Origin of the sequence: Variovorax sp. SPNA7 (assembly GCF_033807855.1) — a bacterium.
Taxonomy (GTDB): Bacteria; Pseudomonadota; Gammaproteobacteria; order Burkholderiales; family Burkholderiaceae_C; genus Variovorax; species Variovorax beijingensis.
In genome coordinates, this window is sequence record NZ_CP138514.1 from 506,303 (window position 1) to 563,431 (window position 57,129).

The window sequence follows — 57,129 nt, forward strand, 5'->3', positions numbered from 1 at the left end:
AACGAAATCACTCCCGCATCCAGCGACGCAAACGCCCCGGCAGCGCCCGCCGCCACCAAGAAAGCGGCATCGGGCAAGGCCCGCGTCCAGCCCGCTGGACCCAAGAAGAAGACGACGTCGGCGAAGAAGGCGATTGCAAAGAAGGCGTCCCCCTTGAAGGCCAAGACGGTGAAGACCGTGGCCGCGCCGCCTCAGGTCGCACGGCCCACGGTTCGCCGTACGGAGCCGGCAACGTCCGCCAAGGCCATCGCTTCCGAGGCTGCGCGCGAGACGGCCAAAGCCAAAACCAAACTCGTGCGGGACAGCTTCACGATGCCCCAGCAGGACTTCGGTCTGATTGCCGTCCTCAAGGACCGGGCGCTGGGTTTCAAACGTCCCGCCAGGAAGAGCGAGCTCCTGCGCGCCGGGCTGCACGCGCTTCAACAACTCACAGATACCCAGCTGCGTGGCGCGCTGGATTCGCTGGTGCCGCTGAAGGCGGGGCGTCCAAAGAAGAAAACCAGCTGAAGCCCGCGCTGCAGCCCCGGCCCATCGGCGCTGCTTGCGCCAGCGGCGCCCAGCCCAGAGGGGCGGGCGCTGGGTCGAGTGCAAGAGGCTGGCGTAGCCTTCCCAACTGTGCCTGCCGCTGCGGCGGAGCAGACGGTCGCGGCCATGGGCGAACAAGCTCTGATGCCCGGACTCCCGGGCTTCAACGGCATCGAGCTCGCGCTTGACCTGCTGCACCGAATCATCGCCTTCTCCACAGCGGTCCTTCAGGTCCGTCAGGAGATTTTTCAATTCGCGGAGATACCGGGACATGTTTCGTGCTCCTCGGAACGACAGGCCAGCGAAGCCAGAGGAAAAGGCTGGGAACATACGCAAGGCGCTCGACTGCTGGACACCTAGCTGTGAAGCGTCAAGAGGTTGTTTCTTGACGAGTTGAGTCTGGACATGGGCGCGATGCCGCCGATACCGCTGTGCGGGCGATGCCAGTTGTAGTGGTGTTGCCAGCTTGCCAGGGCATCGGTTCGATGGGCCGAGTTCTGGTAGGTCCAGCCGTAGGCCCACTCTCGCAACGCGGACTGGATGAACCTCTCTGCCTTGCCGTTGGTCTGCGGCCGGTAGGGCCGCGTGAAGCTGTGCTTGATGCCCAGTTCAATGCAGGTTGCCCGGAAGTCGCGCGAGCGGAAGGCTGAACCGTTGTCCGTCAGCAACCGCTTTACGATGATGCCCAGGCGGGCGTAGTAGGCCACCGCATTGCGCAGGAACAGGACCGCCTGCGCTTGCTTCTCGTCCGGGTGCATGGCGGTGAACGCCAGCCTGGCGTGGTCATCGATGGCCACGAACAGCGTCTCCCAGCCCGCGCCGTCGACCGAATCTCGCCGATTGCCGGTGACGCGGTGGCTGGGCCGCTCGATGCGCCCGAGCTTCTTGGTGTCGATATGCAGCAGATCGCCGGGTGCTTCGTGCTCGTAGCGCACGACGGGCTCCACAGGCTGCAGGTCGCTCAGCTTGGACATGCCGGCGCGTGCCAGGACGCGGCTGACCGTGGACTCCGAGACGCCCACGCTGCGCGCAATGCGAGCCTGCAGCATTCGACGTTTGCGCAGTTCGACGATCAGCAGGGCCTTGCCCGCATCGATGGCCCTGGGAGAGCGCATGGGCCTGGAGGACGCATCGGCCAAGGCGGCCTCACCGCCCGCAAGGTAACGGCCAAGCCACTTCCTGGCCGTTGGCGCAGTGACGCCGTGTGCAGCCGCGGCTCGCACGGCATCCAAGCCTTCACGAGTCATCTGTTTGACCATCTCAAGTCGGCGGGCAAAGGTAAGTCGGGCATGCTTATGGGTGTTCATCCGGTTGGGCGTCCTGAGTGGATTGGGTGTTTGGCGACTTCCAGTCTCTCAAACCCAATCCGGATGAACACCGGATACAACCTATTGGAGCTTCACACCTAGCTTCCCGGCGAGTTGGTCGTCGCCAAGCAGATCACTACTGCCCCCAGCCGCGCAATATGGTGCAGCGCTGGAGAAGCGCGTAGCATGCGACCGGCTTTGCGGGCTCGCGTTCTCCAACGCTTCTTCCATCGTTTTCATGGAGTGGGTCGTGGCACAAGAAAAAATCGATTTCGTAGTGAATAGTTCGGTACTACGTCGCAGGCTTCTTCGCGGCGCGGGCGCCGCGTTGGGCGCCTCCATCGTCCTGCCGCGATGGGCGCACGCGCAAGCCGGCTCCGGCGGGCCGGCGGCGCCGCCGAGCACCATCACCCAGCCGCCGCGCGACTTCAGCGCGCGCGGGGCTCCGACCACCTACTTCACCGATCCCGACGTGCTCACCGTCGATCCGGCTTTCGACGGCCTGCGCCAGCCCAACGCCCCGATCCAGCGGCTGTGGACCGGCGCACTGTGGTCCGAAGGACCGGCATGGAATTCGGTCGGCCGCTTTCTGGTCTGGAGCGACATCCCGAACAATCGCCAACTGCGATGGAGCGAGGACGACGGCCACGTCAGCGTGTTCCGCTCGCCCTCCAACAACAGCAACGGCAACTCCTTCGACTACCAGGGAAGGCAGCTGTCCTGCGAGCACCTGACGCGGCGCGTGGTGCGCTACGAGCTCGACGGCTCGGCGACCGTCCTCGCGTCGAGCTTCAACGGCAAGCGGCTCAACTCGCCCAACGACATCGTCCCGCATCCCGATGGCAGCTACTGGTTCACCGATCCGCCCTACGGCGCCCAGCTCTACGAAGGCACGGTCGACGCCGCGGGCGGGCCCGCGAACAAGGCCGGCCGGCTCAATCCGAAGCTCGGGCAGCCGCCTGAGATCGGCTCGTACAAGCGCGAGCTGCCGACCGCGGTCTACCGCCTCGACAAGAGCGGAACGCTCACCCAGGTCGCCGGCGAAGACCTGGTGCCGGACCCGAACGGCCTGTGCTTCTCGCCCGACTTCAAGAAGCTCTATGTCGTCAGCACCGGGCAGGGACCGGGCGACACCATCGCCGGCGGCAAGGGCGACATGTACGTGTTCGACGTCGGCTCCGACAACAAGCTCCACAACGGCAAGCTCTTCAGCAACTTCATGATCGATGGCGTGAAGTGCGGCCCCGATGGCGTGCGCGCCGACGTCGACGGCAACCTGTGGTGCTCCAGCAATGCGGGCCGCAGCGTGGGCTACAGCGGCGTCACGGTATGGACGCCGCAAGGCCGGCTGCTTGGCCGCATTCGGCTGCCGGAGGTCTGCGGCAACGTCTGCTTCGGCGGCCCCAAGCGCAACCGCCTGTTCATGGCGGCCAGCCAGTCGCTGTATGCCGTCTACACGGCGACCCAGGGCGCGGCGCCGGGCTAGGCACGGTCTGCCGGGTCGCTGCCTGAACTGCCGATGCCGCACCTTGCGCGTGCGGCAGAATCCCGAAATCAACGGGAGATGCCATGAATCCGAAGAAGATCTTCGACGCGGCGCGCAATGCCGACGTCGACACGGTGCGCGCATGCATCGAGGCCGGCGCCGACCTGGCCGCCCTGAACAAGCAGGGCTTCACCGCGCTGCAATGCGCCGCAATGGGCGCCGACGAGTCCGAGGTCGAAGCGAACCTCGCGGTGCTGCAACTGCTGCTCGACGCCGGCAGTCCGCTCGAATATGCGGGTGCCGACGGTCGCACCGCGCTGTACCTTGCCGCCGAATTCGCGCCGGGCACGGAGGCCGTGCAACTGCTCATCGACGCCGGCGCCAATGCCGACGTGAGCGACAGCCACGGCAACCACGTCACGGAGAACGCGATGATGGAAGAAGTAGCCGAGTTGCTGGCGCGCGTCAGCGGCCACGCCGTCCCCGCGCCGCCGCCGCCCGAACCCGAGCCGGTGAAGATGAGCGCCGCGCAGTGGCGCGCCGCCGAAGCGCGCATTGCCGAGGTGTTCGCCGCGCTGACGCAGGCCGGCCTGGTCGCGCTGCAGGATGCGGGAGAAACGCAGTCCGACGGCTTCTCCGATTGTTCGGACGCGTTCCGCGAGCGCGGCGGCAGCAAGGCCGGCGTGCATGGCTTCTGCTTCTACACGCGGCAGGACCTGAACCGCGCCAAGCGCACCAGCCAGCTCTCGCTCGCATTCTGGGGTGCGCCGGAGGGCGGCGATGCCGACATGCAGCGCGTCGGGGAACTCGTCGTCGGCCAGTTTCGCGGCGCAGGCTTCGAGGTGCGCTGGAACGGCGCCGCATCGATGCGGCCCGAAGTCGACCTGCGGTCGTAGCAGGCCCCGGGGCCCGGACGCCGTCCCTTTACTTTGCCGCGACGCTCTCGGGCATTGCCGACGAGTGATGGTGCGCAATCAGCCACTGGCCGTTGAGCCATTCGTACACATAGGTGTAACGCGCGTGCACCGCCTTGCCGTCCTTGAACTTGAAGGTGTAGGTGCCGATGTCCTGCGCGACATTGCACCCGACCCGGATCGTGCGCGTGTCGATCTTGCCTTGCGGGGCACCCTTGAGGAACTTGACGAAGTAATCGCGGATTTCGGCCGGACTGGTGCGCGGCTGGTTCGACACCGTGGCCAGCAGCACGCCGTCAGGCGCGTAGTTGGCCACCACCTTGTCGGGATCCAGCGTGGCGAGGGAGGCATTCCAGCGATCGAACAGCGCCGCGACCTGGCGTTCGTCGGCGGGAGCGCAACTTGCGCTCGGGGCGGTCTGCGCGGACACGGAGGTCGACATGCACAGCGCCAGCACGGCGGCGGCGGGAAGAAGCTTGGAAAAACGCGGGATCATCGAAGAGTCCATTCATGCAAGTGGTTAAACACAGGACTCATTGTTCGGGCGGCCAATGAACATCCATCGCGGCGGCGATGAACGTATGTCGAACACAAGATGAACGCCGAATGAACGGCCTGCTAGCCCGCCGTCTCGCTGATGCGGTATCCGAGACCGCGCACGGTCTGCAGCAACTGAACTGCGTGATCGCCATCGATCTTCATGCGGAGACGCCGCACATAGACATCCACGATATTGGTGAGCGGGTCCTCGTGCGTGCCCCACACATTGGCCAGGATGCGTTCGCGGCTGTATACCCGCCCGGGCGCGCTCATGAGCAGTTCGAGGAAGGCCAGTTCCTTGGCAGTCAGCGTGATCGGCTGCCCCGCGCGCTCCACGCGCATGCGTTCGCGGTCCAGCACCAGGTCGGCCACCTGCAAGGTCATGACCCGCGGCCTGAGGTCCCGGCCGCGGCGCAGCAGCGCCTCGATACGCGCGAGCAGTTCCTCGAAGTCGAATGGCTTGGTCAGGTAGTCATCGGCGCCGAGGCGCAGGCCGTTCACCTTGTCTTCGGTCGTGCTCATGGCGGTCAGCATCAGCACCGGCGTCTGCCCGCCCTCGGCGCGGAAGGTCTGGCACAACTCCAGGCCGTTGATGCCCGGCAGCATCAGGTCCAGGATCAGAAGCGCGAGGTCTCCGCGGCGCGCCAGCTCCAGCCCCTGCGGACCGGTGCGGGCATGCTGCACCGCGAAGCCTTCCGCCTTCAGCCCGCGGACCAGGAAATCGGCGACACGGGGATCGTCTTCGACAATCAGGATGCTTCTGTTCATGGCTGCAGCGCACTCGCCTCGAATTCGTGGATCGGCAGGCGTGCAAGAACGATGCGAACTTCAGTCCCTTCCTCTGGCCAGCTCTGGATCTCGATGCGCCCACGATGGGCCTTGACGATGGCCTGCGCGATGGAAAGGCCGATGCCGCTGCCATCCGCCCGGTGCGCGCGTGCCCGGTGGCCGCGGACGAAGCGCTCGAACACCCGGGGCAACTCGTCTTCGTCGATGCCGATGCCATGGTCGCGGACCACGATGGAGACCTCGTCGCCGGCAATGCTGCAGCCCAGATGCACCTTGCCGTTCGGGCGGGAATAGCGGATGGCGTTGTCCAGCACGATCATCACCGCCTGGCGCAGCCGGTCGCCGTCTGCGCGAACCATGACCAATTCCGCCATCGGCTCGCAGGTCAGCACGGCCCCATGCAGCGCCGCCAGGGCCTCACCCTGCTCCGCGACCTCGCTCAGCAGCATCGAGAGATCCAGAGGAGACGGCTGAATCACCAGCTGGTCGGCTTCCGCCCGCGCGATCAGAAGCAGGTCGCCAATCACCTTGGTCAGTTGCTGGACGGTGCCGACGATGCGCTTCAAGGCATGGCGGTACTCCTCGGCCGGCTTGTCGCCGCCGCGAAGCGTGATCTCCGCCTCCCCGCGAATCGCCGTGGCCGGTGTCCGCAGTTCATGGCTGAGGTCGACGAAGAGCTGCCGCCGCCGATGATCCAGAAGCTGGAGCGTGTCGTGTGCCGACTGCAGTTCCTGCGTCCGGTCGCGGACCGCGTCTTCCAGGCGCCGGCGGGCTTCGTCGGCCTGCTGGCGATGCTGCTGCAGTTCCGCCGCCATCTGGTTGAAATGGCGCGCCACCACTTCGAATTCGTCGCCCGATGCAAGGTCGATGCGGTGCTCCAGCGAACCGGACTGCAGGGCCCGCGTGCCTTGCAGCAGCAGCTCCAGGGGGCGCTTGAGGCGCCCGCGCAGATGCAGGGCCCACAGCACCGCTGCGACAAGGGCGATGATCGCCATGGCAATCGCCTGCTGCCGCAGCCGGTCCAGGCCCCGCTCGGTTGCGGCACGGGCAATGGGAACCGCCTTGCGCTGCCCTTCGATGGCGCCGTTGAGCAGCTCGCGAAGATCCCGGCCCTGGGTCATGTCGAAGACCTGCGCCACCTGCCGCCAGACATTCGGAAATTCCGCGCCGGGCGACAGCGGCTGCAGGTCCTGCAGCTGCGCCTGCACCTCGAGGATGTTGCCATCCAGCAGCTTGCTGATCTCGACCAGCTGGAAAACCTCTTGCGGCACGGCGATGTCCTCCCGCGAGGACACCTTCCGCCACGAGTCCAGGTGCAGGCGGGACATGGCGTCCAGCCGCCCGGCACCGGTTCGCATCCGCTCGAGCAGCTGATCCCGCACCGCCGAGGTCGCCTCTGCATTCATGAGGCGCTGCGAGGCCCACACGCGCAGCCTCTGCTTGTTGGCTGAAATCTCGAGGAGTTCGGAAAGAATGTCGCTCGTCAGCCGGCTGTGTGCGGCGTATTCGTTGACGCGATTGGAGCCCCAGTAGACAAAGGCGGCCTGGCAGCACACCAACGCAACAAGAACCGCAAAGGCAAACGACAACCGTAGACGAAACATTGCGGCGAAGTCTACAGGCCTCGAACTGAAGGTAGCGCTCGTACGCGGCCTCGCCGCAGTTGCTAGCGGGACGGATCGACCAGGTGCGGCGCAAGTTTCGCCCAGTCGAAGTCCACCCCGACTCCCGGCTCGTCCGGTGCCACTGCGCGATGGTTTTCAATAACCAGCGGCCGCATCGTGTACTCGTCGATCGGGAAACTGTGAATCTCCAGCCAGCCTGCGTTGGGCTGTGCCGCCAGCAAGCTCACATGCAACTCCTGCATGCCATGCGAGCACACCGGGATCCCGTGGCGGCGCGAGCGCTCGGCCACCTTCAGCCAGCCCGTGATGCCGCCGCAGTTCGAGGCGTCCGGCTGGATGAAGGAGAGCCCCGCCTGCTCGAACGCATGCTCGAACTCATGGATCGTGTGCAGGTTCTCACCCATTGCCAATGGGACCCCGGTGGCGGCGGCGATGCGCGCATAGCCCCGGTAGTCGTCCGGAATGGTCGGCTCCTCGAACCACAGGACATTGAAGGGATTGATGCGCTCGGCCGCGGCGATGGCCTGGTCCACGCTCATCGCGTAGTTGGCGTCGACCATCAAGGCCATGTCGTCACCGATCAGCTGCCGCACCGCCCGGATGCGCTCGATGTCTTCCTCGAGGTTCTGGCGGCCGATCTTGATCTTGACGCCGCCTGCACCCTTGGCGAGATAGCCACGCACGTTGTCCAGCAGCCTCTCGAGCGGGAACGCCAGGTCGATGCCCCCGCAGTAGGCATTGCAGGTGTTCGCAGCGCCGCCCGCCAGTTGCCAGAGCGGCTGGCCTGCGGCCTTGCCGCGGAGGTCCCAGAGCGCGATGTCGATCGCGGAAATCGCAAACGAGGCGATGCCGCCGCGGCCGACATAGTGCACATGCCATTCGCTGAAATCGTGGATGCCTTCGACATCCGCTGCATCCATGCCGATCATCGCGGGCGCCAGGTCGTGGTCGATCATGGCCTTGATCGCATGTCCTCCCTTGCCACCGGTGTAGGTGTAGCCCGTGCCCTGGCTGCCATCTGAAAGCACCACCGTTGCAGTCACCAGCTCGAAATGGGTGTGTGCGCCGTGCTTGGCATCCGTCAGCACTTCGGCGAGGGGAACCTTGAAGAGCTGGCTCGTGATTTTCGCGATGGAACGCATGGACCTTCTCCTTGAAGCTGCCGCTTGAGACTGCGAAGCGTCGACTGGCATGTTCACCGGACCCCGCACCGGACAAGTGCTTACCATTGAGGTGTGACGCCCTCTGATTTTGACGATTTCGAGACCGGCGTGATCCGCACAAGTGCCACGCGCATTTTCGCGCGCTGGGCTGGATCAGGACGCCCGGTGCTGCTGCTTCATGGATTCCCCGAAACGCACCTGATGTGGCGCGCTGTGGCGCCGATCCTTGCGCAGCACTACTTCGTGGTTTGTGCCGACCTGCGAGGCTGCGGTGCAAGCCAATGTCCGGTTTCCGACGTCCGGCATGAGGCGTATGCGAAACGAGCCATGGCACAGGACATGGTCGAGCTGATGGCCTCGCTGGGCCATGCCCGATTCGCGGTGGCGGGCCATGACAGGGGTGGACGCGTCGCGTATCGCCTGGCGCTGGACCATCCGCAAGCCTGCGCTTCGATCGCAGTACTGGATATCCTGCCCACCGGTGAAACCTGGGATCGCGCGGACGCGCGCTTTGCACTGGCGTACTGGCCCTGGACATTCCTTGCCCAGGACGAACCGCTGCCCGAACTCGCGCTGCAGCGGCTTGCATCGGTCGTCGTGGATGCTGCGCTTGGCGGATGGGGCTCGCCGCCAGAAGTGTTTCCTGCCGCAGTGCGCGAAGCCTACGTCCGCGCCCTGCAGGACCCGTCGCACGCGCATGCGATTTGCGAGGAGTACCGCGCGGCTGCATCGCGCGACCGCGAGCACGATGCGCTCGACCGCGAGGCAGGCCGCCGGATCGCCTGTCCCCTCACCGTGTTGTGGAGTGCTCGCGGCGCGCTCGGCCAGTGGTACGCCGACGCTGGAGGACCTGTGGGGATATGGAGCCAATGGGCAACGCAGGTCTCCGGCCGCGGTTTCGACGCAGGGCACTTCTTTCCCGAGGAATGCCCGCAGGAAACGGCACAGGAACTGATCCTCAGCCTCGCGCCGGCGCCTTGGTGAAAGCCGATGTCCGCCGCCAGGTTCGCGCCGCCCCTACCCCAGCGCGTCGTTCACCTGCTCGCGGAACTCCGTCAGGCTGACCGCCGTGCCAAGCTCCCGCGGCAACGCATCGCGTATCGAGAACACGCCAAGAACCTTCGCGCCCGACGTCAGCGGCAGGTGGCGGAAACCGCGTTCGAGCATCAGCACCACGGCGTCGGACACCGGCGTTTCGGGTGGCACGCAGATCGGGTTGGGCGTCATGACCTCGCGCACCGCCGTGCGGTCGGGGTCGAGCCCGCGGGCCAGCACGCGCGTCATCAGGTCGCGCTCGGTCAGGATGCCCAGCAGCATGTCGGGCAGTTCCATGACGAGCACGCTGCCGCAGTTGGCGCGCGTCATTGCACATGCGGCGTCGCGCGCGCTGGCCTGCGGGCCCAGGCTGATCACGTGCTTGCGCGAGATGGATTGGAAAACGGTGCGCTCGGCCATGGTGCGCCCTCCGGAAGGAACGTAATGGTGCCGCCGGACGCCGCTCAGCGCAAGGACGCGTTGAGCCGCGCCAGCGCCTCGGCGCCCGGGCACAGCTCGGCCGGCCCCAGCGCATTGAGCGGCCGGTCGCTGGTATTGAGCGCCGTGTGCAGGTCGCTCGCCAGCGGATCGACGAAGAGCAGCCCGGTCACCACCTCGCCCATCTCCTGGTGCCGCTGCATGTGGGCCATGGCGGCATGGCGGTCGCCGGGGTCGTAGCCGGGATGCAGGCTGCGCAGGCGCAGCAGCGTGCCGTCGTGCTGGCGCACGTCCATCACTTCGCCCGGCGCCATGTCGACGGTGATTTCGTCCCGCCCGCTGATGAAGTCGATGCGGCTCACCGCCTCGTTGTGCTCGCGCACGTAGTCGTAGCTCTTGGTGCTGCCCGGGTGGTTGTTGAAGGCGACGCAGGGGCTGATCACGTCGATGAAGGCGGCGCCGCCGTGGCTGATCGCCCCCTTGATCAGCGGCACCAGCTGCGCCTTGTTGCCCGAGAAGCCCCGCCCCACGTAGCTGGCGCCCAGCTGCAGCGCCATGGCCACCAGGTCCACCGGGCTGTCGCTGTTGACCACGCCCTTCTTGCTCTTGGAGCCCTGGTCGGCCGTGGCCGAGAACTGGCCCTTGGTCAGGCCGTAGACCCCGTTGTTCTCCACGATGTAGGCCATGCGCACGCCGCGCCGCATGGCGTGGGCGAACTGGCCCAGGCCGATGGAAGCCGAATCGCCGTCGCCCGAGACGCCCAGGTACAGCAGGTCGCGGTTGGCCAGGTTGGCGCCGGTCAGCACGCTGGGCATGCGGCCGTGCACCGTGTTGAAGCCGTGCGAGGCGCCCAGGAAGTAGTCCGGCGTCTTGGAGCTGCAGCCGATGCCCGAGAGCTTGGCCACGCGGTGCGGCTCGATGTCCAGCTCCCAGCAGGCCTCGATGATGGCGGCCGAGATCGAGTCGTGGCCGCAGCCGGCGCACAGCGTCGAGATCTTGCCTTCGTAGTCGCGCCGCGTGTAGCCGACCTTGTTGGTGGCCAGCGTCGGATGGTGCAGCCGGGGCTTGGCAAGGTAGGTCATGCGGTCTCCTTCGCGTCGGCGGCGCCCGCGGCCTGCGCCTTGTGCACATGCGCGGCGATGGCCTGGACGATGAAGCGCGCCGTGATGGGCGTGCCGTCGAAGTGCAGCACCCGCACCAGCCGGGCGGGATCGATGTCCAGCTCGTTGACCAGCAGGCTGCGCATCTGCGCATCGCGGTTCTGCTCGACCACGAACACCTGCCGGTGCTGCGCGAGGAACTGCACCACGCTCTGCGGAAACGGAAAGGCGCGCAGCCGCAGCGCATCGAGGTGGATGCCGCGTGCTTCCAGCGCCTGCAGCGCCTCGTGCATCGACGGGCTGGTCGAACCGAAATAGATCACGCCCAACTTGGTCTTTCGGGCGGCCGGGCGCAGCACGGGCTGTGGCACCAGCGCGGCCGCGGTCGCGAACTTCTTCAGCAGCCGCTCCATGTTGTAGATGTAGTCCGGCCCGCGCTCCGAATAGCGGGCGTAGGCGTCGCGCGTGGTGCCGCGGGTGAAGTAGCTGCCCTTGGTCGGGTGCGTGCCCGGCAGCGTACGCCAGGGGATGCCGTCGCCATCCACGTCCTTGTAGCGACCGAAGTCGCGGCCGGCCTCGAGCTCTTCGGCGCTCATGACCTTGCCGCGGTCGTAGGCCTTGCTGTCGTCCCAGGCGAAGGGCGCGCACAGGCGCTGGTTCATGCCGATGTCCAGGTCGGTCATCAGGAACACCGGCGTCTGCAGCCGGTCGGCCAGGTCCAGCGCCGCCGCCGCATGCTCGAAGCACTCGTGCGGGTCCTCGGGAAACAGCAGCACGTGCTTGGTGTCGCCGTGCGAGGCGTAGGCGCAGGCCAGGATGTCGGCCTGCTGCGTGCGCGTCGGCATGCCGGTGGAAGGGCCGCCGCGCTGCACGTTGATGAGCGTGACCGGGATCTCGGCAAAGTAGGCCAGGCCGATGAACTCGGCCATCAGCGAAATGCCGGGACCCGAGGTTGCCGTGAAGGCGCGCGCGCCGTTCCAGCCGGCGCCGACCACCATGCCGATGGAAGCCAGCTCGTCCTCCGCCTGCACGATGGCGAAGCGGTGCTGGCCGGTGGCCGGGTCCACGCGGAACCTGGTGCAGTACTTCTGGAAGGCCTCCGCCACCGAGGACGACGGCGTGATCGGATACCAGGCCGCCACCGTGGCGCCACCGTACACGCAGCCCAGCGCCGCGGCGCTGTTGCCGTCCACGAAGATGCGGTCGCCCACCCGGTCGGCACGCCGCACCCTGAGGCCCAGGGGCTCGAGGTTCTCGCGCGCGAAGTCGCAGCCCAGGTGCAGCGCCTGCACGTTGGACGCGAGCAGCTTTTCCTTGCCCTTGTACTGCTCGCCGAACAGCTTCTCGACCACCTCGGGCTCGATGCCCAGCAGGATGGCCAGCGCGCCCACGTAGACGATGTTCTTGAACAGCTGGCGCTGCCGCGGGTCCTGGTAGACGGCGTTGCAGATCTCGGTCAGCGGCATGCCGATCACGCGGATGTCGTCGCGGAACTTCGAAGGCGGCAGCGGCCGCGTGCTGTCGTGGAACAGGTAGCCGCCGGGCTCCAGCTCGGCCACGTCGGCGTCCCAGGTCTGCGGGTTCATCGCCACCATCATGTCGGTGCCGCCGCGCCGCCCCAGGTGGCCGTCTTCGGTCACGCGCACCTCGTACCAGGTCGGCAGGCCCTGGATGTTGCTCGGGAAGATGTTGCGCGGGCTCACCGGCACGCCCATGCGCAGGATGGCCTTGGCGAACAGCTCGTTGGCCGAGGCCGACCCCGAGCCGTTGACGTTGGCGAACTTGATGACGAAATCGTTGACCGCCTCGATCTGCTTCATGTGGTGGCCGCCTCCCCTGCCGGCGTCATCTTCAGCAGGAACTTCTGCATGTCCCACGCGCCGGTCGGGCAGCGCTCCGCGCACAGGCCGCAGTGCAGGCAGACGTCCTCGTCCTTGACCATCACGCGGCCCGTCTTGAGCCCGCCCGAAACGTACAAATCCTGCGCCAGGTTGAGCGCCGGCGCCTTGAGCCGCTGGCGCAGGTCCGGCTCGTCGCCGTTGGTGGTGAAGCTGATGCAGTCCATCGGGCAGATGTCCACGCAGGCATCGCATTCGATGCAGGCGGACTCGGTGAACACCGTCTGCACGTCGCAGTTCAGGCAGCGCTCGGCCTCCTTGAAGGCGGTGGCTGCGTCGAAGCCCAGCTCCACCTCCACCGCGATGCTGGCCAGCGCCTTCTCGGCCTTGGCCCAGGGCACCTTGTAGCGCAGGTCGTTCGAGGTGTCGTTGTCGTAGCTCCACTCGTGGATGCCCATCTTCTGCGACACCAGGTTGGTCATGGGCGCCGGGCGCACGTACACCGGCTCGGCGCGCAGCAACTTGTCGATCGACACCGCCGCCTCATGGCCGTGGGCCACCGCCGTGATGATGTTCTTGGGACCGAAGGCCGCATCGCCGCCGAAGAGCACATGGGGCACCGTCGACTGGAAGGTGTTCTTGTCGAGCGTGGGCAGGCCCGACCTGTCGAAGGCGATGCCGCAGTCGCGCTCGATCCACGGGAAGGCGTTCTCCTGGCCCACCGCCACCAGCACCTCGTCGCATTCGAACCAGGCATCGGGCTCGCCGGTGGGCACCAGCGTGCGGCGACCCTGCGCGTCGTACTCGGCGCGGACCCGCTCGAAGGTCATGCCCAGCAGCCGGCCCTCCGCGTGCACGAAGGCCTTGGGCACGTGGAAGTCGATGATCGGAATGCCTTCGTGCTGCGCGTCTTCCTTCTCCCAGGGCGAGGCCTTCATTTCGTCGAAGCCGCTGCGCACGATCACTTTCACGTCGCTGCCGCCCAGGCGCCGGGCCGAGCGGCAGCAGTCCATCGCCGTGTTGCCGCCGCCCAGCACGATCACGCGCCGGCCGATGCTGCTCACGTGGCCGAAGGACACCGAATTGAGCCAGTCGATGCCGATGTGGATGCCGGCCGCCGCTTCCCGCCGCCCCGGAATGTCCAGGTCGCGCCCGCGCGGCGCGCCGCAGCCGACGAAGATCGCGTCCCAGCCCTCAGCCATCAGCGCCTTCATCGAGCCGATGCGCTCGCCGCCGCGGAACTCGACGCCCAGGTCCAGGATGTAGCCGGTCTCCTCGTCGATCACCGACTCCGGCAGCCGGAAGCGCGGGATCTGCGTGCGGATGAAGCCGCCGGCCTTGGCCTCCTCGTCGAACACCGTTACTTCGTAGCCGAGCGGCGCCAGGTCGCGCGCGACGGTGAGCGAGGCCGGCCCTGCGCCCACGCAGGCGATGCGCTTGCCGTTCCTGGGCGCGGGCTTGGGCATGCGCGCGCGCACGTCGTCCTTCATGTCGGCCGCCACGCGCTTGAGCCGGCAGATCGCCACCGGCTCGGGGACCTTCTCATTGCTTTGTTCGACCCGCCCGCGCCGGCAGGCCGGCTCGCAGGGCCGGTCGCAGGTGCGCCCGAGAATGCCGGGAAAGACGTTGGAGACCCAGTTGATCATGTAGGCGTCGCCGTAGCGGCGCTGCGCGATCATGCGGATGTATTCGGGGACGGGGGTGTGCGCCGGGCAGGCGTACTGGCAATCGACGACCTTGTGGAAATAGGCCGGGTTGGCAATGTCGGTTCGCTGCAAGGCGTGCCTCCTGACAGTCGCCCGGGACCCCGGAGGGGCCGGCGAGCGGCGCTGCGGCAAGTATGCGCCGCGCCGGCCGCCGCAGCGCCTTGGTGAAATCCCGCAGGCGCTTCCCCTACCGGCGATACATGTAGACCTGCCCCTCGACGCCGTGTCCGAGGTGCGTCGCACCGGACGAGACCGGGTCGAGCCTGCAGCACGCCTCGACCGAATCGGCATGCGATTGCGGCACCACGATCATGACTTCGCGCAGGCCCGAATCCAACGCGTAGTCGACCAGGACATCGGCGACCTGTGTCAGCAGCTCCGCGGAGGCATGCGCCTCGTTCAGCGTCACGCAGACATGCCCGATGCCCGCCACGGCCTCGGCACGCGGCTCGAGGATCGCGTTGGCGATGCCGATGCGCTCGCCGTCGTCGGACAGGACGTCGAAGAAGACCACGGGCGCGCCGGTGGCGACGTAGGTCTTCTGCGTACGGGCGGTAATCTGGAACCCCTCGCCCACCATCCTGGCCGGAAGGTCGATCTCCTTCCCCGGTGCCGGAGTGCGGAGCAACGAACGGGCTGGACTGGTCATGATGAGACCTCCATCGGCGAGCCATTTCCTGCGCCGGGCCAGAAGCTTAATCCTGCGCGCCGCGCATGTCATCTGGCAAACTGTCACGCGCAAGGCAGACCTGCAACCAACCCCAACGCACTCGATCAAGAACCATGAAGGCGCAAGAACGGGAAGCGCTGCTCCAGGCACTGAAGACCCGCTTCGAGAAGAACATGCACCGGCACAAGGCCATCGCCTGGGCCGACGTGCAAACCAGGCTCGAGGCCCATCCCGCCGCGCTGAAGTCGCTGCGCGAGATGGAGGCCACGGGCGGGGAACCCGACCTCATCGGCCAGGACAAGAAGACCGGCCGCCTCAGCTTCTGCGATTGCTCCGCGGAGACCCCCGGCGGCCGCCGCAGCCTCTGCTACGACCGCGAAGCGCTCGACGCCCGCAAGGAACACAAGCCCGAGAGCAGCGCGGTCGAGATGGCCGCCGCAATGGGCATCGAGCTTCTCACCGAGGAACAGTACCGGGAACTGCAGACGCTCGGCGAATTCGACCTCAAGACCTCGAGCTGGATCGCGACACCCGCCGACCTCCGGGCGCTCGGCGGCGCCCTCTTCGGCGATCGGCGCTATGGCCGGGTGTTCGTCTATCACAACGGCGCGCAGTCGTACTACGCGGCCAGGGGCTTCCGCGGATTGCTTCGCGTGTAAGCCCGCCTACTTGCAGGCGAAGCTGGCAGCCGATTCGAGATCGCCGCCCAAATAGCTCGCCACCTTCGGATACGGGCACAGGGGCCGCGTGCGGGCGGCCGACCAGCCGGCGGGCAGCTCCGCGTTGACCACGTTGGCACCCGCCCCGCGCGCGGTGGCGACCACGGCATCCGGCGCCTTGCCTTTCTCCACCCAGGCCACCAGCGGCGTGAGCATGTCGAACTGGTCCGTGGCCGGGCCTCGTCCGCAATGGTTCATGCCGGGCACCGGGAAGAAGCGCGCAAAGCCGGAGGCATCGCCGCCATTGGCCGCGCGCAGTTCGTCGTACCAGCGCGTCGTGTCGTCCGACGAGAACACCGCGTCGCTGGTGCCGTGGTAGACCATGAGCTTGCTGCCGCGGTCGCGCAGCGCCGCGAGGTTGCCCGGGTTCGGCGGCGTCATGAAGGACATGGCCGATTCCGTGTAGAGCGCGGTGGTCGCGAAGATGCCCGGCGCATCGGCGTCCATGCTGAAGCCCAGCGCAAAGTCGATGCCCGGCGGGCGGCTCGTGCCCAGCGGCGGCGAACTGAACACGAACCCGACCGCGGCCGTGTCCAGGTTCTGCGAATTGGCGAACTCCCATTGCCGCCAATCGGCGCCGTTGATGCCCGCGTCGTACGGGAAACTGCTGTAGAGCGCGGCGCCCGCCGTGTTGCGCGCACCGCTGAAGACGTTGTCGAGCACGGTCTTCTGCGCGGCCGTGAGGCAGCTGCCGTCGCGCGCGCCACTGCAGGTGGGAACGTCGGTGGCCAGCTTGAAGGCCGCCTTGCACGCCTGCACATCCGCGACGATGCCATCGGTTGCGCCGTCGAGTGCATCGCACTTCGACCGCACGGCAGCGGCGACCGTGTCCATCTCCGCCTGCGTGAAGGCCGTCTGCAGGTCCGGCTTGCCGGCCGGCGTGTTGGCGGTCGTCACCTGGGCATATTGCTGAACGCCGTAGAGCTGCGCGACCGCGGCCTTCGGCAGGTTGAAACCGGGATTGCCCGCCAGGATGCCGTCGTACTCGTTGGCGGAGCGCGCGGCCGCAACCATCGCATGGCGGCCGCCATTGGAGCAGCCGCCGAAGTAGGAGCGGTCGGCCGCGCGGCCATAGGCCTTGGCGATCAGGTTCTTGGCCATGGGCGTGAGCTGCGCGACGGCGTTGTAGCCGTAGTCCAGGCGCGCCTGCGGATCGATGCCGAAGACCGGGTTCTGCGCGCCGGAGTGGCCCGCATCGGAACTGATCACGGCAAAGCCCATGTGCAGCGCCGTGGTCGTGGGCGACCCTCCCCCGACGCCGCCCGTGGCCGGCGCCACGCTCCCGTCCAGCCCGCCGTTGGCCTGGTAGAAGAAGCGCCCGTTCCAGTCGACCGGCAGGCGCATCTCGAAGCCGATCGCATAGGTGCGGCCGTCGACGCCGCTGGTGCGCTCGTTCATCTTTCCCTGCACCAGGCAGTGCGCCGGCGTGGGCGTGCTCGCGCCCGCCACCGTGAGGGTGCCGGCCGCCACGGACGTGATGCTGGTGTAGGCCGTGCCGTTGAAGGCGGCCTTGCTCGCGAGGTCGCTGCACGACTGCAGCGTGCCCGGTCGAGCCTCCGGGGACGCCGCGGGCGGCGGAGCGGGTGGCGCAGGCGCCGGTGCGTCCGGCGCGGCCGGAACGACCGGCAGGAACGCAAAGCCGCCGCCACCGCCACCGCCTCCGCCGCAGGCCGCGAGCAATGCGGCCGCACCCACCGCGGCCCATGCCGGCCGCCAGGACGATGACACGATGTGATCCATGCTTGTCTCCTCGGCCGGCGGCGCCGTCGGCCACAAAGGTTATTGAAGATAACCAATGTAGTTTTGATTCATAACCAAAAAACGAGGACAAACCCGGATACCGAGGGATTCGCATCGCGCTGCATGCTTTTGCCTTTTGCCTCGGGTGACGACCCAAGTTCTATGGACCTCAGGGAGAGTTAACTCTCTTGGTCGGTATTCGCAGGAGATTTGCAATGACATTAACTTACATGCAAAGACATGCAGTTACGCTGACCTTCCGCACGATATGAAGCTGAAGCGTTCGCTCCCAAACGGCACCGGCACTCTCAGCCGCGAGGCGCCGGCGACACAGCGCCTTCCTCACCAAGGTAGTTGCGCAGGCCTTCAAGGTCGATCACCTCGACGCCGCCGTGCTCCACCCGCAGCAGGCCTGCGCGCTCGAGCGCATGCAGTGCCCGGTTGGCGCGCTGGCGCGAGACCGCGGACAACAGGCCGATCTCGTCCTGGGTCAGGCGTATGAAGCTGCTCGCCTGCGGATAGAGGATCGGGTCGAACAGGCTGGCCAGGCAGCGTGCAATGCGCGCGTCGGGGCCCAGCAGGCGGTCGAACTCCATGAGTCCGATGAACAGGCTCAGGCGCGCATTGATGTGCGACAGCAGGAACCGGTCGAAGTCGAGGTTCGTCGACACCAGGCGTTCGAAGGTATGGCGCGGCACGCAGGCCACGCGCGTCGGACGCATGGCCACGCCGTCGTAGCGCCACGGGCCGGGCTTCAGCAGCGAGCCTTCGCCGGCCCAGCCGCCGGAGGTCACGCCGGTGAAAGTGGAGATGCGGCCATCGGCCAGCGAGAGCGACATCTTCACCAAGCCCTCGATGACGCCGAGCCAGAGGTCCGCGGGCTCGCCGCGGCGCATCACGAAACCGCCGGCCGGCACCTCGCGCTCGTACGACTCGCGCACCACGCGGTCGAGCTCCTCGGCCGCCAGGGTCTGCGCCCACAAGCTCTCGCGGAGCATGGTCTCCATGGCCTTCGACGGCATTCGTTTTTTCCTCGCTCGCTGGCCCGCTCTTCACTCGCGCCGGCCCTGCGTGGGGAGGCTTTTGGGCGCGTAAGGAATGTCTTCAAAAAGACATTTTTGGCGCGGCGATCATGCCATATTGGCCCCCGTTCGCCACAACCATAAGACAGGAGACAAGGATGGAACATCCGGAATCCGGCGCGGCCCCCACGCCTGCGCCCTCTCATGACGAACCGCCCGGCATGCGCCGGCGCGACCTGCTGGGATACGCGGCCTCTGCGCCGCTGATCTCGGCCGCCGCGGGACTCGGCGGCCTGGCGGCTCCTTCGTCGGCGCAGGCCGCGATACTGCCGATGACCCCGCCCGACACGACCGACCTGATCGACATCGGCGATGCGGTGACGGTGACGGCGCTGCCGACCATGCCGCTGGTCAAGGTGAGCAAACTTGCGAACGGCCGCGTCCGGATGGAGCTGCCGCGCTTCGAATCGGGCCAGGGCATCGCCACCGCCGCCGCGATGATGCTGGCCGACAAGCTGGGCCTGCCGCTGAACGCGATCGAGGTCGGCTCCGCCGACGCCAGTCCGGAGCTGATGTACAACCAGCTCACCGGAGGCTCCTCGAGCGTGCGTTCGCTGCATGCGGGCATGCCGCTGATCGGCGGACTGGCCACGGGCTCCGCCAACGCGGTGGTCGGCCAGCGCGTGACGCGGCTCGACGCGCTGGACATCGTGACCGGACGCAAGAAGTTCACGCTCGACCAGGCCGTGCCCGACGCGAAGCCGACCATGGTGTGCCGGCCGCCCACCATCAACGGCCAATTCGTGCGCATCAACAACACGACCGCGGTGATGGGCATGCCCGGCGTACTGGGCATCGCGCCGATTCCCGCCACCAACGGCATCGTGCCCACGCCGCCCGGCGTGGCGGTGATGGCCGAGACCTTCGGGCAGGCCTGGGCCGCGGTGAATGCGCTCGACGTCACCTGGACCGCGGGCGCGGTCGCCGGCGAGTCCAACGCCAGCATCCAGCAGAAGCTCAAATCCGCGCTGCTGCCCTTCCTGCTGCCGCCGCTGGGCGCGTTGACGGTCGAGGGGGAGTTCGAGTTCGCGGCGGTCTCGCACTGCCCGATGGAAACGGAATGCGCCATTGCCGACGTGCGCGCCGACCGCGCCGAGATCTGGTCCGGCCTGCAGAGCCCGATCGTCACGCAGCAAGCAGTGGCCGCCGACCTGGGCCTGCCGCTGGACAAGGTCAAGGTGCATGCCGTGCCCTCCGGCGGCTCGTTCGGGCGCCGGCTGTTCTGGGACGCGACGCTGCAAGCAGTGCAGATCTCCAAGGCGCTGGGCCGGCCCTGCCGCCTGATGTACCACCGCACCGACGACATGCGCCACGGCCGCGTGCGCCCGCCCATGTTCCATCGGGCGCGCGCCACGATGCTGCTGGGGCAGGTCATCTCGTTCGAGCAGCGCATTGCCGGCGTGCGGCTCGATACGCGCCACGGCTTCGGCGAGATGCTGGGCGCCGCGGCCATCGCGCTGCCCAACGGCTTTCCGCAGACGGTGGGCAACTTCGCCATCGAGCAGGTCATGTTCAAGACCATGGTCACTTCGCCGTACAACTTCGGCGTCACCACCAAGCTGCTGACGCCGGTTGCGATGGACATCAACACCTGCTCCTACCGCTCGGTGCATATCCAGCCCTCGCGCCTGGTGGAGGAGATCCTGGTCGACGAGATGGCAAGGGCGCTGCGCAAGGACCCGGTCGCCTTCCGCCTCGAATACCTGCGGCTGCCGCGCGCACGCGCGGTGCTGAAGGCCGTGGCCGAGGCGGCGCAATGGGGCAAGGCCATGCCGCCGGGGTTTGCGCAGGGCGTGGGCGTGCACCAGGAGTCGAAGTCCTTCACCGCCTGCATCGTCGAGATCGACGCACGCGTGCCGGCCGACATCAAGGTGACCCGCGCCACCATCGCGATCGACGTCGGCACCCCCATCAACCCCTCGGGCATCGAGGCGCAGATGCAGGGCGGCCTGTGCGAGTCGATCTCCATCGTGCTGACGGCCGGCCTGCACATCCAGAACGGCCTGCCGCTGGAAGGCAGCTACTCGCAGTACCACTTCGCGCGCATGAAGAACTACCCGAAGGACGTGAAGGTCATCATCATGCCCCCCACGAGCGGCGAAGCGATCGGCGGCCTGGGCGAGGTGGGCCTGTCGGCCAGCTCGGGCGCGATCGCCAACGCCTATGCGCGTGCCACCGGCAAGAAGCCGCGAAGTTTTCCGCTGAACTTCCCCGTCGATTTCACCCCCATCCCCCCGGGCAAGCTGCCCACGCCGGTCGTCGTGCCGGTACCCGCTTGAGGAGCCCGCCATGCCCGTGCAATCTTTCAAGGTGAACGGCGGCCACGTCGACGTCGAGGCGCCCGACGACATGGCCCTGCTCTGGGTGCTGCGCGACAAGCTCGGCATCACCGGCCCGAAGTACGGCTGCGGCATCAACGTGTGCAAGGCCTGCACCTGCCACGTGGACGGCAAGGCGGTCACCGCCTGCTCGACGCGGGTGATCGACGTGCGTGGCCGGCAGGTGACGACCATCGAGGGCCTGGCCAACGGCAACACGCTGCATCCGGTGCAGCAGGCCTGGATGAACCTCGACGTGCCGCAATGCGGCTTCTGCCAACCGGGCCAGATCATGGCGGCGGTCGACCTGCTGCGGCGCACCCGCAACCCCACCGACGCGGACATCGACGCCATCGAGAACGTGTGCCGCTGCGGCACCTACGGCCGCGTCCGCGAGGCGATCAAGGCCGCTGCGGCGATGATGGGTTAGCAGGCCGGCGGCCGCGGAGCCGGCTCAGGCTTCCGGATGCTTCCAGGCGGGCAGGGTCGCCCGGCGCGCCGCGTTGAGTTCCGCCATCGAGATGTGCAGTTCGGCCATCGTCTGCACCAGCAGTTCCAGCAGCGCCGCACGCTGGCGCAGGCGGACGGCCTCGGCGCGGCGCGCACGCAGCGCCTGGCGCAAGGTGGCCTGGATCGCCCGGGCCGCCGGCGAATCGTGCAGGTGGTCCGCCGCCGACGGGCGGGGTGCGGCGCTCGTGCGCATCACGCAGCGGCGGCCACACCCTGGACGGCCGCGCCGGCTTCGGCGTTGGCGGCATCGCCGCGGGTCTCGGCGGCCGGGCCATAGTTGCGCAGGTGCAGGAAGAACTCCCCCATCATCTGCATCCAGAGCCGCATGGCGAATGCGAGATACGCCGGAGCCACGCCGCCGGCAACCACCACGTCCATCTCCAGCACCACGAAGTCGCCGTGCTGCGCCACGCGCGCGAAGCGCTTGGTGCGGTGCCACGAAGCCAGCACGGCCTCGGGCAGCGTGCCGCCCTGCACATGCAGCGGGCAGCTCAGGGTGAAGTCGGTGTACTGCGTGGTGGTGACGGGGTTGCCCCACAGCACCTGGAAGCCGATGCCGTGGCTCGCGCTGTGAAGGCGCACCACGCCGTCCTGCTCGACGGTGGTGACGGCGGCGCCGGCGGCCTTGATGGCGTCCGACACCTGCTCGGGCGTCACTGCGTCCAGCAGGTCGAGGTTCTGCGCGGCCGCGGCATCGTTGCTGCGGAGTTCGGTGTTCGTCTGTGTGTTGTTCATGTGTGTGACCGTTGGCCTGGGTTGTTCAATTCGTTTTCTTGAGCGCGGCATCGAGCGCCGCGGCGTCGATGCTCAGTTGGGTGGCCGGAGCGAGTTGCGCCAGGTAGGCCTGCACCAGCTGCTGCTGCCGCTGTTGGCGCAAGGCGGCCCGCAGTTGCGGCTTCATCTCGTCCAGCGTGGCGGTGCGCGCGGGCTGGATGCCGAGCAGCTTCACCACATGGAAGCCGGCCTGCGCCTGCACCGGTTCGCTGACTTCGCCGACCTTGAGCCTGGCCACCGTGTCGCGCAGTTCGGGGAGGATGCGCGCCAGCGGCAGGGTGTCGACCTCGCCGCCGCGCTCGGCGCTGCGCTTGTCCTGCGAGCTCGCGCGCGCCACGGCGGCGAAGTCGCCCGCGCGGGCCTGGCGCGCGAGCTTGCCCGCCTCGTCGCGCACCTTGGCGGCGGCGGCCGCATCGCGCTCGGGCGCGGCCAGGTAGATCTGCGCCACGCGATAGGCGGCCGGCAGGTTGAAATTGGCCTTGCCCTGCTCGTACGCCGCCTGCATTTCCGTTTCGGAAGGAAAAGCTTCCGGCACCTGGCTCACCGATTCGAGATAACTGGTGGTCACGATGCGCGCAGCGATCTCCCGCATGGCGGCATCGACCTTCGCCTTCACCTCGGGCCGGTCGGCCCAGCCCTTGGCGCGGGCGTCGCGCAGCAGCGCCTCGCTCAGCAACCGCTGGCGCAGCCAGCCATCGAGACTTGCGCGATCGGCCTTGACGACGGCGCGCTCGGCTTCGGGCAGCGCCAGCAGCAGTTTCTCGACTTCGTCCTGGCCGACCGTGACTTCGCCCATGCGCGCGACCACGGCATTGCCCTGTGCCAGCGCCTGGGCGGCGGCCACGCCCACCGACGAGACCAGCAGCACGCCGGCCGCGGCGCGCAGCCGCTGCATCAGCGCGGTCGATGAAGAGGATGAGGATTTCCTGCGTTTCATTGCTTCTCCTGCGTTGCCGGCACCGCCGAGGCGCCAGCCGTCGGCGCGTTCACCGCGCGCACATCGAACTTGCCTTCGTACAGTTTGTCGCCGTACTGCTGCGCGATCTGCTCGAACTTGACGCGGCTCTGCGCGGCGAAGGGCTGGCGCGATGCGAGCACGCTGCCCAGGTCGACCGTCTCGTAGGCCCGCAGGATCTCCTGGCCCACGGCATAAAGCTGTGCGTTCTTGGCTTCGCACTGGGCGAGCGCGGTGCGCTGCGTGGCGGCTTCGGTCGTGAGCCGCTGGCGCTCGGCCTCGGCGGCGCGCGCCATCTTCAGCAACTCGTCGTAGGCGCCGCGGTACTGCGCGATCTGCGCGCTGGCCTTGTCGGTCGTGGCCTGCGCCTGCTGGCGCAGCTGCTCGGTGCCGGCGCTCGCCTGGCTGCGCGCATGGCGCTCGGCTGCCAGCTGGGCCTGGCTCTGGGCCAGCTCCTTCCTGAGCGCATCGAGCTCGGGCTTCGCCGGTGCGGCGCCCGCCGCCGCCGGCTGCCCGGCCTTCAGCGCGGCCAGCTCGTTCTGCGCCTGCTGCAGTTGCGAGGTCGTCACGCGCAGCTGCGCGCGAAGCCGCTCCTCCATGCTCTGGCCCTGCGGCTGCTGGGCCTGCGCCATGCCGGCGAGCATGGCCAGCACCAGCGCCGGGAGAATTTTTCTGGACACGGCGGCCTCCTTAGAAACGCGCATTGAATTCGAGCTGCAGGGTGTCGATCGACAGCGGCGGTCCATAGACTTCCTTGGTCGAGATCCAGCGGCCGGTGAACCACATGTTCTTGTCGATCGCATACGAGCCGCCGAGGAAGTAGCCGCGCGCGTTGGTGCCGCCGCCGTGGAAGGTCGAGTCGTTGTAGCCGTCGGGCATCGCATCGGGCTCGATGCGCTTGTAGCCCGCGAGCACGTTCCAGTCGCCGCGCGCAGCCGGTGCCGGCTTGCCGTAGGTGGCCTGCAGCATGTAGGCGTTGCCGCCGCTCCTGAAGTCGCTCTTCGCCGTGCCGCCGGTGGCGCCGAAGTTGTTGACGATGGCGCCGCGGATGCCCGCGCGGTTCCAGATGTCGTTCGCGTCGTAGGCGGTGTTGCGCACGAAGTTGGCGTCCAGGCGCAGGTTGTTGCCCGCCACCGCGGTGTCCCAGCGCAGGTTCAGGTCGATCAGGCGGAACTTCGACGCCAGGCCCACGTACTGCGGCTGCGGCGTGCCCGCCGGATTGAGCGGATCGAGCGAGATGTCGCGCAGCAGCATGAGCGTGTTGCCCTTCTGCATGAAGGCCGGGCGCGACCAGTCGGTGCTGCAGCCGTCGGCACCGGCGTAGAGCGCGCAGGGCTGCGACACCTGGCCGCTGATGTTGCGGAAGTTGTAGTACGCCAGCGCGCCGCGCACGCGGTTGTCCTCGTCGATCTTCCAGTCGGCGCCGAACTGCGCGCCGAACAGCCACTTGTTCTCGCTCTTCGCCTTGTCCTGGCTGCGGCTCGGCGAATTGTCGGACGAGTATTCGAGCGGGATCAGCCCGAGCGTGCCGAAGAGCGAGAGGTCCTTGTTGGACGCGAGCTTCTTCTCGAACTGCGCGGCAATGCCGTCGAAGTTCAGGTCGCTGGAGTACACCAGGTCGGTCGACATGAACGGGTTGCCGAAGCGGCCGGCCGTCACGGTCAGCCAATCCACCGGCTTGTGCGAGATCCACATCTGGTCGAGCCACACGCTCTTCTTGCCGAGGCCGCCGCCCAGCGTCTGGGTGGTCGAGACCGGGCTCTCGTCGCTGCCCGAGGCCAGGCGCACGCCGGCCTTGGTGTTCTCCGAAAGGTCGGCGTACACGCCGAGCCGCGCGCGGGCGCGAAAGAGGTTGCGGCGGTCCTGCCGGGTGTTGAGGATCGAGGGCAGCGCGAGGTTGGTGTTCGGATTGACGTCGTAGCCGCTGCCCCTGTTGAGCTCGGGCCAGTTGATCTCGATGTTGCTGTTGTTGCCGGCGTAGCTGCGCGATTCGTTGCGCACGCGCACATCGCCCTCCACGCGGATGCGCTTGCTCCACTCCGGGGTTTCGTTGGGGGCGGCCCAGCCCTCGTCCTTGGCCTGGGCCATCACCTGCGCCTTGACCTCGTCGCGGATCTGGTCGCGCACGGTCTGCGAGATGTAGGGCACGCGCACGTCGCCCGCTTCGAGCCGCACGCCGCCGGCGGTGCTTGCCGATGCGGCCGTGGCGGAGGCCGCCATGCGCTGCGCCTGCTGCGCGGCCATGGCTTCGGTCTGGGCCTGGGCCAGCAGCGCCTCGCCCACGTCCTTGGCGAGCGTGCCGCTCTGGATCAGGCCGCGGATCAGCTTGACCATGGCGGTTTCGGCGGGCGCGGCGGCCTGCGCCTGGGCGCTCGCGGCCGCGAAGACGAACACGGAGGCCACGGCCGCCGCGAGCGCGCATTTGCGCAGGGTCGGCATCGCGCCCCGGCTCTGGATGTTGTTGAGATGGTTCATCGCTTCGTTCACAGGATTGAATGGGACTGGCGGGGCGTCGGCAGGGGCCGAAGTGGTGGCCGCTTCGGTCATGGCCGGCGCCCCTTCATGGACACGCGCATCGGAAAGCGCAGCGAAGCCGGCGGCTTCTCGTCGACGCGGTCGAGGTTGCGGATCAGCGCGAGCACGGTGTCGTCGATATCGCTGGTGCCGGTGCCGCGCACCAGCTGGACCCGCGTGGTCTTGCCGTCGGCCCCGAGCCACAGGTCGATCTGGATGTCGTCGAACACCAGCTGGCGCGTGCGCGGGTCGCGCGCCAGGGCCTGCTGCAGGAGGCTCGAGACGTAGCGCGCATACGAGCCGCTGCCCAGGCCGCCGTCGGCACCGGTGCCGCTCATGCCGCCGCCGCTGCCGGCCTGGATGCCGAAGGCGTCGTTGCCCGCCTGCGCGGCGCTGTCCATGGTCACCGGGTCGCCCAGGTCCTTCGAGGGGCTGGGCGGCGCATCGTCCTTGGGCGGCTCCAGCGGCTCGACCGGCTTGGGCTCGCGCTCGACCACTTCGGGCTTGATCTTTTCCGGCTCGGGCTCGGGCAGCTTCTCGGGCTCCGGTGGCGGTGGCGGCGGGGGCGGCAGCATCAGCATCGGCGCATCGGCCACCACGCGCTTGGTGCTCGCGGTGTCGGACAGCAGATGCCAGACCAGGGCCACCAGCGCAGCGAAGATCGCCAGGCCGATGACCACCCCGCCCCAGCGGCGCCAGAGTCCGGAAGTCGGATCGCGAGGTTTCACGCTCCGCCTCTCACTTCTGCTTGCCGGTCACGAGGCCGATCTGGTTCAGCTCGATGCGGCGCAGCAGGTCGAGCACGTCGATCACCTTGGCGTACTGCACGCTGGCATCGCCGCGCACGATCACCGGAAAGTCCGGCGACAGTGCCTTCTCGGTGCGCAGGCGCTCTTCGAGCTCCGGCAGCGTCACCGGATAGGCGTCGAGGAACACGTTGCCCGCGTTGTCGATGGTGATGGCCTTGGTCTTGGGCTTCTCCAGCGCCACGGAGGCGCTGGCCTTCGGCAGGTCGACCTTGATGCCCGGGATGCTCGCGTTGCTGGTGAGGATGAAGATCACCAGCACCACCAGCAGCACGTCGACGAAGGGCGTGATGTTGATGCCGCCCGTGCGCTTGCGCACGGCGAACTTGGCTGCACTGTTTGCCATGGCGTTGCGGCCTCAGGCGCGCTTGGCAACAGCCACCGGCAGCGAGCGGCCCTCGCCCTGCTCTTCGGCCAGGCGCGTGACGAACTCGTCGACGAACACGGCCATGTCGGCGCCGATGGCGTCCGAGCGCGAAGCGAGCCAGTTGTAGCCGAACAGCGCGGGAATCGCGACGCCCAGGCCGGCCGCGGTACACAGCAGCGCGGCCGCCATGCCGGGGGCCACCGAGTTGATGTCCACCGCGCCGGCCATCGCCGCCACCACGAACACCAGCATGATGCCGATCACGGTGCCGAAGAGGCCGACGTAGGGCGCGCCCTCGATGGTGGTCGAGAGCCAGTTCATGCGCTTGGACATGCGCTCGGTCTCGCGCACCATCACGCCGTCCATGGCGGCGCGGATGGCGCCGATGGTCGCGCTCGACACGGCGCTCAGGTCGTAGCCGCGGTCATGGCGGCGGCGCATCTCGTCGATGGCCACTTCGTACAGGCGCCACAGCGACGAATCGGCACGCACCTCCTGCGGCACCGTGTTGCTCACGGCCAGGCGGTCGAGCGGGGCACCGGCGGCTTCGCGGAAGTGCTCGATGAAGGCCGCGTTGGCGCGCGAGGTGGCGCCATAGCTGCGGCCCTTGCCGATCATGATGGCCCACGACAGCACCATCATCAGGCCCAGCAGGCCCACGACGACCCAGGCATCCAGCGGCATCGCCGCCAGGATGAAGCCGAAGTGGCTCTTGCCGGCCTGCTGCTCGTCGGCACCGAACACGGTGAGGCGAGACTCGGCGCCCTGCGACACGGCATCGGCCAGCAGCAGCGCGTCGGCGCGCGCCACCTTCGAGAACCGCACTTCGTCGATCGCACCGGTGAACGGCGCGAAGGCAGCGGCAGCCTGCGCACCTTGCGCAGCGGGCCCGCCAGCCGGCGCGTCGGCGCCAAGGGCACCCGCGGTGTTCAGCGCCGGCAGCCGGGCCGCCAGCGACACCGTGGGCCGGCCGCCCACGTACAGCGCCAGGCTGTCGCCCTCGGCCTTGACGGCCAGGTGCGACCACTGGCCGGCCTGGATCGGCTGGCCGGGCGTGCTGCGCTGGCCGTTCACCTGCACGAAGGGCACGCCCTGGTCGATGCCGACGACGAACTCGCCGGCGCCGTCGCGGCGCGCATAGATCGCCTGGCGCGCGCCGAGCTGGTCGGGACGGACCCAGGCCGAGAAGGTCAGCGAACCGCCGGCCTGCACGGCGAGCGATGACGTCGCGGGCAGCATCAGCGGGCCGCTGCCCAGCTGGGCGCCCTTGCCGATCACCGTGCCCTCGACCGGCACGGCCGCGGTCTGGCCGTTGTTGCCGTAGGCGGTGGTGTCGCGCGGCGGCACCGCGGCTTCGGCGAAGTGGTAGACCAGCGTGTAGTCGGGGTCGAAGCTGCGCTGGCCGTTGCCCGAGGCGGGGGCCTTCGGATTGCCGTAGTACATCCACAGCTTCTGCGGCGTTCCCGCGGACACGTTGGGCACGTCGACCCAGATGAGCGCCATGCCCAGCAGCGGATCGAACTGTTCGATCTGGTGGTTCAGCACGGTCTTGTCGTCGGCCGCGACAAAGCGCAGGTCGGCACCGGTCTCGCTCACGCCCTCGAACTTGAAGTTGCCCGTGTGCAGGCGAACCAGCACCGGCACACGGCCGGCATCGCTGCCGATGGCCCCGGCCTGCGGACCGCCGTCGATGGTGACGGGTTTGCGGTAGGACCACTCGGCTTGCCACCAGGCATGGGCCAGGCCCGGCAGGAGCGTGCTCAGCAGCGTGAGCACGATGAAAAGGATGCGTCGCATGACAGGGTTCTCCGGAAAGCTCGTAGAGAGACAAGAAATGAAGGAAATGGAAATTCGCGGCTGCGGAAATCAGTAGCTCGCGGTGAGGCTGAAATTCACGCGCGTGTCGTGCTTCTTCGTGCGCGGACCGTCGACCAGCGGATAGCCGATGTCGACGCGCCCCGCGAGGTACTGCCCCACCTTGAAAGTGGTGCCCAGGCCCACCGAATACAGCGAGAAGCGGTCGTCCTGCTCGGGCAGCGGGCTCTTCAGGCGCAGCCGCGCCGCATCGGCAAAGGCATAGACGCGCCAGTTCTCGACCGTGCTGCCGAGGAAGCTCAGCGGCTGGCTGCGCAGCTCGAGCGAGCCGACCACGCCGTAGTCGCCGGTGGCTTCGGCCGAGAGGTAGCCGCGCACCGAGTTCATGCCGCCGCCGGCGATCTGCTCGCTCGACACCAGCGGCGAATCGGTCATCTGGCCGTTGAAGCGGAAGGCCACCTGCTGGCCGCCGTCGAAGGTGTGCGTGCCGTTGAGATCGGTCTTCAGCACCATGAAGCTCGGCGAGGCCTTGTAGCGCTTGTAGTCGAACGCGGCCCAGTCGCTGCCGTACTTGAACGAGCTGCTGGTGCCCACCACCAGCGAAATGCCCACGCCGTACTGGCTCTTGTCCGATTGCCTAAAGCCCGTGTACGACAGCGTGATCGGCGCGTACTTGAGCGGCACGGTGTCGGCGCTGCCGTTCAGGCTCAGCGCCTCCTTGTTGTTCTTGAAGTCGACGCCGACGCTGAACGCGTGCCACCAGTTGCCCGCGTTCGGCACGGTGTAGGTGGCCTTCAGGCCGATCGAGTGGCCCTTGCCGAGCACGTCGGTGCCGCCCACCGTGGCCACGTTGCTGTCTGACACGAAGGCGCTGGCCTCCAGGCTCCAGTGGGTGCCCGGCAGCGGCGCGGCATACGAGGCCGAGATCACCTGGGTCTGGCTGAGGTCCTGCGGCGCGCCGAAGAAGCTGATGGAGGCGCTGTGGCCCAGCTGCCAGAGGTTGTCGTGGCCCAGCGAGGCGGTGGCGCGCAGCTTGCGCGTGTCGGCGCTGTAGTCGTTGTTGAGGCCGAGGCTCGCGCGCCACGGGCTCGAGTCCTGGACCTTGAGGTCGACGTCCATGGTGCCCGGCATCGCGCCCTGGCGCACCAGCGGCATCACCTGCCGCCTGGGGCTGCGGTTGAGCGCGGCGAGCTCGGTCTGCGCCTTGTTGAAGTCGGGCACGCCGCCCTCCTTCAGCGCGGGCACCTGGTCGCGCACGTCGAGCGGCGAGTTGTACTCGGCGCCCACCACGCGCACGCGGCCCACGCGGGTCTCGTTGACCTGCAGGAACACCACGCCCTGCGTCACCTGCTGCTCGGGCAGGTCGACATACACCGACTGGTAGCCCGCCGCCTGGTAGGCCGCGAGCAGCGCATCGCGCGCGGCCTCCACGTCCTTCAGCGTGCGCTCGGGCCCGAGGAACGGCGTGACCGCCTTCTCGATGGCGCGGGCGTCCAGCACCGTGTTGCCCCGGACGATGTACTCGGCGATGTCGACCTTGCGGGCCGGCTCGGCGGTGGGCGGGGACGCCTGGGCCAGGGCCGCCGCCGGGGCGCCCCATGCCATCACTGCCAGCCACACCGCTCTCCAGCACATCGGTGGGCCGTTCTTCTTCATGTCATGCATTTACAGCTCGGTTCTCAAGGATGAAGCTCGCTTGCAGCGGCTCATGATGGAGAGCCTTCATGTCGCTGCTGCGTACCGTTACCTAGACGCGTGGCGTACGCAACGACTGCCGTTTGTCACGAAAACTTCATCAAGAAAAAAGGCCTCCCCTGCGGGAGGCCTTGGGCCGCGGGCTCGCGTAGCCGGTTGCTCAGCGCTCGAGCCCGCCGCGCTCGCCCGGGGTCAGCGACTGCATCTGCGCAGCCGTGAGCGTGCCGGCGCCGAGCACCTGCACCACGCCCTGCGGGTCGTAGGCGGCGCGCGGGTCCCGCGGGGGCGGCGCGCTGCTGTTGCCGCCCTCGCCCGCGCCTTCGTTCCCGAAACCCAGCACGCGCACCGTGAACACCGAGGGCAGCGCCTGCCGCTGCGCCGCGCGCTCGCGCTGCACCGCATCCTGCGCGGCGGTGGCGGCCTGCGACGCCGCCGCGCTGGCATTGGAGAGCGCGCCCACGTTCACCGCCGCCACCACCGGAATGCCCACGGCCTCGCCCTTCACCTGGATGTTCTCCGCGTTCACCACGCGCAGTGCCGCCAGGTTCACGTTGCCCGAGACGCGGATGCCGGCCTCGCCCGCGTCGATGGTGCCCAGCGGCGCGATCAGGTCGATGTCGCCCGGCGGCACCTCGGGCACCGGGTTCAGCGTGGCAATGCCCGCGCCGGTGTTGGGCGTGGTCGGCGACAGCGTCACCAGGCCCACGTCGTCGTAGACGCGCCGCTGCGGCGTGTAGACCACGGACGACTTCGAGCCGCGGCCCGCGTTGATGTCGCCCTGCGCGGACCACGCGAGGATGTTGCCGCCGAAGGTGGTGAAGACCCGGCTCTGGCCCAGCAGGATGCTGCCGTTGGAGAAGATCTCGATGTCGCCCGCCCCCTGCGTGAGCACGCCCGACCCCTCACCCGGCACGAAGCCGCCGTCCACGCCCACCAGCGTGCGCCCGCCCGGCACCATCGCGCGGATGTCGCCGCCAAAGTTGGTGTGGATGCCCGCGTCCTGCACCTGGTAGTGCGGCGTGTCGTAGGCGGGCCGGCCGAGCGCGATCCATTCCGCCTCGGTGATGTACTTCACGCCGGGCTTCGGCCGCGTCGTGGGCACGGCATTCGTGCGGTCCTCGTAGTAGAGCGCGCTGCTGAACATCGTCAGGTCGCCCTGGTAGTCGATCGCCTTGCCCTCGGCGTCATGCGTCGGGAACAGCGTGGCGATGGCTTCGCGCCCGCGCAGGTAGCTGCCCTCGCGCGGTCCGCCCGCGGCGTTGTACTCGCGGCCGGCGGCCTTGAGTTCGGCGTAGTACACCGGGCGCAGGAAGGCGCGCTGCTGCTCGGCCGGCAGCGCCGCGAAGAAGGCGCGCGCGTCCATCGAGGCGGCGTCGAAGCGCAGGCCCAGGCCGTTGCGCTTGCCGTCGCCGAAGCGCTCCTCGAGCCAGTTGACCAGGTGCAGCTGGCTGCGCTGGCCGTACTCGCGCTGCAGGTCGCGGGCCGGCGCACCGCTGCCGTCGGCGGCCCCGGCGCGTGCGCGGTCGATCTCGGCCTGCTTGCCCGCCAGGTAGGCCGGCGCACCGGCCTCGTCGCCGCCATAGCCGAACTGCTCCCGCAGCCACTGCGCGAGCGTGAGGCGGCCGCTGTACACCGCCACGGCACGGCCGGGCTGGTCGGCCAGCGGCCGGCCCGCGTCGGCCAGGTTGGCGGGGTCCAGGTAGCGCGCCGCAAAGGCCGAGAAGTCGAGCCCCCGGGCGCCCACGCCCGCGGCCACCGCAATGCCCGCGCCGCCGCTGCGCTCGCCCGGCGCGGCGTTCCTCGCGACCGCGCCGATGCTCTTGAGCTCGCCCTTGTCGGCCAGGTACAGGTCGCGCCCGGCCGTCACTTCGAGCAGGCCGGGGCCGGCCACGTAGAAGCTGCCGTAGCGCACGTCGCGCCCCGCAGACACCACGGAGACGTCGTCCGGGTTGTTGTGCACGATCAGGTTGCCGCGCGCGGTGCCGAGTTCGACCGCGATCGGCTTCAGCGGCGCGCTGGCATCGGCGCGGTTGATCTGCGTGGTCCAGCCGAGCGCGCCGACCGGAGCCTCCTCGTACTCGCCCAGGCCGGTGCCCGCGTTGACGATGTCGCGCCCCGCGCGCAGCGCCACCGGGCCCCCGCCTTCGTACCAGGTGGGCAGCTCGCCGGGCACGCCGTTGCTGCTGCCCCGGCCGCGGTAGACGATGGCGCCCGTGCGCACGCCGACCAGGTCGCCCTCGAGCGCATAGAAGCGCGCTGGCTGCTGCCCGGGCACGCTGTGGCCCGACACGCTCGGCGATCCGAGGCTGAACAGCGGATAGACCTGGTTGCCCTCGCTGGGCCGGAAGGCGTTGAGAAAGACGGTGGGCGCGAGCGCGTCGGGACTCACGTTGCTGAGCTTGCGCATGCCGAACCAGGTTTGCTCCAGGCTGCCGCTGAAGCCCGGGTTGAACGGCGTCGGCAGCTCGGCCGGGTCGGCACCCGACTGCGTGAAGCTGTAGCCCCCGGCATAGACCGAATCGCCCGCCATGAGCTCGAGCTGGCCCGCGCCCGCATGGGCGAATTGCGGCCCCGCCGGCGGGGGCGCCAGCATGACGCCGGTGCCCGGCTGGATCGGCTTGTTGGTGCCATCCACGGCGCCGGTGATCGAGTTGCCGTAGTAGAGACTGCCGCTGGCCGCGACCGCGCGGAACATCGAAGGCACCACGAAGCGGCCGTCGGTCGGCTGGGCGTCGCCGCGGTCGCGGTAGCCGGCGATGGCGCTCGACGGCACCAGGTTGCCGCCCGCGCTGAACAGGTCGATGCCGCTGGCCGGGGTCCACAGCGAGAACCAGCTGTAGCCGTCGCCCGGGCGCTGCACGCCTTCGCCCACGAAAGGCGTGCCGTTGTTGAACTGCGCCACGCGGCCAGCATCGGCCACGCCGCCCAGCACCAGGTCGCCGCGCGCGTCGATCTGCACCGCGGCATCGCCAGGCACCAGCATGGGCCCGCCGCCCGCGATCGACGAGGTGGCGGTATAGACCTGGTAGGCGCGCGATTCCTCGGCATCGGCGCGGTCGAAGCGCAGCTCGATGCCGCCGACCGAGCCGGCCTGCATGCGCAGCGCGCCGCGCAGGTTGACGAAGGTGCTGTTGAGGTCGGGCCGCGCGCCCTGGTAGGTGGTCCGCGGCGTGATCTCGGCGCTGTTCGGGAACGCGCGCAGTTCGGCCACCGGATTGAGCCCGCCGCCGATGCGCACGTCCAGGTCGCCGCCGCCCGTGAGCGTGAGCTGCCCGCCGTCGGCCGAGACGCGGCCGGTGCCGCCCACCACCAGGTTGAGGCCGGTGCTGCGCGACACGAAGTTGCCGGCCAGGTCCATGCGCCGGGTCAGCATGCCGGCGTCGCCGCCGGCCTCGAGCACGAGGTTGCCGCCGCCGAGCGTGCCGATGCCGGTGAAGCCGGTCATGAACGGCACGGTGCCGAACAGGTCGTAGGCTGTGGAGGGGCCGGGCACGTAGCTGCCGAAGTTGATCCACCATGCGGTGGGCACGCCTTCGCTGCCGGGCACCGCGCTGCCGGTGCCCTGGCGCCACAGCCAGTTGCCCACGTCGGTGCTCGCGCCCATCGGACGGATGACGCCGATCGCGTCGGGGCGTGTCTGGTTGCTCGGGCGGCCGATCAGGTCGCCGCGCACGTCGCCCTGCGCGCGCACCAGCACGTTGCCGCCGTGCTCCGGGTACCAGGCGCGGTAGAGGCTCTGCGCGCCGCCGTCGACGAAGGGCTCGTAGGCCGCGCCGTCGGGGCCGAGCACGGTGTCGCCGGCCCGCGCGCGCGGCAGGTTGTAGGCCGCGCCAACGTTCCTGGACTGCGTGCCCGCGGTGTACACGCCGTAGGGCGAGCTCATCGTGAAGTCGCCGCCCGCGAGCAGGTCGAGGTCGCCGGTGCCGGTGCGCAGCACGCTGAAGAGCTGCTGCGTGGCCGGCAGCGGCACGGTCTTGGGCGCTGTGCCTTCGGGCGCCCAGGTCACGAGATTGCCGAGGCCCAGGTCGTTGAACCCGAGCACCGCCTCTTCGCCGCCCCATTCGTCGAGGTTGATGAGCGTGCCTGGCGCATAGCCGATCTGGTTGAGCGAATCGCCCATCCAGTAGAACTGCCCGGGCACGCCCGGCGTCGGCAGTTGCAGCGCGAGGCCGCTGCCCATGCCGTAGTGCGTGTCGGCCAGCAGCAGCTGGCCATTGGCATGGCGCGCACGCAGCGCGCGGGTGTCCGCGGCGCCGGTGTCGGCACCGGCCACGAGCCGCATCGACCACGACTGCGATCCTTCGGCCAGCATCGGCGCCAGCGCCAGGTTGCGGCCCTGGTCGCCGCCGGCGCCGGCCGGACGCAGGTTGACGAAGTCCACGTCGCCCGGCAGCTTCACCAGGGTTTCGGCCGGCACCACGGCGCCCTTGGGCAGCTTGAGCGAACCGGCCAGGATCACGCCGTTGGCCGGCTGGTCGGGCAGGCCGTCGCCGTCGTAGTCGGGGCTGGGCGTGTCGTTGATGGCACCGACCGGGAACGGCAGCGGCACGCCGGCCGGCCAGGTCATGGCCGCGACGCGCGCGCCGCCGGCCAAGCGGTTGCCGGCGTCCAGCTTCATGCCGCTTTGCAGCGTCACGGCCGTGGCCAGCACGGTACCCGCCGCATGCAGCACCTGGCCCGACGCGTCGCGCACCGCGCCGCCGAGCACGGTGCCCGCGGGCAGCACGTAGTCTTCGGCGAGCGTGGCGGTGGTGGCCAGCACGGTGCCGGCGCGCAGGCTCATGGCCTGCATCGGCAGCGCGTAGTTGAGGGTGCGGCCCGGCTGGAAGAAGGTGCCCTCGGCCAGTTCGACCATCTCGCCGCGCGGCACCACCACGTCGCCGCCCCAGGGCACGCGGCCCTTGATCAGCACCCAGCCGCGGTCGCTCGGCGTCGGCTGCAGCACCGAGGTGTCGAAGCCATCGGTGATGCTGCCGTACACATGGAGGTTGCCGCCCGCGCGCAGCACCAGCGCGCCCGATTCGCCCGAGCCGTGCACGCCGGTCTGCTGCGTGTGCGGGTTCACGCTCGCATAGCGATGGCCCGACAGGTCGATGTCGCCGTCGATGTGCAGGTCGCCGTCAGGCGTGGCGCTCACGATGGCCACGCCCGGGCGCAGGTGGAAGGCGTCGCCGTAGGCGCGCAACCCCGCGAGCCGGGTGTTCATCAGATCGCCGTTGCCGCGCACGTTGCCCATGAAGGCCACGCTGTCGGCATGCTTGGCGTCGAGGTAGGCCTGGTTCACCACCTGGTAGGGCCGGCCATCGGCCGCGGCGTCGGTGCCGGGTGCGGCGTCCTTGTAGGTCCAGAAGCCGTTGACCGTGACGGCGCGCGCACCGTCGATACGCACCGCGCCGCCCGCGTCGATGGCGATGTCGTTGCCGCGCGCACCGCCCAGGCGCTGCGCGCTGAGTTCCACCGTGCCCAGTGCCTGCGCCGTGCCGTCGGTGCCGGCGCGCACGTCCATGCGCGCGCCGCTCTCCAGCACAAGGCGGCCGCTGCCCGCGTCGATCTCGATGACGGCGCGGTTGGGCGCCTCGATGGCCTGGCCATAGCTGTCGGTGCGCAGCACGCGGCTGTGCGCGTCGAGCACGGCCGCGCCGCCGATGGTGACGCCGTCGCGCGCGGCCAGGCGGATGCTGCCGGCCTGCTCGCCGCTCGCATCCACCATGCCGTTGACGGTGAGCCGGCCGCCGTCCACCGACACGCTGATCTCGCGCGCCCGGAGTTCGTCGCCCACGGCCAGATCGCCTTGCTTGAGCTGGAAGCTGCGGCTGCCGATGACGCCGCCGTCGGTGAGGCGGTGGTTCAGCCCCGCGAAGTCGTCGATGTGCTGGCCGCGGATGTCGGCGCCGCCGGCCGCGTACGGCACGCGCGTGCCGCCCGCGTCGTAGCCGCCGCTGCTCGCGCCCGCGATGGTGCCGTGCAGCGCGACCGTGCCGGCGCCCTCGCCCAGTGCCAGCACCGTGAGCTTGCCTGCGCGGTTCTGCTCGGCCGACAGGTCGATGCGCGAGCCGGCCGACTGCCGCACGTCGCCCGCGCGGCTTTCGAGGATCGCGTCGCCGCCCCAGCTGTACTTGGGCACGTCGAAGAAGTCGATGCGGCGGCCTGCAAGGTCGAGCTGCGCACCGTCCTCCAGCCGCAGGTCGCGCCCGGCCGAGGCCGTGAGCTTGCCGCTCGGCAGCGCGATGCGGCTGGCCAGCGTGAGGCTGCCGCCGGCGTCCAGGCCGATCTCGGCGCCGAGCGCATCGGCCAGCGCCTGGCCCGAGAGCGCGGGCGCCACGGCGCCGTCCGGCGCCGCGAGCACGATGTCGCCGCCCGCCTTGATCCTGTTGACCGAGCCAGCCTGGCCGGTGAGCAGCGGTGTCTGCATGCGCAGGTTGCCGCCGGTGAAGGCGTGGCCCTTCAAGGCATCGTCCCAGGCGCCCTGCGACTGGTAGACCGAGAGCGAGCCCGTGTGGTTGGCCGTGATGCGCTCGCTGGCATTGAACACCACGTCGCCGAAGCCGAGGATCAGCCGGTCCACGCCGTGGATGGTGTCGGGCCGGCTGCCGGGACCGTAGCCGAACTCGATCTGGTTGGCATCGATCTGCAGCCGGCCGCTGCCCGTGCCCGCGCCGCCGGCCGCCACCAGGCCCGGCGAGGTGGTCGCACCGTTCCACACCAGGATGCCGGTGTGGATGCGCGCGAGTGCGTCGGCATCGCCTGCGCCATAGATCGCGGGCGCGCCGAGCACCAGCCGTTCGAGTGACGAGCGGCCGGTGGCCGGGTCGATGGTCGAAAGCTCGACCGAGTCATGGAAGTTGACGGCGTCGCGCGCGGTCAGCACCAGGTTCTCGAGGGCGGGCGCGCCGCTCGAGGTGTCGCCGCGCAGCAGCCGGTCGAGGATGCCCTGGTTCAGCGTGAGGCCCGGCGGCAGCGCGTTGCGCGCGGCCGCATCGGCCAGCGCAGTCTCGCTGCCGACGTTGATGCCGCCCACCGACAGCACGAGGTTGCGCGTGCCGTAGCGTGCCGCGTCGCGCATCTCGAAGCTCTGGTCGGTGGAGGCCGCGATGGTGCCTTCGGAATAGAGCTGCGCGATGCCCCGGCACAGCGAGCCGGTGGCGCAGGCGCCGATGTCGATGCGGCCCGCGCCGTCGTCGGAGGTGCTGAATTCCGGCGCCAGCAGGTCGAGCCAGCCGTTGGACACCGCCAGCACGCTCGACGTGCCCGGTGCATAGACGAAGCCGTCGCGCGAGTCCCAGGCCGCGCGGCCGCGGCCCAGCGTGTTGATGCCCGCGCCCTGCTCGACCACGATGGCGCCGGCGTTGGTGTTGGTGACGAGGTAGACCTCGCCGGCACGCAGCACCGCGCCTTCGCGCAGCACGATGCTGCCGGCGCCGGTGAGGAAGCGCGCGATATTGGCGCGCTGCGAACTGCCGGTGTAGTCCGTGTACGCCACGTTCGGCAGGCCCCCGATGCCCAGGCGCGGCGCGCCGATCGCATTGAGCGCACTGGCGTGCACCGAAACGCCGGTGAAGCCCGGCGTGGGCGCGGCGCCGTCGGCCAGCAGCTCGTAGTCCATGCGGTAGCCGCCCGCCAGCAGCGCGCTGCCGCCGAAGCCGCCGGCCGCCGGCGTGTAGTCCACCTGGCCCGCGAAATGCAGCGCCGGGGCCTCGCCGATGGCACCGAGCCGTTCGGGCGCGGCCAAGTCGAAGCGCAGCATCTTGGCATCGCGCTCCAGCAGCGGCCGCGGCACGCCGTTGCGCTCGGCCTGTGCGATCGCGAAGCTGGCGTAGCTGGTCTCGTTGTATTGCGAATAGCTGCGCAGCGTGTCGGCCGGGGTCAGGAACACTTGCGTGGGCAACGTGTCGCGGATGGCCGTGCCTGCCGTGCCGAACTGCGCGGCGGCCGCGTAGGAGCCGTTGCGCATGGGCACCGTCAGGCCCGCGGGCGGAAGGTTCGGCGCCAGGCCGTTGAGCTCGACGCGGAAGGCTCCGGGCAGCAAGGCGAAGGTCGAAGGCAGCAGCGTGTAGGTGCCGGCGGGCAGGCCCGGCACGCCCGCACCGATGGTGATCTGGCGGCCCAGCGCCGGATCGCCCGCGCCGTGCTCGTTGACCAGCGGCGCGTAGCCGGCCTGCGCGCCGGGCACGATGGCGTACACCGGGTTGGTGGCCAGGCCCGGCAAGGTGAAGCTGCCGCGCGCGCTGGTCTGCACCAGCGGATTCATGCGCGCGTCGGTCGAGCCGCCGCGGCCCACGAGGAATGCGGCACCCGTGAGCTCGCCGCCGCCGCTCAGGTCGATCACGGCGCCTTGCTGCACATTCACCGCATGCGCCGCCAGCGTGACCGAGGGGTCGTTGCCCACGCCCTTCCACACCACGTCCTTGCCGTCATGCACGTAGCTCAGCCCGTCGAGCGTGCCGCCGTAGGGCATCGTGAGGCCGTTGGCGCTGACCGAGGTGACGCTGCCGGGCAGCAGGTTGATCCGGCCCGAGAGCACCGGGGCCGCGACCGCGCCGAGCACGATCTCGCCGAGCGGCGCGCGCACCACGCCGCCCTGGTTCACGGTGGCCGCCGCAAAGCTCAGGCGGCCGAACACCGAGTACGGTTGCGCGGGCAGCGCGGCCGAGGGATCGATGCGCTCGATGTCGAGGCTGCGCGCCGGGTCGAACTCGCGCTGCAGCGTGCCGTATTCGTTGAACGCACCGCGCTCGCCCACCACGAAGCTGCCGCTGTCGTTCATGGCGGGGTAGATCTGCGAGGCCGCCAGCGTGAGGCTGCCGGGCGTGTAGAACGCCGCCGCCTGCGACAGGCGCAGGTCGCCGCCAGCGCGCATGACGATCCGGTCGAAGGCGGCGCGCTCGACCGCCAGCGGATCGCCCGCGTTCTGCACGATGCTGCCGCGTGCGCCCGTGTTGACCTGGCCGACGATGTCGATCAGCTGCGCGTCGAGCGCGAGGCCCGAGCCCTCGGCCACCAGCGGCAGGCCGAGTGCGCCGGCACCGGCGCCGCCGTTCCCCGAACCACGCACCGGGTTCGGCATGATGTGGTGCTCGGCCTGGCCGCGCGTGCTGCCGGCCAGCCGGATGGAGGGCGCGGCCAGGCGGACCTGCGTGCCCGCGCCGCTGTCTTCGCCGAGGCCGATCGCGCTGGCCGTGAGATGCAGGCTCTGGCCCAGGCGCAGGTCGACGTTGCCGTCGAAGCTCACGAGGCCATTGGCCATGAGCGAGAGCTTGTCGAAGCCGCCCGCTGCAATGCGGTCCACGCCGATGCGTGCGCGGCCATAGGCCAGCGCGGCCTCGCGCTCGCCGGGCGCAAGGCTGGCCGAGAGCCCGCTCTCGCCCTGCACCTGCGCAAGCACCAGCTCGCGCGCCACGCGCACCGCGTCGTCGACGTTGATGCCCTTCAGGTCTTGGCTGCCGACCGGGCCGTAGTTCGGCGTCTCGAGGTTCAGCGCCAGCGTGCCGCCGGCCGCGCCCGCGCCACCCGCCGCGGCGCGCATGCCGCCGTCCAGGAACAGCCCGCGGTAGGAGCTCAGCGAGATCACGCCGCCATCGGTGGCCACGTCGATCGCGCCGCGCCCCGGCAGGTCGAGCCGTGCGGAGGCACCCGAGGCATCGAGCCGCGCACCGGGCCGCAGGACCACGAAGGCGTCGGCCGCATCGACCTCGCGCGCACCGGCAACGTGGGCCGCGCCGATCTCGATGCGCCCGCCCTCCCCCACGTGGCCGTAGACGCGTCCGCGCGAATCGACGGCAGTGGTGGCCCGGCCCGCGGCGTCGAGCACGGCCTCGTCGCCGATCCAGATCGAGGTGGCATTGGCTGCGCCGGACGGCCGGTTGGCATCGTTGCCGGTGCCGAAGGCACCCGGGAGCACGCCGATGCGTCCGCCCCAGGCGTTGAGCGTGCCGTCGATGGTGATCTGCCCGTTGCCCGTGAGCGTGAGCGAGCGGCCCGGGTCGACCGAGATGGTGGCGCCATGGCCCACCACCAGCGGCGCCTGGCTGTACACCGAGCCCGCGGTGAGCGCCAGGTCGGCGCCGGCGCGCTGCGTCAGCACGCCCCTGCGCGGATCTTCCTGCCACAGCGGCGGCAGCCAAGGCTGCAGCACCGCCGACGGATCGGCGCCGGTGGCCGTGGCCAGAGCGGCGGCGGGGTCCGCGCGCAGCACCGGCATGGCCACGTCGATGCGCGCGCCACTGGCCACCTGCACGCCCTGCTGGGCGCTCACGGCATAGCGCGAGAAGCCGCTGCGGAACAGGCTGTCATCGAGCACCAGCAGCGGCTTGACCGCCACGTCGGCCGGCAGCCGGTTGCCGGCCATCAGCAGCGCGCCCTCGCCCAGCACCACCTCGCGGCTGAACGGCGTGCCCGCAGCCACCGTGGTGGTGTAGTCGGGCACGGGCATGCCGTGGGGGAACGCGTCGGCGGGCACCACGTAGCCGGGGGCCATCGTGCCGTTGATGTTGACCAGCTCGGTGCCCGCGGGCACGGTGCTGCCGCTCGGATAGAAGGTGCCATTCCTGGCGTAGACGTACACGTATTCCCAGGCCACTGTCGCAGCCGGCACCACCCAGTCGGCCGCGAGCGTGTAGCTGCGCGTGGCCGTGAACATCGGCATGATCTTCAGCGCCTCGCCCGGCGCCACGGTGTTGGCGATGTAGCTGAAATCCTGCGGCAGCACGGTGCCCGCGGGGATGGTGAAGGCCTCGGCCAGCGTGAGGTGCACCGGCACCGCCTCGCCCGCCGACAGCCGCCCCGCGTGGGCGAGCAGGCCACCGCCGATCGCAATGCCGATGCCGGTGTCGATCGCGAGCGTGCCGCCGCCCTTGAAGCCGTGGCCGCGCAGCTCGCCGTCGAGCAGCAGCGCGCCCGCGCCGCGGCCGGTGCTGTCGTTCTGGCTGGAGCGCAGCGTGATGTCGCCGCCGCGGCCGCCCTGCATCGAAGCGTCCGCCATCAGGGCGGCGCCCGAGGAAGTGTCGATCACCGAGCCGGCGTGCAGCCGCACGTCGCCGGTGCTGGCAATCGAAACGCTGCCGCCGTTCATGTACGGCAGGCCGCCGATGTCCGTCGGATCGGTGCGCAGGTTGGTCCACAGGCCGCGCGTGTCGAGCGTGACGCCTCGGGCCACCGTCACGCCCGGCGTATAGCCCTCGGGCGGCGTTGCGGCAACGGGCTGGTCGAGCCAGTTGGTGGTGCTGCCGGCCTGCAGGCGGCTGGTCATGTTGCCCAGCGCAATGCTGCCGCCGCGCGCGGAGAGGTTCGCGTTGACGTCGACCTGCGTCGCGTGCAGCGCGATGCTGCCGCCGTGGCCCACGGCCATGTCGGCGTCGACGCTGATGCCGCCCAGCGCATAGGCCCTGAAGCCGCCCAGGCGCAGGCCGTTAAGCCAGCCGGCGTCGATGCCGATCTTTCCGTCGAGTTCCGCGGGCAGCGCGTCTTCGAGCTGCAGGTCCTGCGCGATGCGCTGCACCACGCCGATGTCGATGCGCTCGGCCGCGGCCTGCGGGCTGTCGCGCAGCGCGCCGGTGTTGGCATCGAAGGCCGGTTGCAGCTGGCCGATGACGAGCTGGCCCGCGCGCGGCGCCGCGGCCTGGGACTGCCGGTAGCCGTCGAGCGCGGCGTCCGGCGCATTGCGCTGGCGCTCGCCCTGGAACACCGTGGCCTCGATGTGGCCTTCGAGCACCGCCGAATTGGTGCCGACGATCACGCGGCCCGCGTCGCGGCCCACCGTGTAGCCGTTCTCGAGCCGCTCGCGCGGGGCGATCAGGGGGTTGTAGAAGAACTCGGTGGTGTTCTTGCCCCAGCGCTCGTGCGGGTTCTCGAAGCCGCGGTACACGCCGGCGTAGAGCATGTCGCCCGGCGCGCTCGACAGGTTGTAGAGCCGGCCGTCCTTGCCCTTGAGCCAGCTCTGCCTGAGCATGCCGGTCTGCACGTCGAGCGAGCCGCCCGAGACGTTGATCGCCGAGCCGGCGCGCGTCACGAGTTCGCCGCCGCCGAAGGCCACGGTGCCGCCGGAGGCCGCCCATTCGCCGATGCCGTGGCCGCCGGTGTTCAGGTAGCCGCTGACTTCGAGCAGCCCGCCACCGGTGTACCAGCGGTCGGTGGCATAGCCGTTGGTGCCGGCAGGCACGCGCACCAGGTAGCGGCGGTCGATCCAGAGGTTGGCGTTGTTGAGGTTCCTGCTGTCGCGGTTGCCCGGCGCATCGCGCTGCTCGTTGCCCTGGACGTTCACCTCGACGTTGTTCGACGCCATGGCCACGCTCACGCCCACCGCACCCGCGACGTCGATGGCCGCGCGCTCGGCCAGCTGGATGCGGCGCGCCGCATTCACGTTGACCTGCCCGCCGGTGGCCAGCGTCATCGAGTCGGCGTCGAACGCGACGTTGCCGGTCGAGGCGATCTGCACCAGCGACTGGTCGCGCCGGTTGTAGGCGCCGTCCGAGAGGACGACCGACTCCTTCACCAGCGTGTCGCGCTGCACGTCGAGTGCCGTGGCATTGCTCTCGTCGAGCAGCACCGCGCTGACGCTGCCGGGCGCCAGCGTGACGCGCGCATCCGCATCGCCGGCCGCGCTCAGGTGCAGCGTGCCGCGCGTGTTGACGCTGGTGCTCGACACCAGCACGCCCGCTTGCTCGACCGTGTGGCCGGTCAGGGTGATGTCGCCGGTCAGCGCCTGGATGAGGCCCGTGTTCGAGACCCGGCCGGCACCGCTTCCCTCGTTGCGCGCCACCACCACTTCGTTGCCGCGCGTGCTCGACTGCAGGTTGCCGTCGGTGCCCAGCCCCTTGCGGATCACGAAGCTGTCGCCGGCCGCCAGCGTGGTCTGCCCGCCCGGCGTGACGATGGTGCCGCGGTTGTGCGCCTCGCGCCCGGCCAGCAGCACATAGCCGCCGCCCTCGGTCACGGATTGCGGCCTGCGCGTCTCGATGCGCGCGCCCGCCTCGACGATCACGTCGGCGGTGGCATTGCCGTTCGACGTGCTCGTGGGCGTCGCCACCAGGTCGTTGGCCAGCGTAGGCACGTGGCCCGTGCCCAGCGCCTGGCTGTAGATGCCGCGATGGAACTGCGCATCCGTCATGCCCACGGCCGAGGCCAGCAGGTTGCGCGTGTTCACCTGGCTGCTGCCGCTGAACACGATGCCGTTGCGGTTGACGACCATCACCGTGCCGTCGGCCTGGATCTGTCCCTGGATCTGCGAGGGGCGCGCCTTCGGATCGTTGACGCGGTTGAGCACCGCCCAGCTCGGCTGCTGCTCGAACCGGAGCGTGGTGTTGCGCCCCACGTTGAAGGTCTCCCAGTTCAGGATGGCGCGCTCGCCGGTCTGCGTGACGGTGACCTGCGTGCGGCCGTCGGGCTGTGTCGTCTGCACCGGTGCATTCGCGTTCGCCCAGCCCGCCGTGAGGCTCGCGGTGTCGACCCGCAGGCCGCCCTCGGCCAGGCCGTCCGGCACGCTCGACCCGCTTGCGAGCGCCGCGCGCCGTGCGGCCTCCTGCGCGGCCTGCTGCGCCGCGATGCCGCGTGCAGCCAGGTTGAGGTTGCCGATGGAGCGCTGCAGCTGCTCGTTCGCGCGCTGCTGCTGGGCCTGCGGGCTGGTGAGCATCGATGCCGGCATGCCGTTGGGCAGCCGGCCGGTGGCGATGGCGGCGTTCTGCGCCATGTTCTTCTGTGCCATCCATGCGCCGCTGAAGGCTTGCTGCGCATGCGCGCCGGAGGCCGTGGCGCCGGCGGCCAGCAGCAGCGCGATGGCGTGGACCAGCGGTGTGAGCCGGACCTCCGGAAAGGAGAAGGATGGATTCGTGTGGCGCCGGGACACCGTGCTGCTGCGTTGCATGCGGACTTCCATGGGTTCGTGTTTCTTCATTGCTCGATCGCTGCCACGAAGCCCGCCCGGAAGTCGGACGGCCCGTGGTCTACCGAGCTATGACAGCGAAGCCCCACCGCGACTGCACCATGTCACGAAATCTTCACACGGGCGGTGCCGGCCTCAGGCCTTCGCAAGGCCCAGCAGCACGATGCCGCCCGGCAGCTGCGTGAGCTCGGCGCCATACACGTCGCGCACCAGGACGGCCACATCGTCGAGCCGGTCGATCGAGAAACTCGCCTGCACCCTGCTGCGGCCCAGCGCCTCGCTGGTGAGCACGAGCCGGCCATGCCGGTAGCGGTTGACTTCGGCCACCACGTCGGCCAGCGGCACCTGGTTGAACACCAGCTGCCGGCGCCGCCATGCGCTGACAGGCCCGGTGTCCACCGGCACTGGCGCCACCAGCCCCGCGGCGCCGTAGCGCAGCTGCCGGCCTTCGTCGAGCCGCACCTGCCGCTCGCCGCGAGCCACCTCGACCTGGCCCGACAGGCAGGTGACGCACACCTCGCCGTCCAGGTTGCGGATGTTGAAACGTGCCCGCACCGCCGTCACCGTGCCGCCCGCGGCCGACACCGTGACGCGCGCCACGGCCGCGGCGCCGGTCAGCACCTCGGCCTCGCCGGCCAGCAGCTCGATGCCTTCGCCGCCGCCGGCTCCGGGCTGCAGGTTGACGCGCGTCTGCGTGTTCAACTGCAGCACCGCGCCATCGGCCATGGCCACCTCGCGCTGCTCGCCGGTGCCGGTGCGATAGTCGGCGCCCCATTCCGCGACCGGAGCCCACAGCCCGAGCGGCGGCGATACCGCAAGGTAGGCGACCGAGGCCGCCACGGCCCCGCCCAGCAGGGCGCGGCGGCCGGCGACGGGCCTGCGCCCGTGCGCGCCGCGCTGCTCCTGCCGGCGCACCCGCAGCGCGGCCGGCGCCATCGCCTTCCAGACTTCGCGGGCCTGCGTGAAGGCGGCCGCATGCGCGCGGCTCTGCGCGCACCAGAGGCGAAAGGCCTGTGCGTCCTCTTGCGTCGCCTGGTGCGAGCCCAGCCGCACGACCCAGGCCTGCGCTTCGCGCTGCAGGGTGGCTTCGGCCTCGGCGGACTTTTCGGGTTGTTCAGCTGCCATCACGCTTAGACTGTTTTCCGGCGCCGGGACCGAAGCGCTGGACGAAATCTCTTCCCAGCCGCTCGCAGCAATGCTCCAGGCCGGCGCGCAGTTCCTTCTCGACCGTGCGCGCCGACACGCCGTAGCGCGCGGCAATGTCCTTGTGCGGCATCTCGTCCACGCGCGCGGCCAGCACGATGGCGCGGCGGCGGCGTGGCAGTTCGGCCAGCGCACGCTCCAGCGCCTCCAGCTCGTTGCGGGCCTCGGCGCCGCGCGCCGGGTCGGCCATCTCGTCGGCCATGTCGTAGAGCGCCTCGACCTCGCCCACGCTCAGCAGCCGCGAATTGCTCTTGCGCTGGTCTTCCGCCACGTTGAGCGCAATGCGGAACAGATAGGCCGAGGGATAGCGCACGGCACTGCGCACGTTGGTGCTCTCCACGCGCAGGTAGGCCTCCTGCAGCGCATCGTTGGCCAGGTCTTCCGAGCCGAGCCGGATCTGCAGGTGCTTCCTGAACTGCGCATAGCGCGCGAGGAACAGCGCGCGCAGGGTGGCCTTGACCGAATCGGGCATGTTCGCGGCCTGCCCTCAGCCGGCGCCCGCAGCGCGGTAGCGGCGGCAGTCGCGCGCGGGATCGGCGCGCGGCGTCAGCAGGATGGTGACAGGCTGCGCCATGCCTGGCGGCGGCGGTACATCCAATGCCATGGCGCGCAAGCTCGCGAGCACGGCCGCATCGCGCGGCGCCAGGCCGCTCCCCTGGAGCAAGCGGGCGTCGCTCACATCGCCGACCGGATCGATCCACAGCTGGATGCCGAGGCGATAGCGGCCGAAAGCATCCGGCTGCACGATGCAAAGCACGCGTGTGATCGAGGCCTGCAGCACCGCTGCAAAGCGAGCCTCGGCGCGCGCCGTTTCGCTGGCCGCGCCGCCGGCCTTCGCCGCGTTGCCGCCGCCGGAGGGTTCAGCTTCGGCGGCCGGGACAGGCACCAGCGTCAAGGCATCGCTGCCGGTGTAGCGGGCCGCCAGGCCGGTGCCGGCGAGCATGCGCTGCAGTGCCTCGCGCGGCGTGAAGTCGCCGTGGACCGCGGCAGCCTCGCGTCCGGCCGTGAGGCTGCTGGCCACGAGCACCGAATGCCCCGTGATGCGGCCGAAGACGGAAAGGGAAATTTCCAGCGGCTGCGCCGGCAGGTCGAAACGCATCGCGGCGCCTTCCGCAGCGGCGAGCCGCGCGCCCATCATCAGCGCCATGACCAGGCACCAGGACAGTGTCAGGGCACCGCCCGGTGCGGAAGTACGTGTCATTTGGCGGAAATCAACTGCGAGAAAGTCTTGGGAGGTTCGGCCGTCCGCCTTGCGGCCTGGGTGAGCGTGCGGGCGAGACTAGCCCGGGCGCATGACCAAGCTGTGACGTTTGGTTTGCATTCGGCGCGCCGTCTTTCCCCTGACTTGCATGCGGCCTAGACTGCCGCATTCCCGGCGATGGAGGCGAGCAGATGCGCATGGTTTTCTTGTATGGCGCTGCGGCCCTCGCGGCATGCGGCCTTTGCGGCAACGCCGCGGCACAGGCTGCATCGCAGGCAGGCGATGCCGGCGTGGACAGTTGCGTCGAAGTGATGGTCAACGGCGAACGCGCGCCTTCCTATGCCTGCCTCACGCAGAAGCTGAGTCCCGCGGCCCCGCCGCGCGGCGCCGGCGACGCACCGCCAGGCATGGCGTCGGAAGCCATCACGCAGCGGCCATCGAACCAGCTGGGCCTGTTCAACCGCGCCGCGACCGGACACCGCATGGGCAATACCTTCGGCACCTCGGTCCATCCGCAGCGCCCGCCGCCGGTGGCGCCGTCTTCGCCGTTGATGAACCGGCCCTGAGCACTGCAGGCCGCGGCTGCTTCACTCGAGCGCGACAACGCGGCGGAAGGTCCGGAGGTCGCCGTTCCCCGCCGCGCGGATATCGAACACCAGCTCCAGCCCCGTCGCGGGCGACCGCGCTGGCGCAGCCGCTGGCAGGTTGCGCCATCCCTGGCCAGGCTCCCATGCCCGCACGCGGGACATGGCGACATCGTCCAGCACCGCGATGCGCACGGCGGCATCCGGCGCCGGCCCATGGCGCCGTGTTCTCCGCGGCGGCCTGCGGCGCATCGGTGGCGCGCAGGGCCAGGTCGCGTTCCAGCTGGTCGAGCGCGCGCAGCAGCCGGGCCATGTCTTCGGTCCGCTGCTCCAGCACGGCCATGATGGTGATGGCAATCATCACCTCGACCCGCGTGAAGCCCGCTTGGGCCTGCCGCCGTCCTCCGCGAGATACACCTCCACCGTCACCGTGCGCAGGCCGTCGATGGCGGCGCTGGTCTCGAGCCGGCAGACCAGCCGCACGCCGCCCCGCGGGCAGTCGCTGCGGACCACGCCCTGGCCATCGGCGCGCTCGACAGCGCAAGCATGCCGGTTCCCAACCATCGGCCTCGCGACTGGAACGACCTGGTGCGGCCGAGCGCACCTCGCGCGGAATTCGTGATCACCCTCGATGAAACGACATCCTCGTTTCAACCGCGCTGGCCGGGCCAACCCGACTCGGCGCTGTGGGCTTTTCCGGATGTTGCCGCGGCCGGCGATGCAGAAAAGGCCGCCCATCTGGCGATACAGACGCTGTATGCACTGCGCCGGCGGCTGGAACTGTTTGTCAGCCTGCCGCTCCAGGGCACGGATCGCGCCGCCATCCGATCGGACCTTCGGGACCTGGCGCACATGAGATAGCGCCCGGGAGAGGCGCCCGTGCCGGCCTGCAATCCCTGCCCGTCATTGCGGGCGTCATACACCCGTCATGCCGGTCGGGATCAATGCGCGGAATCATCATCCACATGAAGGCCGCCTGCGCGCGGCCGCCTTTGCCACGCCATGAACCCGAGCCACCCTGTTCACGTTCTCTTTCTCTGCAACAGCAACGCGGCACGCAGCCTGATCGCGGAATCGCTGCTCGATCATCTCGGCAAGGGCCGCTTCCTCGCGTATTCCGCGGGCCATGCGCCCACGCCGGACGGGAAGCCCGATCCCCGGGCCATCGAAGCGTTGAAAGGTGCGGGCCTGCCGACCGATGGGCTGCGCAGCAAGAGCTGGGACGAATACGGCCTGGCCTCGGCGCCGCACATGGACCTGGTCGTCACGCTCTGCGACGAGGCCGCGGGCGAGACCTGCCCCGTCTGGCCCGGCCAGCCCGCCGCGGCGCACTGGTCGCATCCGGACCCCCGTGCCGAAGGCGGTGGCGACATCGACGTCTTCGTGAAGACGATGCACGCGATCCGCCGGCACGTGGAACTGCTGGTCAACCTGCCGGACGAGCGCATCGACCGCTTGGTGATCGAGTCCGAGGCGCGGCGCATCGGCACGCCTGCCGGCGGGGAGCCCGGCTCCCCCGCGCCGTAGATCAGGCACGCCGCCCTCACTTGGGAATCAGCACTTTGTCCACGACGTGGATGACCCCATTGGACTGGTAGACGTCGGCGGTGGTGATGTTTGCCATGCCTCCCTTGCCGTCGGTCAGCACGACCTTGCCGCTTCGCATCGTCGCCGTCAGCGGCTCTCCCTGCACCGTCTTGATGGTGGCCTGGCCCTTTCCATCCATGATCATGTGGCCGATCGCCGCGGCGTCCCACTTGCCGGGGACGACGTGGTAGGTGAGGACGGTGGTGAGCATGGCCTTGTTCTCGGGCTTGAGCAGGTTGTCGACCGTGCCTGCAGGCAGCGCCGAGAACGCGGAATTGGTGGGTGCGAACACGGTGAACGGTCCCGGGCCCTTGAGCGTCTCCACCAGGCCGGCCGCCTTCACCGCCGCGACCAGCGTCGTGTGGTCCTTGGAGTTGACGGCGTTGTCGATGATGTCCTTGGTGGCATACATGGGCGCACCGCCGACCATGACCTGGGCCTGAGCCACCGAGGCGGCACCGGCGAGCACGAGGGAGGAAAAAGCTGCAGCGCAAAGACGAGAGGCGAAGTGGGAAGACATGACAGAGCTCCTTGGGATGATGCCTGCCCGATGTTTGGCAGGTGTCATCTCTACGCTGTCCCCCGCGCGCCGGATGCGAGTCCGCCCAAGGCGAAGGGGCTTGAATCCAAGTGGGCGGCACCTGCGTACGGCGCGCCGCACGCGATCGCTGCCCTCTTGCCTCAAAGCGTCTTCTCGACCAGCGGCCCCGAGAACAACACCGGCCCCGTCGGACCGCGGTCGCCCGGCACGCCGCCCTTGGGCTCCAGACTGATGGCGAGCGCTGGCGCCTGCTGCAGACTGGCCGCGTCGGCTGGCAGCCGCATCCCCCGGGCGGACACATCCAGCACTCCCAGCGACTGCGGCGCGCGGCCCGGCGGCAGCGCCCACAGCTGCAGCGATCGGTCCGCTGCCACCTGATAGGTGCCCACGCGCTGCAGCGTGAGCTGGCGGCTGCGCGGGTCGAAGGTCACCAGCATCGATGGCGACGCGCCGGCGTCCGAAAGGATGGCGACGTATTGCACCGGCCTCGCGCCCCGCGCCTCGTTCCACCAGTGCGTGCCCACGACACCTGCAAGCAAGGTGGCGACCACGCCGGCCGCAGCCACACCACGCCAGAGCGCCAGGCTGCCCCACCATCTCTCTTCGGGCACAGGCGGCGCTGGCCGCGCCCCGGCGCGCTCTCGCTGGAGCTCGGCATCCACCAGGTTGCGGATGCGGAGCCACACGGCCTCCGGCGGCTCCACGGCGGGCGAAAGCTCCACGAGACTCGCCAGTCTCTCTCGCCATAGCAAGGCGCTGACGCGCACCGGCGCCTGCTCGCGCGCCAGGGATTCGAAGCGGCGCCGGGCGCCGGCACCGAGCGTTCCCAGGGTGTACGCGGCGGACAGCAGTGCCAGCAGGCGCGGGTTGGAGGCGATGTTCATGCGTGGCTCCCGGCGCTCATCCGGCGCGCTCCATGCAGACCCGGAGCTTGTCCAGCCCACGTCGGATCCATGTCTTGATCGTGCCCAGCGGCTGCGCCAGCTGCCGGGCCAACTCGGTGTGGCTGAGCTCGCGCAGGTACGCGAGCGACAGCGCCTCGCGCTGTGCCGGCGCGAGTTGCTGCAGGCACTGATGCAGCAACCAGGCCTGCTCGCTCGCATCGGCCAGCTCCTGCGGGCCGGGTTCTGCGGAAGGCAGTGCATCGGCTGCGTCCTCCTCGAACGCCTGGGTCTGGCCTGCCCCTGCCGCGCGGTGGCGCCGAAGCAGGTCGAGCGCGCGGCTGCGCACGATCAGCCCCATCCAGGCCATCGGAGGGCTGAGCGAGGCCCTGTACTCCGAGGCCGAGCGCCAGATCGTCAGGTAGGCCTCCTGCTGGACGTCTTCGGCCCACTCGGGCTTGCGGACGATCCGTAGCGCCAGCCCGTAGAAGCGGCCCGCCGTGCGCTGGTAGAGGTTGTGCAGCGCCTTCGGATCCCGCCCGGCAACACGGTCGAGCAAGGCGATGAGGTCGGCATCGGGATCGGGCAAGGCAGTCATTCGTGAATTGTGAAGTGGATACAGGCATCCCAGGAGTACGCGCGGAGCCTGTGCCCGGATTCGAAGCCATGTCCACGCGCCGAACCCGGAATTGAATCCGCCGGGCAAAGGCCTGCGTATCCCAGCGGAGCGCGCCGGTCACGCGTGGTCGAAGCCGCTCTGCCCTTGTCCTGCTCCGCATCGAAAGGATCCGCCATGCATGCTCTTACTGTCTCGGCTGTCATCGCCGCTGTATCGCTCGCGACCGGTTGTGCCGGCATCTCCGGCACCAGCAACACCATGGGTGCGAGCGCATCGCCCTTCTCGCAATCGGCCCTGCCGGGCGCGATCCAGGTCCCGGCCGGCCATCGGGTCGACATGGAGACCGTCGGTGCGGGCTCCATCACCTACGAATGTCGCGCCAAGGCGCAAGCAGGTGCCGGCCACGAATGGTTCTTTGTCGGGCCCGATGCGAAACTGAGCGCTCGAGGCGGCCAGGCAATGGGCCGCTACTTCGGGCCGCCGGCCACGTGGGAAGGCAAGGATGGTTCGCGAGTGACAGCCACACGGGTGGCGGTGGCACCGAACGGGACGGGCAACATCCCGCTGCAGCTGGTGCGCGCCAACCCGGCCACCGGCATGGGCGTCATGCAAGGCGTGAGCTTCATCCAGCGGGTGAACACGCGAGGCGGCATCACACCTGCCATGCCGTGCGCCGCAGCCAACGTGACCCAGAAGCAGGTCGTCCAGTACCAGGCGGACTACATCTTCTACAAGCCGGCGATGTGACTGCTGCCACCTGCCTGGGTGCAGCGTCATCCTTGGCGATCAGATTCCGGATGAACTGCCAGGCACATCGAAGCCGAGCTGCTTGTGGTGCTTGATCGCCAACAACCGGACCCCGCCCGCATCACCCGCATGGCCGTCGGACACGAGGTACAGGACCAGGTATTCATCCATCACGTATTCGCGCACCTCGGCATCGGAGCCCAAGGCCGACAGCTGCAACCCGATGCGCTCGAGAAGCCGCTTCGCCTCGACCGATTCGACGGCCCGGTTCAGGAAACGCCGGCCCATGCGAGGATGCCGCTGCAGGTTCGGAACAACGACATCGGTCAGCGCATCGAGCAGGCGCTCATAGCCTTGCGCAAAATCGTTGTCGAGCCAGAACGCCTCGATGCTTTCGAGGTTCGATGCAAAGTTGCGCGCGTACTGCACGCGCGCCAGCGGCGCCCCCTCTTCTTCTTCGCGGCCAGCCATTTCAGCCGGCAGTGCCGCCGGAACGCGCCTTGCGCTTCAGTTTCAGCTCCGCCAGGCCTTCCAGCGCATCCACCGTACGGCCGGCCTGCACATCTGCCAACCCCTGGTCGACCTCGTCCAGCAACAACAGGTGGATGCGTGCACGCTCCAGCCGGTGATAGTGGTCCAGCCGTTTGGCATCGATCACGGCCACGGCCGGTTCGCCGTTCTTCGTGATGATTTTTTCCGCGCCGTTCTGCACTTCCAGCACGAGCTCCGAAAGGTGGGTGCGCGCCGTTGAAAACGGAACAATGTCGCGAACCGAAATAGACATGCGAATCTCCGAGAGCTGAAAAGTGCTCGTTATTTTGCTCATTTTAGAGCGCTCTCAGCACTTGCAGGCTCAAGCAAATCAACGCGGCGTCTTTTCAGGCGCAGGAACGTGCCCGATCTGTTGAATATCGGTCATGCGCGGCAGGCAAGGCCGCCCCGCTCCGCCTCACCTCACACCACCGGCGGCAACCGGTCCAGCAGCTTGTCGAGCGTGATCGGATAGCTGCGCACCCGAACGCCCGTGGCGTTGTAGACGGCGTTGGCCACCGCGGCCGCGACGCCGCACATGCCCAGCTCCCCCACCCCCTTGGCCTTCATCGGCGAGGAGATCGGGTCCGTCTCGTCGAGGAAGACCACGTCCTGGTGGGGAATGTCGGCATGCACCGGCACCTCGTAGCCCGCGAGGTCGTGGTTGACGAAGAAGCCATGCCGCTTGTCGAGCGCGAGATCTTCCATCAGCGCCCCGCCGACGCCCATCGTCATGGCACCGATCACCTGGCTGCGCGCCGACTTGGGATTCAGGATGCGCCCCGCCGCGCACACCGCGAGCATGCGCCGCACGCGGATCTCGCCGGTGGCGGCATCGACGCCCACCTCCACGAAATGCGCGCCGAAGGTGGACTGCTGGTACTTCTTGTCGAGGTCGCCGTACTCGATGCCGTCCTCGGCCATCAAACCCTCCGCGCCCGCCGCTTCGGCCAGCGGCACCGCACGCTCGCCGGCGCGCACCATGCCGTCGGCAAATTCCACGTCAACCGCGCCGAAGCCCAGCTTGCTCGCCACGGCCTCGCGCAGCTTCATGCACGCCGCATAGACGCCCGAGGTCGAGTTGTTGGCGCCCCACTGCCCGCCCGAGCCGGCCGACACGGGATAGGCCGAGTCGCCCAGGCGCACGAGTACCCGGTCCAGCGGCACGCCCATCGTCTCGGCGGCGGTCTGCGCAATGATGGTGTACGTGCCGGTGCCGATGTCGGTCATGTCGGTTTCCACCGTGACCATGCCCCGGTTGTCCAGGCGCACGCGCGCGGCCGACTTCATCAGGAGGTTGTTGCGGAACGCCGCGGCCACGCCCATGCCCACGAGCCAGCGCCCGTCGCGCTGCTGTCCCGGGGCCGCATTGCGCCTGCTCCAGCCGAAGCGCTCGGCGCCCGTGCGCAGGCATTCGATCAGCCTGCGCTGGGAATACGGACGCTGCGGCTTCTCCGGGTCGACCTGCGTGTCGTTGCGCACGCGGAATTCGACCGGGTCGAGCGCGAGCTTCTCCGCCATCTCGTCCATCGCGATTTCCAGCGCCATCATGCCCGGCGCCTCGCCCGGCGCGCGCATGGCGTTGCCTTCGGGCAGGTCCAGCACGGCCAGCCGCGTGGTCGTCAGGCGGTTGGCACCGGCGTACAGCAGCCGGCTCTGGTTGACCGCGGTCTCCGGCTGTCCGCCCGGCAGGTCGCCGGACCAGCCTTCGTGCGCGATGGCGGTGATCTTGCCGTCCCTCGCGGCGCCGATGCGGATGCGCTGGATGGTGGCGGGGCGGTGCGTGGTGTTGTTCATCATCAAGGGCCGCTGCAAGGCCACCTTCACGGGCCGCTTGGCCGCCCGCGCGCCCAGCGCGGCCAGCACCGCATCGGCGCGCACGAACAGCTTGCCGCCGAAGCCGCCGCCGATGAAGGGCGAAACCAGGCGCACATTCGCCTTCGGGATGCCGAGCGTCTTGGCGACGTCGCCGACGCCCCAGGCGATCATCTGGTTCGAGGTCCAGATGGTGAGCTTGTCGCCCTGCCACTGCGCGATGGAGGCGTGCGGCTCCATCATCGCGTGTGATTCATCGGGCGTGGTGTAGGTGGCATCGAGCTGCACGGCGGCCGCGGCGAACGCGCCGGGGAAGTCGCCCGTCTTCGTTTGCGGCTCGCCGGAAAACGGATCGGCCTTGGGCATCTGCGCCGCATCCTTTTCGGCCGCCAGGTCGAAGCGGCCTGGCGCTCGCGTGTAGGCGATGCGCACCAGCTGCGCCGCGGCGCGCGCCTGCTCGAAGGTGTTGGCCACGACCAGCGCGACGGCCTGGTGGTAGTGGTCGATCTCGGGGCCGCCCAGCAGCTTGGCCGTATTGAAGTCGCCCTTGCCGAGCTTGCCGGCATTGCGCGCGGTAATGATGGCCAGCACGCCCGGCGCGGCGCGCGCGGCGCCCAGGTCCATCGAGGCGATGCGGCCTTTCGCGATGCCGGCGCCCACCACCCAGCCGTAGGCGGCGTCGGGCACCTCGGTGTGGCGTTCGTAGGCGTAGCGTGCGGTGCCGGTGGTCTTCATCGGGCCGTCGATGCGGTCGGTCGGCTTGCCGATGACCTTGAGCTGGTCGATCGGATTGGTGGTGGCGGGCGTGTCGAATTTCATGCTGCTCAGCTCCTTGCTTGCGCCAGTGCCGCGGCCAGCGCGCGCTCGGCCAACGGCAACTTGAATGCGTTCTCGTGCGTAGTCTGCGCGCCGGCCAGCAGCTGCGCGGCCACCGCCTTGGCGCCCTGCGGCATCGCCGCCTCCGCGGCCTCCACGCGCCACGGCTTGTGCGCCACGCCGCCCAGTGCGACGCGGCCCGAGCCGTCGCGCTGCACGACCGCCGCAACGGACACCAGCGCGAAGGCGTAGGAGGCGCGATCGCGCACCTTGCGATAGATCTGCGCGCCGCCGATCGGCTTGGGGAGCGTCACGCCGGTGATCAGCTCGTCACGCTCCAGCGCGGTCTCGATGTGCGGCGTGTTGCCGGGCAGGCGGTGAAAGTCGGCGATCGGGATCACGCGCGTGCGGCCGTCGGGGCGCACCGTCTCGACTGATGCGTCGAGCACGCGCATTGCCACGGCCATGTCGCTCGGATGGGTCGCGATGCAGGCCGTGCTCGTGCCGATCACCGCATGCTGTCGCGTGATGCCGCCGATGGCACTGCAGCCGCTGCCGGGCTGGCGCTTGTTGCAGGGCTGGTCGGTGTCGTAGAAGTAGGGGCAGCGCGTGCGCTGCAGCAGGTTGCCCGCCGTCGTGGCCTTGTTGCGCAACTGGCCGGAGGCGCCGGCCAGCAGCGCGCGCGACAGCACGCCGTAGTCGCGGCGCACGCGCTCGTCGGCCGCCAGGTCGGTGTTGCGCACCAGCGCGCCGATGCGCAGGCCGCCCTCGGGCGTCGGCTCGATCTTGTCCAGCGCCAGGCCGTTCACGTCGACCAGGTGCGTGGGCGCCTCGATCTGCAGCTTCATCAGGTCCAGCAGGTTGGTGCCGCCCGCAATGAACTTGGCGCCGGGGCTGCGCGCGACCGCCGCCGCGGCCTGCGCGGGCGACTGCGCTTTCTCGTAGGTGAACGGCTTCATGTGCGGCTCCCGGCCACCTCGGTGATGGCATCGACGATGTTGGAGTAGGCGCCGCAGCGGCAGATGTTGCCGCTCATGCGCTCGCGCAGCTCTTCGGCCGACAGCAGCGGGCGCGCGGTGAGATCGGCGCTCACGTGGCTCGGTACCCCGCGCTTGATTTCGTCGAGCACGGCCACCGCCGAGCAGATCTGGCCGGGCGTGCAATAGCCGCACTGGTAGCCGTCGTGCCTGACGAAGGCGGCCTGCAGCGGGTGCATGTTCTGCGGCGTGCCGAGGCCCTCGATGGTGGTGACCTGCCCGCCGTCATGCATGACCGCGAGCGTCAGGCAGGAATTGATCCGCCGGCCGTCGGCAATGACCGTGCAGGCGCCGCACTGGCCGTGGTCGCAGCCCTTCTTGGTGCCGCTCAGGTGCAGGTGCTCGCGCAGCGCATCGAGCAAGGTGGTGCGCGTGTCGAGCTCGAGCGAATGAGCCTGCCCGTTGACGTTCAGCGAGAGCTTCGCGCGGGGTCCTGCCGCTGCAGCTGCTTGCGGGGCCGCGGCTTCGGCTGGCGCCGAAGAAGAAACCGCCGCGGCGGTGGCGGTGGCGGCGCCGGCAATGAGTGCGTCGCGCCGAGAGATCAAGGGAATCGTGGGACTGTCCATGTCGGCTCCTGTCGTTCGAGGTTCGGGTGCATCGATCGGCCATCGTTTCTTTTCCTGATATCACGCGCCATCGGCGGTCGCAATAGGAGAACGGATGCCATGCACCTGCGAACAGTTTCATCGTGTCTTCGGCTCCCCATTTTTCCGGCGCCGCGCGGGGATTGATAGAGCATTGCGCTTGTTTTCTTGCCCAATCCGCTGAGGTCGAAACCTGCTGAGAACGGAAGTTCTATGCCGGGCTCGCCAGCGCGTGCGGGGGCGCCTCGGTGCCCCTGGCGGCCCCGCGCAGCACCTCGATGTCCCGCTTGGGCGGCGCACCGAACAGCCGGCTGTACTCGCGGCTGAACTGCGAGGGACTCTCGTAGCCGACCCTGAACGCCGCACCCGCTGCATCGAAGTGTTCGCTCAGCATCAAGCGCTTTGCTTCGTTCAACCGCAGCCATTTCTGGTACTGCAGCGGGCTCATCGCCGTGAGCTGGCGAAAGTGGTGATGGAAGGTGGGTGCACTCATCTGCACGCGCGCCGCGAGTTCGTCGATGCGAAGCGGCAAGGCGTAGTTCAGCTTCAGCCAGTCGATGGCCCTCGCGATCCGGTAGCCCTGCCCGTCCACCGAGGCGATCTGCCGCAGCCTCGCGGCCTGGTCGCTCATCAGCAGCCGGTAGTGGATCTCGCGCTGGATCAGCGGTGCGAGCACGGG

At 69.4% G+C, this 57,129-nt stretch carries 47 protein-coding genes (2 of these 47 only partly in view); 12 read left to right on the forward strand and 35 right to left on the reverse strand.

The window, feature by feature from the left end:
* Both RZE77_RS30115 and RZE77_RS30120 read left to right on the forward strand, forming a co-directional pair.
* Positions 1-507, forward strand: partial view of a hypothetical protein gene (locus tag RZE77_RS30115; protein WP_319443358.1) — the 3' portion only. The gene continues 27 nt to the left of window position 1, outside the view; 507 of the gene's 534 nt are visible here — the last part of the coding sequence; its start codon lies off the left edge, out of view; the stop codon is at positions 505-507.
* 144 nt (positions 508-651) lie between these two features.
* Complete coding sequence (locus tag RZE77_RS30120) at positions 652-885, forward strand: hypothetical protein (RefSeq protein ID WP_319443359.1); 234 nt, start codon at positions 652-654, stop codon at positions 883-885.
* Here the strand turns inward: RZE77_RS30120 and RZE77_RS30125 are convergent.
* Positions 882-1,832 carry an IS481 family transposase gene (locus RZE77_RS30125; RefSeq protein WP_319439115.1) on the reverse strand — a complete coding sequence of 317 codons (951 nt, stop codon included), beginning with the start codon at positions 1,830-1,832 and terminating at the stop codon, positions 882-884. The two genes, RZE77_RS30120 and RZE77_RS30125, sit on opposite strands and share 4 nt — an antisense overlap.
* Positions 1,833-2,070: 238 nt before the next feature.
* Here RZE77_RS30125 and RZE77_RS30130 point away from each other — a divergent pair, with 238 nt between their 5' ends.
* Positions 2,071-3,318, forward strand: coding sequence for an SMP-30/gluconolactonase/LRE family protein (locus RZE77_RS30130; protein WP_319443360.1), 1,248 nt, complete (start codon positions 2,071-2,073; stop codon positions 3,316-3,318).
* Between the two features lie 83 nt (positions 3,319-3,401).
* Positions 3,402-4,214 carry an ankyrin repeat domain-containing protein gene (locus RZE77_RS30135; RefSeq protein ID WP_319443361.1) on the forward strand — a complete coding sequence of 271 codons (813 nt, stop codon included), beginning with the start codon at positions 3,402-3,404 and terminating at the stop codon, positions 4,212-4,214.
* Positions 4,215-4,242: 28 nt separating this feature from the next.
* On the opposite strand, the gene RZE77_RS30140 is transcribed toward RZE77_RS30135, so the two are convergent.
* The 4 genes from RZE77_RS30140 to RZE77_RS30155 form a co-directional block, all read right to left on the reverse strand.
* A complete protein-coding gene (locus RZE77_RS30140) occupies positions 4,243-4,728 on the reverse strand; it encodes an SgcJ/EcaC family oxidoreductase (protein ID WP_405547964.1) in 486 nt (161 codons plus the stop codon).
* A 122-nt stretch (positions 4,729-4,850) separates the two neighbouring features.
* Entirely contained in the window at positions 4,851-5,540 is a 690-nt protein-coding gene (locus RZE77_RS30145; RefSeq protein ID WP_319443362.1) for a response regulator transcription factor, read from the reverse strand.
* Positions 5,537-7,165, reverse strand: a complete 1,629-nt coding sequence (locus tag RZE77_RS30150) for a sensor histidine kinase (protein ID WP_319443363.1) — start codon at positions 7,163-7,165, stop codon at positions 5,537-5,539. The genes RZE77_RS30145 and RZE77_RS30150 overlap by 4 nt, the downstream gene beginning before the upstream one ends.
* Positions 7,166-7,227: 62 nt before the next feature.
* A complete protein-coding gene (locus tag RZE77_RS30155; protein ID WP_319443364.1) occupies positions 7,228-8,328 on the reverse strand; it encodes a mandelate racemase/muconate lactonizing enzyme family protein in 1,101 nt (366 codons plus the stop codon).
* A 93-nt stretch (positions 8,329-8,421) separates the two neighbouring features.
* On the opposite strand from RZE77_RS30155, the gene RZE77_RS30160 reads away from it, so the two are divergent.
* Positions 8,422-9,333: an alpha/beta fold hydrolase gene (locus RZE77_RS30160; protein WP_319443365.1), complete on the forward strand. Its 912-nt coding sequence runs from the start codon at positions 8,422-8,424 to the stop codon at positions 9,331-9,333.
* A gap of 33 nt (positions 9,334-9,366) precedes the next feature.
* Here RZE77_RS30160 and RZE77_RS30165 read toward each other — a convergent pair whose 3' ends face one another.
* The 5 genes from RZE77_RS30165 to RZE77_RS30185 form a co-directional block, all read right to left on the reverse strand.
* Complete coding sequence (locus RZE77_RS30165; protein WP_319443366.1) at positions 9,367-9,804, reverse strand: CBS domain-containing protein; 438 nt, start codon at positions 9,802-9,804, stop codon at positions 9,367-9,369.
* 44 nt (positions 9,805-9,848) lie between these two features.
* Positions 9,849-10,904: a 2-oxoacid:ferredoxin oxidoreductase subunit beta gene (locus RZE77_RS30170; protein WP_319433510.1), complete on the reverse strand. Its 1,056-nt coding sequence runs from the start codon at positions 10,902-10,904 to the stop codon at positions 9,849-9,851.
* Positions 10,901-12,742: a 2-oxoacid:acceptor oxidoreductase subunit alpha gene (locus tag RZE77_RS30175; RefSeq protein WP_319443367.1), complete on the reverse strand. Its 1,842-nt coding sequence runs from the start codon at positions 12,740-12,742 to the stop codon at positions 10,901-10,903. The genes RZE77_RS30170 and RZE77_RS30175 overlap by 4 nt, the downstream gene beginning before the upstream one ends.
* A complete protein-coding gene (locus RZE77_RS30180; protein ID WP_319443368.1) occupies positions 12,739-14,538 on the reverse strand; it encodes an FAD-dependent oxidoreductase in 1,800 nt (599 codons plus the stop codon). Before RZE77_RS30180 ends, RZE77_RS30175 begins: the two co-directional genes overlap by 4 nt.
* 115 nt (positions 14,539-14,653) lie before the next feature.
* Positions 14,654-15,094: a hypothetical protein gene (locus RZE77_RS30185; RefSeq protein WP_319443369.1), complete on the reverse strand. Its 441-nt coding sequence runs from the start codon at positions 15,092-15,094 to the stop codon at positions 14,654-14,656.
* Between the two features lie 155 nt (positions 15,095-15,249).
* On the opposite strand from RZE77_RS30185, the gene RZE77_RS30190 reads away from it, so the two are divergent.
* The gene (locus RZE77_RS30190; protein WP_319443370.1) at positions 15,250-15,795 is read left to right on the forward strand and encodes a DUF4256 domain-containing protein; all 546 of its coding nucleotides are present in this window, start codon (positions 15,250-15,252) and stop codon (positions 15,793-15,795) included.
* A gap of 6 nt (positions 15,796-15,801) precedes the next feature.
* Here RZE77_RS30190 and RZE77_RS30195 read toward each other — a convergent pair whose 3' ends face one another.
* Together RZE77_RS30195 and RZE77_RS30200 are read right to left on the reverse strand one after the other, a co-directional pair.
* Positions 15,802-17,595, reverse strand: coding sequence for a tannase/feruloyl esterase family alpha/beta hydrolase (locus tag RZE77_RS30195; protein WP_319443371.1), 1,794 nt, complete (start codon positions 17,593-17,595; stop codon positions 15,802-15,804).
* Between the two features lie 308 nt (positions 17,596-17,903).
* Entirely contained in the window at positions 17,904-18,617 is a 714-nt protein-coding gene (locus RZE77_RS30200) for a Crp/Fnr family transcriptional regulator (protein ID WP_319443372.1), read from the reverse strand.
* 158 nt (positions 18,618-18,775) lie between these two features.
* Here RZE77_RS30200 and RZE77_RS30205 point away from each other — a divergent pair, with 158 nt between their 5' ends.
* Positions 18,776-20,956: a xanthine dehydrogenase family protein molybdopterin-binding subunit gene (locus RZE77_RS30205; protein ID WP_319443373.1), complete on the forward strand. Its 2,181-nt coding sequence runs from the start codon at positions 18,776-18,778 to the stop codon at positions 20,954-20,956.
* 10 nt (positions 20,957-20,966) lie between these two features.
* A complete protein-coding gene (locus tag RZE77_RS30210; RefSeq protein ID WP_124961548.1) occupies positions 20,967-21,425 on the forward strand; it encodes a (2Fe-2S)-binding protein in 459 nt (152 codons plus the stop codon).
* Positions 21,426-21,449: 24 nt separating this feature from the next.
* Here RZE77_RS30210 and RZE77_RS30215 read toward each other — a convergent pair whose 3' ends face one another.
* From RZE77_RS30215 to RZE77_RS30275, 13 genes are all read right to left on the reverse strand, one after another.
* Positions 21,450-21,698 carry a hypothetical protein gene (locus tag RZE77_RS30215; protein WP_319443374.1) on the reverse strand — a complete coding sequence of 83 codons (249 nt, stop codon included), beginning with the start codon at positions 21,696-21,698 and terminating at the stop codon, positions 21,450-21,452.
* A complete protein-coding gene (locus RZE77_RS30220) occupies positions 21,698-22,240 on the reverse strand; it encodes a YbjN domain-containing protein (protein WP_319443375.1) in 543 nt (180 codons plus the stop codon). Before RZE77_RS30220 ends, RZE77_RS30215 begins: the two co-directional genes overlap by 1 nt.
* Before the next feature lie 25 nt (positions 22,241-22,265).
* The gene (locus tag RZE77_RS30225; RefSeq protein WP_319443376.1) at positions 22,266-23,216 is read right to left on the reverse strand and encodes a peptidylprolyl isomerase; all 951 of its coding nucleotides are present in this window, start codon (positions 23,214-23,216) and stop codon (positions 22,266-22,268) included.
* Positions 23,213-23,914, reverse strand: a complete 702-nt coding sequence (locus RZE77_RS30230) for a hypothetical protein (RefSeq protein ID WP_319443377.1) — start codon at positions 23,912-23,914, stop codon at positions 23,213-23,215. The genes RZE77_RS30225 and RZE77_RS30230 overlap by 4 nt, the downstream gene beginning before the upstream one ends.
* Positions 23,915-23,924: 10 nt before the next feature.
* A complete protein-coding gene (locus RZE77_RS30235) occupies positions 23,925-25,709 on the reverse strand; it encodes a putative porin (protein ID WP_405547972.1) in 1,785 nt (594 codons plus the stop codon).
* Positions 25,710-25,777: 68 nt separating this feature from the next.
* Complete coding sequence (locus RZE77_RS30240; protein WP_319443378.1) at positions 25,778-26,476, reverse strand: energy transducer TonB; 699 nt, start codon at positions 26,474-26,476, stop codon at positions 25,778-25,780.
* Positions 26,477-26,486: 10 nt separating this feature from the next.
* On the reverse strand, positions 26,487-26,900 hold the full coding sequence (locus RZE77_RS30245; protein ID WP_124959631.1) for an ExbD/TolR family protein: 414 nt from the start codon (positions 26,898-26,900) through the stop codon (positions 26,487-26,489).
* A 12-nt stretch (positions 26,901-26,912) separates the two neighbouring features.
* Complete coding sequence (locus RZE77_RS30250) at positions 26,913-28,718, reverse strand: DUF2341 domain-containing protein (RefSeq protein WP_319443379.1); 1,806 nt, start codon at positions 28,716-28,718, stop codon at positions 26,913-26,915.
* Positions 28,719-28,787: 69 nt separating this feature from the next.
* Positions 28,788-30,401, reverse strand: a complete 1,614-nt coding sequence (locus tag RZE77_RS30255; RefSeq protein WP_405547975.1) for a ShlB/FhaC/HecB family hemolysin secretion/activation protein — start codon at positions 30,399-30,401, stop codon at positions 28,788-28,790.
* Between the two features lie 190 nt (positions 30,402-30,591).
* A complete protein-coding gene (locus RZE77_RS30260; RefSeq protein WP_319443381.1) occupies positions 30,592-44,286 on the reverse strand; it encodes a filamentous haemagglutinin family protein in 13,695 nt (4,564 codons plus the stop codon).
* Between the two features lie 153 nt (positions 44,287-44,439).
* Positions 44,440-45,429: a FecR family protein gene (locus RZE77_RS30265; RefSeq protein ID WP_319443382.1), complete on the reverse strand. Its 990-nt coding sequence runs from the start codon at positions 45,427-45,429 to the stop codon at positions 44,440-44,442.
* Positions 45,419-45,979, reverse strand: a complete 561-nt coding sequence (locus RZE77_RS30270) for an RNA polymerase sigma factor (RefSeq protein WP_124959626.1) — start codon at positions 45,977-45,979, stop codon at positions 45,419-45,421. The genes RZE77_RS30265 and RZE77_RS30270 overlap by 11 nt, the downstream gene beginning before the upstream one ends.
* A gap of 15 nt (positions 45,980-45,994) precedes the next feature.
* Positions 45,995-46,708 (reverse strand): secretin and TonB N-terminal domain-containing protein, encoded by a 714-nt coding sequence (locus RZE77_RS30275; RefSeq protein ID WP_319443383.1) that lies wholly within the window; start codon positions 46,706-46,708, stop codon positions 45,995-45,997.
* Between the two features lie 191 nt (positions 46,709-46,899).
* Between RZE77_RS30275 and RZE77_RS30280 the strand changes: the two genes are divergently transcribed.
* A complete protein-coding gene (locus tag RZE77_RS30280) occupies positions 46,900-47,274 on the forward strand; it encodes a hypothetical protein (protein WP_319443384.1) in 375 nt (124 codons plus the stop codon).
* Positions 47,275-47,295: 21 nt separating this feature from the next.
* Here RZE77_RS30280 and RZE77_RS30285 read toward each other — a convergent pair whose 3' ends face one another.
* On the reverse strand, positions 47,296-47,487 hold the full coding sequence (locus RZE77_RS30285) for a hypothetical protein (RefSeq protein ID WP_319443385.1): 192 nt from the start codon (positions 47,485-47,487) through the stop codon (positions 47,296-47,298).
* A 351-nt stretch (positions 47,488-47,838) separates the two neighbouring features.
* Between RZE77_RS30285 and RZE77_RS30290 the strand changes: the two genes are divergently transcribed.
* Positions 47,839-48,153, forward strand: a complete 315-nt coding sequence (locus tag RZE77_RS30290; protein WP_319443386.1) for a hypothetical protein — start codon at positions 47,839-47,841, stop codon at positions 48,151-48,153.
* Positions 48,154-48,294: 141 nt separating this feature from the next.
* Positions 48,295-48,819 (forward strand): arsenate reductase ArsC, encoded by a 525-nt coding sequence (locus RZE77_RS30295; protein WP_319443387.1) that lies wholly within the window; start codon positions 48,295-48,297, stop codon positions 48,817-48,819.
* 16 nt (positions 48,820-48,835) lie between these two features.
* Here RZE77_RS30295 and RZE77_RS30300 read toward each other — a convergent pair whose 3' ends face one another.
* The 3 genes from RZE77_RS30300 to RZE77_RS30310 all read right to left on the reverse strand — a co-directional run bounded on the left by RZE77_RS30300 (position 48,836) and on the right by RZE77_RS30310 (position 50,899).
* On the reverse strand, positions 48,836-49,399 hold the full coding sequence (locus tag RZE77_RS30300; protein ID WP_319443388.1) for a fasciclin domain-containing protein: 564 nt from the start codon (positions 49,397-49,399) through the stop codon (positions 48,836-48,838).
* Positions 49,400-49,560: 161 nt separating this feature from the next.
* A complete protein-coding gene (locus tag RZE77_RS30305) occupies positions 49,561-50,304 on the reverse strand; it encodes an anti-sigma factor (protein WP_319443389.1) in 744 nt (247 codons plus the stop codon).
* Positions 50,305-50,320: 16 nt separating this feature from the next.
* Positions 50,321-50,899: a sigma-70 family RNA polymerase sigma factor gene (locus RZE77_RS30310; RefSeq protein WP_319443390.1), complete on the reverse strand. Its 579-nt coding sequence runs from the start codon at positions 50,897-50,899 to the stop codon at positions 50,321-50,323.
* Between the two features lie 195 nt (positions 50,900-51,094).
* Here RZE77_RS30310 and RZE77_RS30315 point away from each other — a divergent pair, with 195 nt between their 5' ends.
* Positions 51,095-51,667 carry a DUF3455 domain-containing protein gene (locus RZE77_RS30315; protein ID WP_319443391.1) on the forward strand — a complete coding sequence of 191 codons (573 nt, stop codon included), beginning with the start codon at positions 51,095-51,097 and terminating at the stop codon, positions 51,665-51,667.
* A 39-nt stretch (positions 51,668-51,706) separates the two neighbouring features.
* Here RZE77_RS30315 and RZE77_RS30320 read toward each other — a convergent pair whose 3' ends face one another.
* From RZE77_RS30320 to RZE77_RS30345, 6 genes are all read right to left on the reverse strand, one after another.
* Positions 51,707-52,138 (reverse strand): hypothetical protein, encoded by a 432-nt coding sequence (locus tag RZE77_RS30320; protein WP_319443392.1) that lies wholly within the window; start codon positions 52,136-52,138, stop codon positions 51,707-51,709.
* Position 52,139: 1 nt separating this feature from the next.
* Entirely contained in the window at positions 52,140-52,451 is a 312-nt protein-coding gene (locus tag RZE77_RS30325; RefSeq protein ID WP_319443393.1) for a type II toxin-antitoxin system Phd/YefM family antitoxin, read from the reverse strand.
* 170 nt (positions 52,452-52,621) lie between these two features.
* On the reverse strand, positions 52,622-54,832 hold the full coding sequence (paoC, locus tag RZE77_RS30330; RefSeq protein WP_319443394.1) for an aldehyde oxidoreductase molybdenum-binding subunit PaoC: 2,211 nt from the start codon (positions 54,830-54,832) through the stop codon (positions 52,622-52,624).
* Between the two features lie 5 nt (positions 54,833-54,837).
* On the reverse strand, positions 54,838-55,788 hold the full coding sequence (locus RZE77_RS30335) for an FAD binding domain-containing protein (protein WP_319443395.1): 951 nt from the start codon (positions 55,786-55,788) through the stop codon (positions 54,838-54,840).
* A complete protein-coding gene (paoA, locus tag RZE77_RS30340) occupies positions 55,785-56,432 on the reverse strand; it encodes an aldehyde dehydrogenase iron-sulfur subunit PaoA (protein WP_319443396.1) in 648 nt (215 codons plus the stop codon). Before paoA ends, RZE77_RS30335 begins: the two co-directional genes overlap by 4 nt.
* Positions 56,433-56,661: 229 nt before the next feature.
* Positions 56,662-57,129 carry the 3' portion of an AraC family transcriptional regulator gene (locus RZE77_RS30345; RefSeq protein ID WP_319443397.1) on the reverse strand. Its footprint extends 495 nt past the window's final position, so 468 of the gene's 963 nt are visible here — the last part of the coding sequence; its start codon lies off the right edge, out of view; it ends in the stop codon at positions 56,662-56,664.

Excerpts from the sequence above, each read along its gene's own strand:
- RZE77_RS30120 (WP_319443359.1), top strand. The coding sequence starts at position 652 with ATGGGCGAACAAGCTCTGATGCCCGGACTCCCGGGCTTCAACGGCATC.
- RZE77_RS30125 (WP_319439115.1), bottom strand. The coding sequence starts at position 1,832 with ATGAACACCCATAAGCATGCCCGACTTACCTTTGCCCGCCGACTTGAG.
- RZE77_RS30130 (WP_319443360.1), top strand. The coding sequence starts at position 2,071 with ATGGAGTGGGTCGTGGCACAAGAAAAAATCGATTTCGTAGTGAATAGT.
- RZE77_RS30135 (WP_319443361.1), top strand. The coding sequence starts at position 3,402 with ATGAATCCGAAGAAGATCTTCGACGCGGCGCGCAATGCCGACGTCGAC.
- RZE77_RS30140 (WP_405547964.1), bottom strand. The coding sequence starts at position 4,728 with ATGATCCCGCGTTTTTCCAAGCTTCTTCCCGCCGCCGCCGTGCTGGCG.
- RZE77_RS30145 (WP_319443362.1), bottom strand. The coding sequence starts at position 5,540 with ATGAACAGAAGCATCCTGATTGTCGAAGACGATCCCCGTGTCGCCGAT.
- RZE77_RS30150 (WP_319443363.1), bottom strand. The coding sequence starts at position 7,165 with ATGTTTCGTCTACGGTTGTCGTTTGCCTTTGCGGTTCTTGTTGCGTTG.
- RZE77_RS30155 (WP_319443364.1), bottom strand. The coding sequence starts at position 8,328 with ATGCGTTCCATCGCGAAAATCACGAGCCAGCTCTTCAAGGTTCCCCTC.
- RZE77_RS30165 (WP_319443366.1), bottom strand. The coding sequence starts at position 9,804 with ATGGCCGAGCGCACCGTTTTCCAATCCATCTCGCGCAAGCACGTGATC.
- RZE77_RS30170 (WP_319433510.1), bottom strand. The coding sequence starts at position 10,904 with ATGACCTACCTTGCCAAGCCCCGGCTGCACCATCCGACGCTGGCCACC.
- RZE77_RS30175 (WP_319443367.1), bottom strand. The coding sequence starts at position 12,742 with ATGAAGCAGATCGAGGCGGTCAACGATTTCGTCATCAAGTTCGCCAAC.
- RZE77_RS30190 (WP_319443370.1), top strand. The coding sequence starts at position 15,250 with ATGAAGGCGCAAGAACGGGAAGCGCTGCTCCAGGCACTGAAGACCCGC.
- RZE77_RS30195 (WP_319443371.1), bottom strand. The coding sequence starts at position 17,595 with ATGGATCACATCGTGTCATCGTCCTGGCGGCCGGCATGGGCCGCGGTG.
- RZE77_RS30200 (WP_319443372.1), bottom strand. The coding sequence starts at position 18,617 with ATGCCGTCGAAGGCCATGGAGACCATGCTCCGCGAGAGCTTGTGGGCG.
- RZE77_RS30205 (WP_319443373.1), top strand. The coding sequence starts at position 18,776 with ATGGAACATCCGGAATCCGGCGCGGCCCCCACGCCTGCGCCCTCTCAT.
- RZE77_RS30210 (WP_124961548.1), top strand. The coding sequence starts at position 20,967 with ATGCCCGTGCAATCTTTCAAGGTGAACGGCGGCCACGTCGACGTCGAG.
- RZE77_RS30215 (WP_319443374.1), bottom strand. The coding sequence starts at position 21,698 with ATGCGCACGAGCGCCGCACCCCGCCCGTCGGCGGCGGACCACCTGCAC.
- RZE77_RS30220 (WP_319443375.1), bottom strand. The coding sequence starts at position 22,240 with ATGAACAACACACAGACGAACACCGAACTCCGCAGCAACGATGCCGCG.
- RZE77_RS30225 (WP_319443376.1), bottom strand. The coding sequence starts at position 23,216 with ATGAAACGCAGGAAATCCTCATCCTCTTCATCGACCGCGCTGATGCAG.
- RZE77_RS30235 (WP_405547972.1), bottom strand. The coding sequence starts at position 25,709 with ATGAACCATCTCAACAACATCCAGAGCCGGGGCGCGATGCCGACCCTG.
- RZE77_RS30245 (WP_124959631.1), bottom strand. The coding sequence starts at position 26,900 with ATGGCAAACAGTGCAGCCAAGTTCGCCGTGCGCAAGCGCACGGGCGGC.
- RZE77_RS30250 (WP_319443379.1), bottom strand. The coding sequence starts at position 28,718 with ATGCGACGCATCCTTTTCATCGTGCTCACGCTGCTGAGCACGCTCCTG.
- RZE77_RS30255 (WP_405547975.1), bottom strand. The coding sequence starts at position 30,401 with ATGCATGACATGAAGAAGAACGGCCCACCGATGTGCTGGAGAGCGGTG.
- RZE77_RS30260 (WP_319443381.1), bottom strand. The coding sequence starts at position 44,286 with ATGCAACGCAGCAGCACGGTGTCCCGGCGCCACACGAATCCATCCTTC.
- RZE77_RS30265 (WP_319443382.1), bottom strand. The coding sequence starts at position 45,429 with ATGGCAGCTGAACAACCCGAAAAGTCCGCCGAGGCCGAAGCCACCCTG.
- RZE77_RS30270 (WP_124959626.1), bottom strand. The coding sequence starts at position 45,979 with ATGCCCGATTCGGTCAAGGCCACCCTGCGCGCGCTGTTCCTCGCGCGC.
- RZE77_RS30275 (WP_319443383.1), bottom strand. The coding sequence starts at position 46,708 with ATGACACGTACTTCCGCACCGGGCGGTGCCCTGACACTGTCCTGGTGC.
- RZE77_RS30280 (WP_319443384.1), top strand. The coding sequence starts at position 46,900 with ATGCGCATGGTTTTCTTGTATGGCGCTGCGGCCCTCGCGGCATGCGGC.
- RZE77_RS30290 (WP_319443386.1), top strand. The coding sequence starts at position 47,839 with ATGCCGGTTCCCAACCATCGGCCTCGCGACTGGAACGACCTGGTGCGG.
- RZE77_RS30295 (WP_319443387.1), top strand. The coding sequence starts at position 48,295 with ATGAACCCGAGCCACCCTGTTCACGTTCTCTTTCTCTGCAACAGCAAC.
- RZE77_RS30300 (WP_319443388.1), bottom strand. The coding sequence starts at position 49,399 with ATGTCTTCCCACTTCGCCTCTCGTCTTTGCGCTGCAGCTTTTTCCTCC.
- RZE77_RS30305 (WP_319443389.1), bottom strand. The coding sequence starts at position 50,304 with ATGAACATCGCCTCCAACCCGCGCCTGCTGGCACTGCTGTCCGCCGCG.
- RZE77_RS30310 (WP_319443390.1), bottom strand. The coding sequence starts at position 50,899 with ATGACTGCCTTGCCCGATCCCGATGCCGACCTCATCGCCTTGCTCGAC.
- RZE77_RS30315 (WP_319443391.1), top strand. The coding sequence starts at position 51,095 with ATGCATGCTCTTACTGTCTCGGCTGTCATCGCCGCTGTATCGCTCGCG.
- RZE77_RS30320 (WP_319443392.1), bottom strand. The coding sequence starts at position 52,138 with ATGGCTGGCCGCGAAGAAGAAGAGGGGGCGCCGCTGGCGCGCGTGCAG.
- RZE77_RS30325 (WP_319443393.1), bottom strand. The coding sequence starts at position 52,451 with ATGTCTATTTCGGTTCGCGACATTGTTCCGTTTTCAACGGCGCGCACC.
- paoC (WP_319443394.1), bottom strand. The coding sequence starts at position 54,832 with ATGAAATTCGACACGCCCGCCACCACCAATCCGATCGACCAGCTCAAG.
- RZE77_RS30335 (WP_319443395.1), bottom strand. The coding sequence starts at position 55,788 with ATGAAGCCGTTCACCTACGAGAAAGCGCAGTCGCCCGCGCAGGCCGCG.
- paoA (WP_319443396.1), bottom strand. The coding sequence starts at position 56,432 with ATGGACAGTCCCACGATTCCCTTGATCTCTCGGCGCGACGCACTCATT.